The sequence below is a fragment of the Maribacter sp. MS6 genome, assembly GCF_056839185.1.
Genome location: NZ_CM166389.1, coordinates 57,506 through 115,176 on the forward strand (window position 1 = coordinate 57,506; position 57,671 = coordinate 115,176).

A 57,671-nucleotide genomic window follows, 5' to 3' on the forward strand; every position below is an offset into this window, starting at 1 on the left:
CCAAATTTACGGAGCAGAACCAAAAGAATATTACCCAGATTTTGAGCCCCTTACAGGAAAAGATACAACTGTTCGAGAAAAAGGTCGATGCTACCCAAAAAGAGAACATTAGTATACACTCCGCTTTAAAGGAACAACTGTTACACCTCCAAAATCAAAATGTTAGAATTACACAGGAGGCTGAAAACCTAACCAAAGCACTTAAGGGAGATAGCAAAATGCAGGGTAACTGGGGCGAGCTTGTGCTGGAACGTGTCCTTGAAAAATCCGGCTTGGAAAAGGACAGGGAATATACCGTACAAAAAAGCTTTGATCGGGAAGATGGAAGCCGTGTGTTACCCGATGTGGTCATCAACCTACCGGACGGAAAGAAAATGATCATTGATTCCAAAGTTTCCCTTACAGATTATGAACGCTATGTAAATGCCGAGGAAGAATTCAAACCAAAACATCTAAAAGATCATATTAGTTCCTTGCGCCGTCATGTAGCACAGCTTTCCGCCAAAAAATATGAAGATCTTTATGACATGGAGAGTCCGGATTTTGTGTTACTGTTCGTTCCCATAGAACCCGCTTTTGCTGTGGCCATAAACCAAGACAGCTCGCTGTATAACAAAGCATTTGAACAAAATATCGTTATTGTGACCCCTGCTACCCTGCTGGCTACCTTGCGTACCATAGATAGCATGTGGAACAACGAAAAACAACAGCGCAACGCAATTGAAATAGCGCGCCAGGCAGGGGCGCTGTACGATAAATTTGAAGGTTTTGTGAGCAATCTAAGTAAATTGGGAAAGAAAATGGACGATGCAAAATCGGAATATCGAGGTGCCATGAACAAATTAACAGAGGGTAGAGGAAATATTATAACAAGTATAGAAAAGCTAAAAAGCATGGGCGCCAAGGCCAAAAAATCGATTCCTGAAAAATTATTGAAAAAGGCCGAAGAAGAATCCCTATAACATTTTGAGATAACCATAAAATATGAAGAAAATACTATTTTTATTTATAGCTGGTGTGTTGGCCCTAATGGCATTGTATTATGCATTTATATACTATGTGCCATATAGCGAAGGCGTACGATCAGGTGAGCTTATAAAGGTAAGTCACAAAGGTGTGGCCGTGAAAACATGGGAAGGAGAGATAAGCCAGGGCATCTCAGGAGCGCAAATCTTTTCATTTTCTGTGCTGGACAAGGATGAAAAGGTGATTGAAAAATTAAAGGAATACCAAGGGCAGTATGTAAAAGTGAACTATACGGAACGGTATGCCACGTTCTTTTGGCTTGGCGACACCAAATACTTTGTAACCGATGTAAAACGGGAACAATCCCCTCATATTAGAAACTAATGGGAAACTATAAAAGCGCTACCGAATCTAAAGTGTCCATAACAGAACTCATGCAGCCCTCCCACTCCAACTTTGGCGGTAAGGTGCATGGCGGCTATATTTTAAATTTAATGGACCAAATTGCCTTTGCGTGTTCTAGCAAACACTCCCAAAGCTATTGTGTAACGGCATCGGTAAATAGGGTAGATTTCCTTAATGCCGTGGAAGTGGGCGATTTACTAACCCTAAAAGCGTCTATTAACTATACCGGTAGAACCTCTATGGTCGTAGGTGTTCGGGTAGAGGCCGAAAACATAATCAGCGGAAAAAAAAGACACTGCAACTCGTCCTATTTTACTATGGTGGCCAAAGATGAAAAGGGAAAAAATCTAAAAGTACCCGGACTTATTATTGAAGATAAGGAAGGTATGCGACGCTTTGCACGTAGCAAAGAGCGAAAGCAATCCGCTTTTAAGCGAGATTCTAAATACGAAGCCAAAAATTTTAAGATAAAGGATTATTCTGCATTCTTAAAAGATGAAAACATGAAGCTTAATCTAAAGTAAGGCCGCTGCAGCGTCGTCCATAAACCAAGTAAGCTTTTCGGATTCTGGTTGTACCAAGGCTGCAGGATACTTTTTATAGTTGCCCTGTTGTTGGTGAATTTCCTTCACTTTTTGCGCCTTGCCCTCACCGGTTACCAGAAAGATAACCTCTTTTGCTTTGTTGATCACCTTGCCATTGATAGAAATCCGTTTTTGACCGGAATCTGGATGGGTAGCTACCGTACAATGGTCGTTTGCATTCCACAATGCTATTTCGTGCGGGAAAATAGAAGCCGTATGTCCGTCATCTCCCATTCCTAGCAGCACTAAATCAAATTGTGGTATACCTGCTACACGGTCTAAATTAATTTCCAATAGGTTGGCATAACGCATGGCTTCCCCTTGCGGTTGGTTTTCGCCCAAAATACGGTGGATGTTTTCTTTGGGAACATCAATCTTAGAAAATAAATGCTCGGTTGTCATTTTAAAATTACTCTGTTCGTCCGTTGGTGAAACACAGCGCTCATCTCCCCAATAAAAATGAATCTGAGACCAATCTATAGCTGTTCCATACTCCGCCGCCAACACGTCAAAAATAAGTTTTGGCGTACTACCACCGGAAAGTGCTACGTGAAAGGTGCCATAATCCTTCACTAAATTGGCGAAATAATCAGCGAACTGCCTAGCGACTTGGTTTTTATCCCTTAATATTTTTTTTTCCATCTTCAGTTTACAAGTTATACTGTTCAAAATCAAATACAAGCTCAACATCAAGGTCACCAAGAACACATTTTGGATAAAATTTGTTCTCGATACATTTTTCTTCCGAAAAAGAAAGAAAAACACTCGAACTAACATTCAATATGTTAAAGAAACTCCGATAATACACAAGGGATTAATTACTCACTAAAACTTCCCTCTATCAACTCATCAACACAGCACACAGAATCCTTGATCGTCGGTCAAATTTGGTCCAGGATTCCTCCATATCCCTATACCATCAATCAACTCATCCGAATTCTCCGGGCCCCAAACTCCGGAAGGATATCCGTACATACGCACATCCTTTCCATTTTTCCAGTAGTCCAAAATAGGATTTACGAACTCCCAAGCGGCCTCTACTTCATCGGCGCGTGCATATAGGGTGGCATCTCCCTGCATCGCATCCAACAATAAACGTTCATAAGCCTGCATCACGTGCGTTTCTGCCAAACTAGAATAGTAAAAATCCAGATTTGCCCGTTCTACCTTAAAGCCTTGCCCAGGGACTTTAACCCCAAATTTAATTAAAACGCCTTCGTCCGGTTGAATCCGAATAATCAATTTGTTATCCTTTTCCTGCATTCCCGTTTCTTTAAATATTTGGTGATGGGGCGATTTAAAGTGAATCACCACCTCGGTTACTTTGGTAGGCATCCTTTTTGCAGTTCGTACATAAAAAGGCACATCTTTCCAGCGCCAATTATCTACAAAAAATTTAATGGCAGCATAGGTTTCCGTTAGCGAATCTTCGGCTACCCCTGGTTCTTCCCTATATCCTTTTACCGTGTCCCCGTCAATTTTAGACCCCATATATTGGGCGCGTATGGTATGGTCATGCAAGGTTTTATCATCCTTCATAATCCGTAGGGACTTTAAGGCCTTCACTTTTTCGTTGCGTATTTCCTCTGGTTGGTCTCCTATTGGCGGTTCCATAACGATGAGCGACACGATCTGTAACAAATGGTTCTGGAACATATCGCGCAAGGCACCGGAGCTGTCATAGTAGCCACCTCTTTTTTCAACACCCACACTTTCGGCATTCGTAATTTCCACGTGGTGAATGTAATTTCTGTTCCATAAGGGTTCAAAAATACTATTGGCAAAACGCGTTACCAGTAAGTTCTGTACCGTCTCCTTCCCAAGATAATGATCTATACGATAAATCTGATGCTCCTTAAAATAGCGTTGGAGACCCGTATTCAATTCTTTTGCAGTTTCCAGGTCGTAACCAAAGGGTTTTTCAACGATCATACGCTTCCACCCATTATTTTGGGTACTTAGACCAGAGGCATCCAAGTTTTTTGCAATGGTTTCGTACAAGGTAGGCGGTGTTGAAAGATAGTACATGATGTTACCTTCCGTAGCCTCGGCATCGTTAAGTGCTCCCACCCGTTTTCGTAAGGGCGCATAATCGGTGTCATAACTACCCCCTAGATCTTCATAAAAAAATAGATTGGCAAAAGCTTCTATGTATTCCGACTCCAAATCCTTAAATCTCTCTTTTAAGTAAGTACTTTCCAAGACTACTCTATTTCTAAATTCTGTATCCGTCATAGTACTTCTGCTGGCACCCAATACGGTAAAATGCTCCGGCAACTGTTCGGCTTCGTATAGATTAAAAAGAGCAGGGACCAATTTTCTCGCCGTTAAATCTCCAGATGCCCCAAAAATTACAAGCATCTGATTTTCTGTTTTGTTCATACCCTACTTTCTGGATTAGGCGTAAAAGTATTGAAAAGTAAAGGCTTTCACAACGAGTTTAGTAGATGTTGCCTATGCAAATGAATATTTTCGGTTATTTTTGACCCGTAAGAAAACCAAACGGAAATTCACTACAGGTATTAAGGGTTTCCACTTTATCAAAATAACGGAACATGGAAGCCATATATGACTTTGGATTAGTAGGATTAGGGGTAATGGGGCGCAATTTTATATTAAACGTTGCCGATAACGGTTTTACCGCTTTTGGTAACGATATAGATACCGAAAAAGTAAGCGCACTGATTACCGAAGGCGGCGATACGGCCAAGGTTAACGCATCAACGGAGATAAAAACCTTTACGGCGGCTTTGAAAACGCCCCGCAAAATAATGCTCTTGGTTCCTGCAGGCAAGGTGGTAGATATCGTTATAGAAAACCTATTGCCCCATTTGGAGGAAGGCGATATTATCATCGATGGCGGAAACTCCTTTTATACCGATACGGACCGTAGAGACACCTATTTGAAGAAGAAAGGCATCAATTTTTTTGGGGCCGGAGTTTCCGGTGGGGCCAAGGGTGCCAGAAGAGGGCCAAGTATTATGCCCGGTGGTAACCGGGAGGCGTACCAGCATGTAAAACCCATTTTTGAAGCCGTTTCGGCAAAATATAAGGGAGAGCCTTGTGTGGCGTACTTAGGACCAAAATCTGCCGGAAATTATGTAAAAATGGTGCATAATGGAATAGAATACGGGTTGATGCAGCTCACTTCCGAAATCTACGACCTATTAAAAAAAGGAGGTGATTACTCCAATGATGAGTTACACAAAACGTACGCAAAATGGAACAGCGGACGTTTGCAATCCTTTTTGGTAGAAATAACTTCTGAAATTTTTAGTCAGGAAGACGAACTTACCGATGGTCGATTGGTAGATATGATATTGGATAAGGCCAAACAAAAAGGAACCGGTAAGTGGACCAGCCAAAATGCTATGGACCTGGGTATTCCGATACCCTCTATAGATATAGCCGTAAGCATACGCGAAATCTCTGCCCTAAAAGAAGAACGCATACAAGCAGATGCGCTGTACGACAGACCTACCGTAGCGACGATGGATAAAAAGCGCTTGGAAACACTTACAGAAGAAGCCCTTTACTTTTCATTTATTGTTACCTACGCACAAGGATTGCACCAATTGGCCGATGCTTCAAAGGAATACGGTTACGAGCTGGATATTACGGTAGTTGCAAAAATATGGCGCGCAGGATGCATTATCCGAGCAGGACTATTGGCAGATATTACAGAAGCCTTTAAAGCAAATAAGGACCTGCCCAATCTTCTACTATCCCCTACTTTTGTAGCTAAAGTACAAGGTACGGTCCAAGCCGCAAGAGAATTGGTGGCCTATGGTGCAACCAACGGAATTCCCTTGCCCGGACTTTCCAATTCGTTAACCTATTTTGATGCCTACACGTCTTCCAGATTGCCGTTGAACGTGATACAGGCACAACGCGATTATTTTGGTTCGCACACCTATGAACGGTTGGACAGGGAAGGTACTTTCCATACCGAGTGGGAATAGGGTTCTATAGCATTAATTGGGATGGGTTGTTAAATAGTATCCAAAAATTCTAAGGGACTCGTAACGTTCAAAAGATTTTTATTGGATACATGGGTATAAAGCATGGTAGTCTTGATGGTATTATGACCCAAAAGTTCCTGAATAATGCGCAGATCTGTACCAGCTTCCAGAAGGTGTGTTGCATAAGCATGCCTTAGGCTATGGAGTGTTACTTTTTTACGTATTGCGGCTCGTTTAACGGCCGCTTTAAAGACTGCTCTAAGACTTTCGGGGGCGTATTGGCCCTCTCTGCCCTCAAACAGATATACTTTAGGCTTGTACTCTTTATAATAGGTACGTAACAGGGTCTTTAAAGATGCTGGAAAAGGTAATAGCCGATCCCTTTTTCCTTTGGCATTTTGTACAAATATCCTGTTTCGGTCCCCGTCTAGATGTACAATTTTTAAAGTGATTAACTCACCACTTCTTAACCCCAAGGCATATATCGTGGTTAGCATTGCCCTATGCTTTATGTTCCGGGTAGCGGCGAGCATACGTTTTATTTCTTGGAGCGAAAGTATTTCAGGTAGCACACGCTGGGGTTTTCTAGGTCTAAGCGTGTTTAGGTCTAACTGGGAATTGTGCATTTCTTTCATGTAGAGCGAAAGTGCACTTAACAATTGCTTTTGTGTTGTATATGCGTACTTTTTAGCAATTATAAATTCTCTTATTTTCTGCAATAGGAATTTGTTGTCCAAACGATGTATTTCTTGCTCACACCCAATGAATTTTGAAAAAGAGAGGAGTAAACCAATATAGGCAGCACTCGTATTTTCGCTATATCTTTTTATATTTAACAGGGTTCTAAAATTTCTAAAATCTGTCATATACAACTTGGCTTATGGATATTACCAAATTATAAAATAATTGCTTATGTACCGCTAAAATGTGAAGGTTATGCCATGTTTTTTAGTACATTGCCTATATCAACTAGTTGTGCTTCATTACCACAAACCGCTAACCAATGATAAAATTCTTTCGAAAAATTAGACAAAATTTACTCACTGAAAACAAATTAGGTAAATATCTGATTTATGCAATTGGAGAAATTGTGCTTGTAGTGATTGGAATATTGATTGCATTAAGTGTAAATAATTCGAATCAAAAAAGAATTGAGCAAAAAACCACAAATAACTATCTAGAAAAAATCAATTCAAACATAGAACAGAATATAAATTTCTCTAAAACAATGCTTGAATTTAGAAATGAACATTCCGCCAATTGTAACAAAGTCGCTGAACTTATAATAGATAAAGATTTTAGCAATCAATCTATTTTCCAATCTGCAATATTCTCATCACTTATTGAAAGGCCGATTAACTATGATAGAGATGCTTTTGAATCTTTGAAAAATTCAGGAAACCTAGCAAATATTGAGAACTCAATTATAGAAACTGCTCTTTTAGAATATTATGAATTGGTCGATAGAATTACTAAACAAGAAAAAAACCTTGAAGAATTCAATAATCAGATGGAGTTAGAACTAGTTAATAATGGATTTTTAACAAAGTGGATGAAACTTGATAAAGAAGTACATAAGGATTTAACAAAACAAATTACAAACTATAACGAAGACCTCACAAAACATCCTGGACACGATAATTTATTAATGCTTTTATTTCGAGGAGGAACAAATACGACCTTTCTTACTGGCTTATATGAAGAACAGATTAAAAGTGGAATGGAATTATCTCAAACGATAAAAGACTATATTAAATTAAATAAATAACGAAAGCACAACAATGGCTATAAGTAATTGCTTTTTCTCGCCTACTTCTGAAAATCCTCGGGGATTTTCAGCTTGGTGTGTACTTGCAAAGTTAAGTGCTAACCCACGCAACTACTCATAGCCTAGACCGTTGCCAGCAATTAAAAAAAAACGAATAACATTAAAATATGGGACTACCAACAAGCTACAGCCAATCATATGGAGTTCTTGGAGAATTCTTTGAAAAAATTAGAGATGCACAGGCACCTGATAAATTTGGACACCAAAATTTAAAAGATTTAGGTTATAAATCAAACAATCATAGACCTTTCATTCCTCTAATGAAATCTTTGGGATTTTTATCATCTGACGGTAGTCCAACACAACGATATCACGAATATAGAAATCACTCTAAATCGAGAGAAATAATGGGACAAGCTATAAAAGAGGCTTATAGCGATATATTCTTAATAAAATCCAATCCAACTGACAAGGATAAAGATTTAGTTCAAGGTAAATTTAAAAGTTATCATAATGCAAGTGACAATGTTGCTAAATTACATACTAACACATTTTATGCACTTTTAGATATTGCAGATTTAAACCATAATGTAAAACCAAAAGTAGTAGTCGAACAAAAAGAAAAGCAATCACCACAAACTGAAAATAAACCACAAGACACGCCTTTACCAAAAACAATTTCAGCATCTAAAGTTGGTCTTCATTACAATATACAGATACATTTACCAGCTACTAAAGACGTTGAAGTTTACAACGCTATATTTAAATCACTTAAAGACCATTTAATTGACTGACAAGAAAGACATCCGAGATTTTTTCTTCAGAGGATTAATGTTTGAGTCTGAAGCCGAGGAATTCCAAAAGGCAGGTATTCAAATTGGAGCTGACAACCAATTTACCGAAAAACAACTTTTAGCGGAATCACTTGCACCTTTTGGTGTGAACAGGAGAAATAATGGATTAGAAATGGCAAGACTTTATGCTGTTGTAAATTGCTTTGAAAATGAAATTAGAGCTTTTATTCGTGAAACTCTTGAAGAAAATGTTGGTTTAGATTGGTGGGACAAACTTCCAAATAAAATTAAAAATCACGCAGAAAGTAGACAACAATCCGCTATGAAAGATTCGTGGTTGGAAGGCGAAAAAAGTGACCTTCTTGGTTTTATTGATTTCGGTATGTTAGCTAAAATAATGATTGAAAAGTGGGAATTTTTTAGCAATCTAATTCCTTCACAACATTGGTTAAATCAAAGAATGGACGAATTGGAAAAATCTCGACATTTTATTGCACATAACAGAATGCTTTTACCCTCGGAATTTCAAAGGATTTATATGTATGTTGCAGATTGGAATAGAGTAATTGGATTGTAAAATAACTGCTGGCAACAACGTATATATCTCATAGCTAGTCAGTTGCTTAATCGAAGTTAAGGCATATTTGGAAAGTCGCCAAATTTTTAAATTTGACGATTTCCGATTAAAAAGATAAATAGTAAAATTTAAAAATCTGGCTTGTGCTCAACCGAAAAATAATTGCTAATTTTCACGCTACGAGCCATATACAAAACCGTTGTGCTTCATTATCAGAAACCGCTAACCAATGATTAAATTCTTTAGAAAAATTAGACAAAACTTACTTTCAGAGGGGAAAACTGGAAAGTATATGAAATATGCTGTTGGAGAAATTATTTTGGTAGTTATTGGAATTTTAATTGCATTAGGAATTAATAACTGGAATGAAAACAGAAAATCATCCGAGCTGGAAGAATCGTATTATTGCCTTTTACTAAATGATATAGAAGAGGACAAAGAACAAATTAAGACATTAATAGCAGTTAACAAGAAGCGTATTGAAAACTCAAATATTGCAATTACAACAATTCAAAGTGAAAATATAGACCTAACAGAATTAGGAAGTAAAATCAACCTTTCTAGAAGGGATATGACTCAATCATTCATTCCAAATTCATCTACTTATGAAGATATAAAGTCTAGTGGGAATATAAATACGCTGAAAGATAGTCAAATCCGAAAATCACTAAATCAATATATCAAAAAAACAGAAGATTTGAATAGTGTAATTTTAGGAAATATGAACCTTGTATTTAATCGGTTAGCACAAACAGCAGATTGGTTTAATTCAGGAGTATTGCACGCGGAATATAAGAAATTGTTTCCAAGAGAAATACAAAAAAATTTAAGTGTTGATTTTCCTAACAAAATACCAAAAGAAACAAAAGCTAGGTTATATGAAGACTTGGTGATGGAAGGTATTCTATTAAGAAGACGTTCAGAATTATTGAATCTTATTGATAATCAAATAAATATAATGAACTCGAAATTAGCCGATAAATGTAAAGTTAAAAGTGATTACATTAAATAACGAAAGCACAACAATGGCTATAATTAATTGCTTGATATCGCCTACTTTGGAAATTCCTGCGGAATTTCCAACTTGGTGTGTACTTGCAAAGTTAATCGCTAAACCACGCAACTACTCATAGCCGAGACCGTTGAATGCCATTTGAAAAACGAAAATGACAGATAAAAAAAACATAATCGAAAAATTTCTGACATGGTACAAAAAATTCCAAGTGAGCAAAACCCCACAAATGAATTTAGTTTGGGGGTTTTTCCTATACACATTAGTAGGTTTTGGACTATTGTGTATCCCGTTGTTCCATAAAACGAGTGTTGGTATTCTTGACAATCTTTTCATTTCAACTTCCGCCATTTCTACCACAGGACTTGTAACAGTAAGTGTTTATGACTCATATAATTTTTTCGGGCAATTAATTGTGATGGGACTATTCCAAATTGGTGGTATTGGATATATGACTCTGACAACTTATTATCTGCTGTTTACAACTCAAAGAATTACACATTGGCATAACAAAATAATTGGTGCAGAATTTACGCTTCCAAAGACCATTAAAATTAAAGACTTTATTAAAAGCGTAATAATTTTCACTATAGTAATGGAAACCTTAGGTGCAATTTGCTTTTTCGTTGCTTTTCAACAAGAAGGAATGGACACAATGAAATCGATTTGGTTTTCAATATTTCATAGTGTATCAGCTTTTTGTACGGCAGGCTTTGGGTTATTCAATAACAGTTTTGAAAGCTATAGTGACAGTGGCTTCATTAATACTATAATATCTGTACTTGCAATTGCAGGCTCACTAGGCTTTATTGTAATCACCGATTTATGGTATAGGGTAAGTGGTAAATCAAAGAGTATTTCATTTACTACCAAAATTGTTAGTTACGGCTTTGTGTCGTTATTATTGATAGGTACTATTCTTGTTTACTTAGCTGAACCCAGCGTACAAAACTCTCACTCACAACTCTCAGAATCCTTTTTTCAAGCTATGACAGCTATGACTACTGTTGGCTTCAATACAATTTCAACAGGTGGTTTAAGTTTGCCCATTTTGCTATTTGTAACATTTTTAATGTATATAGGTGCTTCGCCTTCAGGAACAGCGGGTGGTATGAAAATAACTACACTTACCGCTATGATTTCGGTCTTGAAAAGTAGATTATTTGGTCAAAAGAAGATTTCTTTTATGGAACGAGTTATTCCATTTGAACGCCTTTATGTTGCAACTTCTACTTTCATTCTTTACACGAGTGTCATTTTCTTATTCACATTTCTCTTGACATTTACTGAGCAATTTGAATTTCAGCAAATTCTATTTGAAGTTGCCTCTGCTCTTGGTACTGTTGGACTAAGTACAGGGATCACAGGCGACCTAACTGACATAGGTAAAGTCTTAGTCATTGTTTTAATGTTTATAGGTCGAGTAGGAGTGTTGACCTTTGGGTTTGCATTAATCAACAAAAAACAAAAGGAGAATGAAAAATATATGGAAGATGATTTGGCAGTATAGAGTAAAAATGCTCGTAATGAGCTTATTGGGTATCATATCTTTACAATCCTGTGTCGAAAGAAGCCAGAACTTAAATAAAGTAGGTGACGACAAGTTTGAAGCGTTAGAGATTGACAGAGTTCCTCAAAACCTAGCTTTCAACGACACAACTTACGTTCCTATTTACTCAGACATTTATAGTGAATCGAAGGATACTAGGTTTAATCTAACTGCTACATTGAGCCTACGAAACACAAGTTTCAAACACAGCATTTATGTTTCAAGTGTTGATTACTACAACTCAGCAGGAGAAAAAACTAAGAGTTTTCTAGAAAAATCAATCCTTCTTAAGCCGATGCAATCAGTTGAATATGTGATAGAAGAAGATGACACGAGTGGCGGAACAGGTGCGAATTTCATAATTATTTGGGGTTCTGAAAGTGATAAAGTTGAGCCACTTTTTGAAGGAATTATGATTTCAACACACGGTCAGCAAGGAATATCCTTTTCGACTAAAGGAACTTCAATAAGTAATAAATAAAAACGGCATACAACAAAGAACTGAGGTAAAAAACAAACAAATTCTTCCTTGATCTGAGACAATACTATTCTAGGCCCATAGATTCTAAAATCGGATTCTTCGGGCTTTTTTTATTCAATTTATCTTCCATTTATTTTACCCGCAGTACCGAAACGTAAGTTTCATCATAAGGCCTTCCGGACTTTGCAATGGCAAAGGACTGTTTGAGCAACTTGTTAGCCACGGCTATCAATGCCAGCTTCTTACTCTTTCCCTTGTTCACGATTCGCTCATATACCTCCTTACACGCCTTGTTGTGCTTGCAGGCGGTAAAGGAACATAGGAACAAAAGATTACGTAGCTTTCTATTGCCCACTTTGCTTATCCGTGCACGACCTCTAACGCTGCTCCCCGATTCTCTTATCGTTGGGGTAATACCGACATAACTACAGAGCTGTGATGCATTCTCGAACTTGGAAAAACCATCCGTCACAACTATCAAGAACAATGCGGTCTTTTGACCTATTCCCGGTATACTGGTGATTAAGGTCAATTGCTCTTGTTGGTCCTCTTTTACCAAGGAAAGGATTTTTGATTCGATGGCTATCACCTCCTTATTTAGCTGCTTCTTGTTACGCACCAAGGAACGATGGACAAACTTTGAGGGAATGCCCAGAACAGCTTCTCCATGTATCTTGTTCTTAGTTGCGGTACGTTGTTTTAAATAGGTGTCCAATAACCGGAACAACTGTAAACATTCACTCTGTGTATCCGTCAAGGAATTGTAGAGTGGAACATCATTGGACAAAGCATATTCACAAATAGCCTTTGCATCGCTTTTGTCCGTCTTTACCTTGGCCAGTTTCATTTGTATAAAACGCTTTATGGACAATGGGTTTACAACAGAAACGATTACTCCGTTTTTGTAAAGAAACTGTGCAAGTCTATAATGATAATAACCGGTAGCTTCCATAACCACCAATGAACCTTGGGGCAATTCTTTAAGATATTTCCTGAATCCCGTTTCATCGTTCTTATACTGGCTGTGACCAATGTTACTACCATGTACATCAAAGACATCCTTACTGATGTCAACTCCAAAAGTTTCTTTATATTTATTCATAACGAATGTTTTATGAAAGAACCGGCTACTTCTGCTCACAACAACTTGAAAACGAGATCTAGGTCTCACAGAACTGAACGTGGTTTAAGTAGTAAAAGAGAGAGGATTATCAATGTTGTCGAAGTATAAAGCTTCACCGTGTATAGTAACCTTAATTCTCTCTTTTGTTCTTTCTAGTTATATCAACAATTTACTGAGAATCAAACTTAAGCCGGGTATAGCTCATGGCTCATGGCTTATCGCTTGGTCGCTTTTTGCTAACTTGAAAATATATTAAAGGGCTCGTGGCGTTTTGCCACGAGCCATACCCAAATCGTTAGGCTGAATAAAAAACAATAGCATATGTCATCAAACAACAAACTGTCACTAAAGGTACTTATCACTCTCAGTTTGCTTCTATTCGTTGGATGCAAAGAACAGGTCAAAGAGCGTACATTAGAAGAAAAAATTGTATTGGCTGTAGAATCAAGAAAAATTCCCACATCAAAAGACCAAAAAGTAAGCTTTACGGTTCCTGAATCGATCATTGGAAGAGGACCTCAGATAACAGAGGTATTTAGCCATATGGAAAACTATATTCCTACTGTTCTTATAGAAAAAGGAAATACAAAAACAACGAAGCTTCCAGAAAATATCAGTCATACCCTCGGACAAGAGATTCTCACTAGTGCCTTCTTTGAAAAGGAAACGTCACTTGACCAAATTTGCGATCAAAAACAAGTGAATGGAGTGATTGTTCTTCATAAAGGCCAAGTGATTTATGAAAGATATCCTGAAATGGAACCTTCTGACAAGCATTTTCTAGGTTCTGTGAGTAAAACATTTTTAGGAACCATAATCGCAAACTTGGCAGATGAAGGAAAACTTAATGAACAGGATTCGATCGGGCAGTATCTTGCAGAGTTTAATGATAAGCCTTTAGCAAATGTAACTATTGAAAATTTGTTAAGGATGACCTCCGGAATCGACTGCCGAGAGATGGATAAGGGGTCATTTACGGACCCAAACCATTGTTTTTATAAATTGCTTCAACATTCTGCAGTTTATACAGAGCCAAATCCAGCATTTGAAGAAAGTTTAATGGAATTATTGGCTAATTCAGGACAAATTGAACCCGCTGAGCAAACCTACGATTACACTTCCGCCAATTCTGTGATTCTGACTACCATCGCTGAAAGAGTTTCTTCCAAACCTTTTCATGAGATGGTTCAGGAATATATATGGACAAAAATCGGAGCTGAAGATGATGCAAGGGTAACGCTATCGAGTACCGGTGTTGCTGGAAGTTACGGTTTAATGCTAATGCGCTTGAGAGATCTGGCCAGATATGGACTGGCCTTTACAGATGATGCTACTACGAAAATAGCATCTGCACGATATATAAATCAAATTCATACGGGAGATAGTGCATTATTTAGATCTGAAGGAGGCACAGATCAGCATTTGAGGAAACAATTTTATGAAGGACAAGGTGCAGATTTTCAAAGCTATCATTGGGATGTGATTTTTGAAGATGGTGACTTCTTCAAAGAAGGCTTTGGAGGTCAAGGTCTTTACATATCCCCTTCAAAAAGATTAATTATTGGATTTTTTAGTGCAGGCAAGGATGAGACGAATACTAACAATAATATGATATCCCTTGTTCGTAGTTTGGCCTTACTTGAAAATTTTAAAGAATAAATTACTGAGCCTAACAACAGCTTTAGTTCATTACTGCTGAAATTCCTAAATGGAATTTTAAGCCTTTTTGCTAAATTTATGGTTACGGCGGAATGATACTCACGTACCATTCCGTACAGAAACCATTGCCAACACCGTTGTGAAACATAATACCAAGAATGAGAATAATCATCACATTAATAGCAATAATCTTCTTGGTTTCCTGTAAAAAAAAGGAAGCAGATACAAGAATAGAATCACACAACTTCTATCAATTCGGAAAAAATCGAGTTTTAGCTGAATGGGAACCTGCCAAAGGGGTAATGTTTTCCTGTCCTCCTATCATTCCAAAGGAACTTATAGTCGAATTTGCCAAAGACACACACATATACCCAATTGTAGATGGAGAAGAAGCTTTAGCAGAGGCTAAGGAATGGTTCTTAAAGTGGGAAATAGACCTTAATCGAGTATCATTCATAAATCTTAAAGGAGATTTTGATATCCCGTATGTACGTGATTGGGGTCCCGCAGGAGTATTCGTAAAAGATGACGGATTCAAACTGATAGACCCTGTATTCATAAATTCGGATCCATTTTCAGGTAGAGCTTGTGGTGATTCATTGGTACTGCATAAATCAAAAGAAACTGGGCTAGATTATCACAGTGTGATCGCAGATAGCTCTATAACCCCATTGGCGAATCAGCTTGATATAGAGTCCTTTAAAGTACCTTTTACTAGTACAGGAGGCAATGTCTTAACAGATGGTATTGGCACTGCATTTTCTACTTGCATCTTGCTCACTGAGAATAGATTCAATGGGGTGTCAGATGAACAATTTTATTCACTGAATGATTCACTTTTAGGTTATCAAAACTACCATGTGATATCCAATTTTGAAAGTTATGGAATACAACATATAGATTGTTTCTTAAAGATCATAGATGAAGAGACGCTTCTTGTGGCTCAACCACCGTCAGATCATGAACTCTATGATGTCTATCAGAACATAGTAGACAATGAATTATCAAAGTTGAAGAATTCCTATGGTCATTCATACAAAATTGAAAGAGTCAAACTAGGCAGGGTCATTGACGAATATCTAGCGGCTTATACTAATTCTCTAATCTTAAATAACGTTGTATACGTGCCCCTATATGGTATCAGCTCCGACTCATTAGCGATTGAAACATGGAAATCCGTTATGCCTGGTTATACCATAAAGGGGATTCTTTTTCCGATTGATGATCAACCTTATTTGAAAAAAAGCATTTTCGAAGGGTATAAAGAAGATGGCGTCAACACAGGTTGGGGGCCTGATGATGCACTGCATTGCCGTACACGAGCACTATGGGACGAGAATATGGTTTTCATTTCTGTCAATCAAGTTGCTGCAAAACATCCTATTTCTGAAGATGCAATAGTATATGCAAGTGTAAAAGATTATGGTGGTGCAGGCTTGGAAGAGCAAGGAGTGAAAATTTATTGGAGAATTAAAGGTGCGGATTCCTGGAATTCGGAAGTTATGATAAACAATAACTCAAAAAATCATTGGTATTATACTATCCCAACTCAAGCTGATGGCACTGTCTTAGAGTATTATGTGGAAATAGCTTCTTTAAATGGTTCTCTGAACACGAGGCCAATGACAGCCCCAAAAGGACTTTATAAATTCAAATATGTTTCACAACAATAGCTAAAACGTCAATAGTTTCGTTTCCTCACCCACTGCGTTTAGCCAAATCGTTAGACAAACACAGAAATTAAAACCACTACACAATGAAAACATTAATTTTTACAATCTCTCTGATATTTTTGACACAAATTGAAGTGAAAGCTCAAACAGAATTTGTTTTAGAACCTTCTCAGAGTATGATAATGACAGGTAAAGGACCTGGTCAAGATGGAACAATTAATCCCTACATCGGACAAGACTGTTACGCAATAATTAGAAATATTGGAAAAAGAGAGTTTACTATCAGAGTGCAACAACAAGGGAAGATTATCGAAGAAATTTCTATACTAGAAGGTGAATTGAAAAAAGTAAAACTCTTAAAGGGTTATGAACTTTACTTAGATCCAAACCCAGAAGGAATAGCAAAAGCCAGCGTAGATTATGAAAAAATGGATGAATAAAAAAAATATGCTAACACAGCATATATCTGATGGCGGGTGAACCGATACCAGCAAGGTCTTTGCTCCATTTCCAACTTCGGTTTCGGTGGACAGGAAAGTGCTTCAAAAACCGCCACAAGCCATGTGGAAACCGTTATGTGCAATTCCCAATAATAGGTGTATCCCCAAAGAAATCCATACAAAAAATCATTTTCTTGAGTGATTAACATCATTTTAAGCGCCAATTATTCATAATACTTTTGTCTAATGAAAAGTGGCTTAAAGTATAATCTCGTCACTGCTTTGCTGAAAAGCGATAATAAAGAGATTGAAATATTTCTTTTACGATATATTCTTGGAAAAAAAGTTTCAGTCAAAGAATTATGGCAACTGCCCGAACCTCAAAAAATGATAAAAACAAAAATCAAATGGATTTTGGGAATATCCCGCAAAAGAGGTGTATGGAACGAAAGAAAACTAGAATCAGTATGAAGCATTTAATAAACTGGGTGTTCTGGTTGAAGAGTATGGTTTCAATAAGACTCATCCTGCCATCAAAAAAAACTACAGATTATTGTGTGCAATTTGGTCAGACGCGAAAATGTAACTAAGATAAGAACAATTTAAAATGTATTTAAAATGAATATAATACAGAAGTATAAGCCTTCGTATAAAGAAATGTTTGCGTTAGATATCATTGATCCGTTGTATTATGTTCCATTGGTACTTTGTGTTACGACTGGACTATCATTGTCGAGTTGGTGTCTTGACAGCTATATCCCTTCAGGGCATCTGGCAATCGTAATAGCTCCGATGCTTCTAGCATTGCTACACCATTATTGGACAGAAAGATTGACGGTAAAATTCACCGTAGTCGTTGGCTCTAATGATGACTGTATTTACTATACAAAAACAACAAAATCTAAAGTTATTATGCATTGGGTCTATAATTTATTAGGACACAGCTCTCTTCTTTTTCTGATTTTATACTTCCTTGAACCTTACCACCCATTACTTAATGCATTGTTATTCTTAGTTTGGCTAACAACCCCCTGCCTAATAAGAACTTATCTAAAGGGCATCAGCCTAGACATCGTTAAAGTTACTTTTGATGAAAAGGAACCTATTTGGGGCAAGGTTCAACAAAAAGAATTTATTGGAAAGTATAATTTTGAAGCAAATAATTTTGAATAATGCCATAGTAATTGGAATTGATAAAACTCATGGGTCAATTTCAATTGGTAAGCAAGCAGATTTAGTTATTCTAAGCAAAAACCCATTAGAAAATATTGAAAACATAAGAAGTGTAAAAATGGTTTATAAAGACGGGAAAAAATATTCCATCAGTGAATAAATTTAAACGTACACCTACAAAACCTAAAATTCAATGCTTGGTAGGGGTCTACTCGGAATTTCCATAGACAATTCCTCTGGTTCGTCCATCTTTGCTAAATTAGTTTCACAAACACGCAACTCACCATACACGAAACGTTCTGGGTCATTTAAAAAACATTAATCTTGAAAATAAAAAATCGTTTTAATTTAAAAAATTGGAGGAAATATTTGTTCGAATTTCTTTCGATTTTTCTTGCCGTTACTTTTGCTTTTATATTGGACAGATGGAACGATGACAGGAAAGATAGTATCGCTGAAAATAAAATTTTAGAAGAGATTTACAAAGGATTAGAACGTGATAGTTTAGATATTGCCAATGATGAGCAATATTTTAAAATTGCTTTTAGAGGGCTTAAATATTTCAATCAAATAATTGATGGAGAAACTATCGAGAATGATTCTCTAGTTACTTTTTATTATCTATTTTCTAGAGAAAGTATAGTTGTTCAAAATAAATCAGGCTACGAATCTTTAAAATCAAGAGGTTTAGAAACTATTCAAAATGATTCTTTGAGAAATAAGATTATAAACTTGTACGAGGTTGATTATGAGTTAGCCAGAAAATTTAATGAGGAGTATAGTGAGTATAAGTTCATGCAAAATTATTTTCATAAAATCAATGATGCCCTTGCCCCAAATTTTGAATATGATTCCACAAACAATATTGAAGGAATTAAGCTTCCTTTGGACTTAAACGAAAAAGAAAGAAGCTTGTTAAAAAGTTACCTATGGAAAATAGCAGTTGGAAAACAAGATAGATACCAAGCCTCTCAATATGGAAAAGAAAAAATTGGAAAACTAAGAGTAGCGATAAAGAAGTATCTTGAGCATAAATAGAAAAAGAACTACCGAAAACAGCACCTAAACGCAATGCGGACTTAAGGTCTTAACCGAAAGGTCTGTATATATTTATAAAATCGCTAAATCTTTAGCGATTTTTCTTTTTAGCGGGCTAAAGAAAAAAAGAAAACCAAACGATTTCGCTAAGTGCATGGCGGAAAGCAAACGCTAATTTGCTCCCTTACTGCTTATAGCTAAACCGTTAGCCATAATTATAAGAAATATTCAGGCAACCATTTCAAAACTTTTGACGTCTATATAAATAAAGGTCTGAAGAATTAAACCTAAACGATTACTAAAATATCCTACTATGAAAAACTATGTAATATTTTCGATTGCGTTCTTAATTTTAAACTGTGTTAAAGCTCAAGAAAAGTCAAATATTAAAGAAGTATTACTTGTTGGAACATTTCATTATAATAATCCAGGAGCAGATGTTGCCAAAACCAAATCTTTTGATATTCTAAATGAAAAATCTCAAAGTGAATTAAAAAAAATATCAAAAAGAATTAAAGTATATAATCCCACTAAAATATTTGTAGAATGGCCTTATGATGAACAAAAGGAATTAGATTCTCTTTACCAACTCTATAAAAAAGGTAATTATTTCAAAAACGACAGTCTTTCAAACTTTTATTTAAAAAATGAAATTTTCCAATTAGCATTTAGAATAGCAAAAGAAAATGACTTAAAAAAATTATATGCAATAGACTATTCCACATCATTCCCATTTGAAGATGTTATGAAAGAAATTGAAAATAACAACCAAACTGAATTAAAGACAAGGATTGAAAAGGGAATTTCTAAATTTACCGCTGATTTTGACAATAAAATTGAATCAGGAATTTCTCTTACTGAACTTACGTATTTTGTCAATAGCAAAGAAATGCGAAAATCTTCAAATGATTTTCATAATAATTTAATGCTTTTAGCAGGTGGCACAAAAGATTTTTCTGGACCCTTATTAACATCGGAATGGTTTAAAAGAAATCTATATATGTGGTCATTAATTCAAAAAAACACAGAAGAATCCGACAAAAGAATTATGGTTTTGGCTGGTTCAAGTCACGTCGCAATGTTTGATTTATTTATAAGAGAAAATGACAAGTGGAAAATCAAAGAATTAAAACAAGTTATGGAAAAATAACAATGGATAACACCGTATATGTCTCATAGCTAGTCAGTTGCTCAAAAAAAGTTTAGGTATATTTGCAAGTCCGCCAAATTTTTTAATATGGCTTACTGAGAAAAAAGGTAATAAGAAAATAAAAAAATTGGCTCGTGCTTAACCGAAAGTTAACGGCTAATTTGCACGCTACGAGCCATGTGCAAGACCGTTGCGCTTACTATTGAAAAAGTTCAGGCAACCATTTGACTAGCATATACGTCTATTAAATAAAGGAATCTAACATCAACTTTAAAATGGGCAAAACTCAGTATTTCATTTCATTATTATTTATAATTATAAGTCTTAAAACATATTCTCAATCCATTGAAAGAATAGATAATTCAATCATATCTACAGTAGTTTTGGATAAGGAGGTTCAGCGTTTAAAAAATGCAGGAAATGTTCACGGACTTACAATAGCTATAGTTACTAAGGATAGTGTTTTATTCCAAAAGGCATATGAATCTAGGAATCTGAAAGAGAAACAACCCCTTAAAACCTCAAATAACTTTTATGCAGCTTCACTAAGCAAACCGCTATTTGCCTTTATTGTAATGAAATTAGTTGAACAAACAAAGATTGAATTAGACAAACCCTTGGTGGAATATCTTGATAACCCTTTATATTCTTATGACTTTCCACACGGTTATGAAGGATACAAAGATTTAAAAAATGATAATCGGTATGAGAAAATAACTGCGAGAATGTGTTTATCGGATACCACGGGATTTCCAAATTGGAGATATCTCGGAATATCTGGTATTGATATGGAAAAACCCCTGGAGATAGAATTTGAGCCAGGAACTTTTTATAGCTATTCAGGCGAAGGTATTCAATTACTTCAGTTTTTTGTAGAACAAAAAAAAAAAGCTTGGAGGAGCTTGCTCAGAAATATGTGTTCAAGCCTTTTGACATGGATATGACTAGTTTTGTCTGGCAAGATAAATTTGACACAAACTATGCTGTTGGGCACTATAAAAAAAGAAAAACCTTAAAGAGAATAAAAAGAAATCAAGAATATGCTGCGGGCAGTATGGACACAACGCCTGAAGATTATGCGAAGTTTATCCAAGCAATGTTAGCTCAAAAAGGCTTAAGTAAAACTGGGTATAATGAGTTTTTTGAACCGCAAATCCGTATTGAATCGAAGCAACAATTTGGTAAAAACAGATTGATAAAAACGACGGAAAATGATGATATTGAACTAAGCTACGCCTTAGGTTTTGGAACCTACAAAATACCTTTCGGAAATGCGATTTTTAAAGAAGGCCATATTCAAGGTTGGGAACATTACACAATATTTTATCCATCTCATAACCTTGGAATTGTGATAATGTCCAACAGTTCAAATGGAGAAAGCATTTTTAAAGAGTTACTTGAGATTTCTACTGGAGATAAATGGATGCCTTGGTATTGGGAGAATTTCATACCTTATAACGGAAAAAAATACTAAGCACAACTTGGCTATAAGTAATTGCAAGTGCACATAGCCGAGACCGTTACCTGCAAGCTGAAAACAGACCTTTATGAAACATTAAAATAGGGCATCTTTCTTATGGACACTAATTCAGAAACAATGCGCTTCATAATAGTCATTACAGGTTTATTGCTAACAACAATATCTTATGGACAGACTTCTTTAAAAGAAATCGGACTTAAAGGCGGAAAATATCAAGTAGGCTTTAAACACTATACCGTTAATGATAGCACCAGAACCTATCGAATTCATAATGAGTTTAACAACCAACTCATTAAGAGACCAATTCCAATAAGTATTTGGTACCCTGCGAAAATAGAGAATAGTAATTCCGAACAATTAACAGTCTTGGACTATGTAGAGATTTTTAAGGAAGAGGAAGAGTGGAAAGACTTACCAGACTACTTTCTGATGGATTGGTTTCAGCATTTACCTAATACACCACAAAACAGGGCTCATCTGTCTGAAAAAGTAACTGCTTTTCCCAATTCAATTCCTTTTAATGGAAAATTTCCTGTCATCGTATATGCACCCAGTTACCAAGCATCTTCAATTGAAAATTTTGCATTATTCGAGTTTTTAGTCAGCAATGGTTTTGTAGTCATATCAAGTCCATCTAGAGGTACAGAAACAAGATGGTTAGAAGGCGGAACTACAAAAGATATGGAAACACAATCTAGAGATGTAGAATTTCTTTTGAAAGAAATTAATAAATACGAAAATGCAGACCTTAATAATATAGCACTTATGGGATTTAGCTTTGGTGGACTTTCCAATGCTATAACTGTTATGAAACATAAGAACGTAAACGCAATTGTAAGTTTAGATGGAACTGAAAGATATAATTATGCTGTATTGGAAAAATCACCCTATTTTAATTTAGACAAATTTGCTATTCCATATATTCATTTTGCTCAAAAAGAAATTCCAGAAGAAGTCTTAAAAAGCGATCAAATTCCTGCCGAATTAAATTACAGATTCCAATTAAAAGACTCTTTGAAATACAGTAAAGCTTTCAGTTATAGATTTCACGACCTCACTCATTCCTACTTTAGTTCTTTTGGTGTTTTATTTGCCAACAGAGATAAAAGACAAGATAAAAGTGATGATAAAATTATGGCTTCCTATAAATTACTTTCTGAATACACGTTACAGTTTTTATATGCGACCTTGAAAAATGACAAGTATGGCAAGGAATTTATTGAAAATAGCCCAAATAAAAATGGTTTTTCAGAAACTTTGATCTCAAAAGAGTTGAAACAAGCAAAAACGAGAGAATTTAATTATAAAGACTTCAACGATTTGGCATTCAAACAAGGCTATCAAGATTTAATTCCGTTATATAATGAAACAATTGCCAAACATCCAAAGCTTGAGCTTCAAGAAGGTATGCTAAATACCTTAGGCTTGCGCTTGGTATTTAACTCTAAAAAAATTAAACAAGGAGTTAATGTCTTTTTGTTAGCATTACATATATATCCAAAATCAGCGAATCTATACGATAGTTTAGCTGAAGGTTATTTTTATAATAAAGATTTTAAGAATGCTATTTCGAATTACGAAAAGTCGCTGAAATTGAATCCCGAGAATCAAAATGCAATCGATAGATTAAAACAACTAAAGGAATAGAGCTAGCAGGTAGCTCAGCGTATAATTCGTGGGCTGCATGAAGTTCAATTAAAAATTTTAATTTTAAAACAACATCTGATTTGCAGCTAAATCTGACTAACGTCTGATTCCGCACAAATCATACACGAACAAGTTGGAGGTGACATGTGAAAAATGGATATAGAAGGTGAATGAAACAAATGAAATAGCATTTTTTGAACGGGTAGTTGACCTGTACAACGCATTAAATATTCCAATCGAACAGGACAGTCAATTCTCGATGAATAACTTATTGGAAATTCACAAAACCATTCCTTACAAATCGCCTGTTTTTAGAACTAACTACTACTCTTTCATTTTTGTTAAGAACGGAAAAGGAACTTATACGACTGATGAGCAAACTTTTCAATACGATTCGGGAACTATTTACTTTACAAATCCGGGACATATCAAATCATTTGAATTCTTTGAATTAAAAGAGGCTTTCCTAATAACATTTAGCGAAGAATTCTTAGAGACAAATATTCATCAAAATGTTTTTAAAGACTTTCCATTTTTACTATCAGAAACAGTTCCACCACAAAGCCCTAGCGAACAACAGTATAAGGAAATAGAATCGTTATATCTTCAAATATTAAATGAATACCGAAGTAATTCTTTATACAAACACAAAATCATTGGCAGTTTATTGGTTGCGTTATTGCTAAAGATAAAGGCACTGTTTTGGCAAAATTACTTGCCGTTAGAAGAAGGAAATAACCAATCGCGAATTGTAAAAACATTTAAAGAGAATTTAGAAATGCACTACAGGAATTTGGCTAAAAATAATGTAGATAGGGTTTATCAACCACAAGATTATGCCAAACTACAGCAACTGAATTCGAGTTATTTTAGTCAAGTTATCAAAAGTAAAACAGGGAAATCACCAAGTAATTGGATAAATGAGCGAACGACCTCGTACGCCAAAGCTCTTTTAAAGAATTCTTCAAAGTCTATCAAGGAAATTACATATAAGTTGGCTTTTGCCGAAACTGCACACTTCAGCAATTTCTTCAAAAAACAAACGGGATTTTCACCTTCCGCCTACCGAAAAAAGCAAGTCTAAAATTTTTGCAACACAAGCTAAAATTTTTGCAACAATTCTGATTGACCTCAATCATACCTTTGTTTCATCATTAATTTAAAAACAAAAACAATGGCAAAGATTGATTTAAAAAACAAAGTAGTTTTAATCGCAGGTGGTGCAAAAAACCTTGGTGGATTGATAAGCAGAGAAGTTGCAAAACAAGGTTCGGATGTGGTAGTGCATTTTAACAGCGATAGTACTAAACGAGCTGCCGAAGAAACCATAAAAGCTGTAAAAAGTTTAGGAAGAAGGGCAATAATGGTCCAAAGTGACTTGACCAAAGCAGAAAATATGAACGCACTTTTCCAAGAAGCAAAAGATACGTTGGGAAGGGTTGATGTGGCTATAAATACTGTAGGAATGGTATTGAAAAAACCGTTTTCAGAAACAACAGAAGAAGAATTTGATACAATGTCGGCAGTTAACAGTAAATCAGCTTATTTCTTTATTCAAGAAGCTGGAAAAGCATTAGAGAACGATGGCAAAATTATTACCATAGCAACATCACTTTTAGGAGCTTATACGGGGTTCTATTCTACTTATGCAGGAGGAAAAGCACCTGTTGAACATTACACGAGAGCTGCATCAAAAGAGTTTGGTGAGCGAGGTATTTCCGTTAACTCTGTAGCACCTGGACCAATGGATACACCGTTTTTCTACGGACAAGAATCACCAGAGGCAGTAGCCTATCACAAATCAGCATCTGCTTTAGGAGGATTAACCAAAATTGAGGATATTGTGCCAATAATCAACTTCTTAGCAACTGATGGCTGGTGGATTACGGGACAAACCATATTAGCTAATGGAGGATATGCTACCAAATAAGGAGCATACTTTAATCCTTCTAATATTAGCAGCTTCGAATTTGGTTGCCTGTGAGCAGCCAAGTTCAAGCAATAAGAAACAAAACACAAGTCAAGAAATTATGACAAAAGAGAATAATCAAAATATCGAGCCAGAGCAAGTTGTGATTCAATTAATAGAAGCAATGTCAGTTAACGATGCTAAGAAAATTCGCTCTTTATTTAATGAAGATGCCAAGCAGGCCTACGGAACTGGCTCATGGAAATCAGGCGATGCATTTTTCAGTTGGCTTGATAGTGATATCATCGCTCGTAAAGGTCATGTGGATAATGCTAACTATTCTACAGATGATAACCAAGTAACTGTCACAGGACAATATAGTAGTGAAGGCTACACGAATAAAGCTAATTTTCTATTCTCTGTGAAGGATGGGAAAATTGCGAGTTGGCAGATGCGATATTGATAAATTGTTTGTATTAGAGTACTAGTATGGGCAAAAAGCACTACGCCCAAAACAGGATACTAGCAATAGCGGTTTGAGTACAAGCTCAAGCCGTTATTCTTTTAAATAAATTATATTGCAATATAAAAAGTAGGTAAAGCAAATCCGCAACTACTCATACACAAAACCGTTGTAGGCAATTTGAAAAAAATTCAGCATTTTAAGCACAAACAAGGCTGAAATAAAAAAAATCACAAGAGCCGAAACCCTTGTGATTTTATAAATAAAACAAAACGTTGAATGCTTATGCTGAAATACCACCAAGTACTTTTTCTAATTGCATTTCTTTAAGAACTCTGTCTTGAATGGGTTGGGTTAATTCGTTAATTTCATCAACGCCCCAAGTTATTCCTACAACAGTTCGTGTTGGACGTTTGCCAAATGGCATTTCTGCTAATTTCAAATAAGTATCTACTACCCATTGAGGGTCTGGTGCATTTTCGCTTTGTAACATTTGAGCAAAATTTTCGCCCATCGCCGCAGGAACGCCTGCCAATTCACCATAAGAATCAAGAACTTCAGAATGTGAAGGAGTTTGTCCAGAAGCCAACAATCCTGTTCCAAAAGGCCCAGGTTCTACCATTACTATATCCACACCAAAAGGTGAAACCTCATAACGTAAGGCTTGGGAATACCCTTCTAAAGCGTGTTTTGTAGCTGTATAAGTTCCGAAAAAAGGTGGCGACATACGGCCAACTAACGAAGATGTGTTTATAATTAAACCTTTGCCAACTTTACGCATACTTGGTAAAACTGCTTGTATGGTTCTGATTGCACCGAAATAATTAGTTTCCATTTGAAATTTTGCTTGCTCAATGCTATAGGCTTCCGTAATGCCGATGTACATAATACCTGCATTATTAATTAGAATATCTATATTTTCTGATTCCGAAAAGATTGTATTCATTGCATTTGTAACAGACATATCATTGGTTACATCCATATCTACCACTTTTATGTTAGATGAATATTCTTCCAATTCTGTTTTAACCTTAAGGTTCTTTCCATTTGGATTTCGCATTGTTGCGAATACTTTATTGCCATTATCGGCAAAATCTTTAGTGGCTTTGAGTCCAAAACCACTACTACTTCCTGTGATGATTATATTTTTCATTTTATATTAGTTTAATTGTTCGTTGATTCCATCTGTTTGCGTTAGGGATTGCAGCGGCATCCTTTTTTTGAGGCACAAAGAAAAAAGATATGGTCGAAAGCCGGACCCTTGTGGTAACGCCCATCTAAAAACCAAACATTCCGTTATTATGAGCCAATCCTTCGGTGGGTATTTCTTGAATCACATCCCAATGTTCTACGATTTTGCCATCTTTCATTCTGAACAAGTCGTAAAATGCTTGTTTTTTACCACCATTCCATTCACCTTCGCTTACCGTCAGAACAAAATTACCTTCACCCAAAACTTTGTGGATTTTGGTATATTTAAACATATTGTTTTGAGCCGTTAGATATTCAACAGCTTCCACAATGCCGTTTAATCCATCCTTTATTTGTGGGTTGTGTTGGTCGTATTGTGCTCCACTTATGTATTCAGCTATCTTACTTGGGTTTTTACCCATCAATACATCTTCAATAAGGGAAACTGCCAAGGCCTTATTTGTCTCGGTTTTATCTAAATCTTCAACGCTTGTTGGACCATCAGTTTGGGTTCTTCCACTCGCCGTTTCTTTAACAAAAACCGTCATTGCATCCCAATGCTCAGCTACTTTACCGTTTTCATCAACACGTATAATATCAAATGCTACCATTTCATCTGCACCAAATGGTTTTGCATTATGCCAAATGTTATGCATAAATACATAGTTACCATCTTGAAATAGTCGAACGTTTTCAGCGTATGTTCCGTTTTCTTTTAAAACTGGCAATAGTCCTATAAATGGTTCAAGTCCAGAAGGGACGAAAGGATTGTGCTGAATATAATCTGCATTGGCAAATTTTCGCATTGTTTCTTCGTCTTGTTTGGCTACAGCACCCAAGAAAGTGCCTACAATTTCTTTGTTGTTCATTGTTTTTTCTTTTGACTGATTAGTCTCGCTTGTTGCATTTGTTTTAGATGTGTTGCAGGAAGCAAGAATGCCCGCTAACACAACTACTTTGATTACTTTTTTCATTGATTTCATTTTTTATTAATATTTATTACTTGTATTTCGCAAGCAAAAATATTATATTACTTTTAAAAAGCAAGTAATTATTAATATTAATTTCATTTTGCAAGTAAAAATTATAAATTGTTACCTTTGTAGCCTATAGAATGAACACAAGAGAATGGAAACAAAATTTAGATGCAATTGCCCTTTTACGTCGGCTTTAGATATTTTGGGTGATAAATGGATGTTGGTTATCGTTAAACAGATGCTTATAGAAAACAAGCAAACTTTTAAAGACTTTACAGAAAGTGATGAAGGAATTGCTACCAATATATTGACTGCAAAATTGAAACAACTTGAGGAGTTTGGAATTATTATCAAAACTAGACTTCCGAACAATAAAAAATCTAATATCTATCTTTTAACCGAGAAAGGATTGGCAATGACACCAATAATCATTGAACTAGGAATCTGGAGCGACAATCATTTAAGGGATTTGAATCCGACTATCGTAAATGGAAAAGGGATGGAATTATTAAGAACCGATAAAGCAGAATTTCGAAGAGCAATTGAGGAAAAATACAGAGAAAAACTAGCTACAACAATGGCCATAAGCAATTTGGGCGATAATGATAAACCTAAAAGTTAAACTATAAAAACACGAACTGCGCTTAGCAGAGAACGTTTGCCACAATATAACCTCTAAGATGAAATATTTACTAATAAGTTTTTTATTGATTCTAACTGGCTTTAATTCTAATGCACAGTCTAGTAGATCAGAAAATAAAGTTGCAGATGATAGTTTAGATACTGATCTGGTAATGTTAATTGAGAAGATTATAGATTTAGATAAAAAGTATAGAGTTAATGATATCATAGATTGGTCAAAACAAAAATCTATTGATAAAGAAAACCAACGCTTAATTGATTCTCTTTATCACAAACATAAGAGATATATAGGCACATCCTTAGTAGGTGAAAAATACAATTATGGAATGTGGACAGTGATTCAACACTCGAATATAGAAATGATGGAAAACTATTTACCAGTTGTTCATAAAGCTGTCATAAACAAAGAATTTGACGTTATTCCCTTTAAAATGCTTATTGATAGATTTTATGGTTTAAAATACGGTTATCAATTTTTTGGAACTCAACGTGGATTTGGATTTAAATTAGCTGATGATAAAAGTAAAAAGGAGATTGAATTGAAATACGGAATATAATAATTACAGTGCCTACCTTAAGACGTGAATAATTCATTGCATTGGTCATTCATTTTAAATTTGATTCGATACAATAGAGATTGGATTAATAGTATGCATAGCACTATGCACAAAAAAGTGAACTATGAACAGATTTGCTCTTTGACATTGTGATGTTACCAAAATACACCAAGCATAACAAAAAAGACTATTTTAATATCGAAACATGGGCACCACGATACACGATTCTTTATGTTTCTATTGCTCATGCCTCGCTTTACAGAAGAAAACTGAAACCCCAATACTTTTGGGGTATAGGATATTGAGTATTTTGTGTATTAAGAATTTACACATCAATACCAAAAATCAATACAGCATGAAAGCGACTAAAATTATCCCTGTTGCGGCAACGGGTACGATAACGAGCATGTAGAGAAACGAAATAATAGTTGATTTAAAAAATGCCCCTTTCCAAGAACTTTTATAAAAATTTCGTAACGCCAGCATTAGGTAGATAACAAAAGAGAAGCAAATAAGCACCTCTATCCCTGTGGGAATCGTCCATACTTTATTAACCAAAATTATCGCACAAAAGGAAGCAAATATAAAAGAGAAAAAATAAAAACTAAAAACTAAGTGATGTGCAAATGTTGCAGGTTTCCAGTAAAAAAATTTTAGGAATAAGGCGAAAAATGGTAAAAGAAGAAACATGGCAATAGGAATGGTATCATATAAAACCTGAAGTATCCCGCCGCCTTTTTTTTCGTAAAACTTCAGCATTTGTTGGTAAAATCTTTTGGTAAATGCATCTGCATCTTCCTTCATTCCCATAGCCTTAACTTTTTCGCTTACCGGTGCGCCTGCACTAATAAGGGAATCTAACAACACGCGCTTGAATCCAAAATTCATATTGACCATTTCTGGATCCGAGGTGATAACGGAATCTAATTCCGCCAGCTCTTCATCAGATAACCCAATCAACTTTTGATTTTTTCTAAGCGCAGTTTTTGCTTCATTGATATCAAGTGAATCTGCGTTATCAAGAACAGTGTCCAGATTATTCTCCTGCTCAAAACCGGTTTTAATTGCCTTGGAAATTTCAGTATCCGCTTTGCGAACACTAAAAGAAAATATAAAGAAGAAGACTACCGATATAAAAAGGTAAAACTGGGCCGGATGTAAGTATTTTAGGCGTTTGCCATCTACAAACCGACGGGCCAGAATGCCTGGTTTTAACATAAGGGTTGCAAAACTGCGAAAAAACCTAGCATCTATAGAAAAATAATTTTCTATGGTATTACTAAACAACACCCCCACAGTTAGATTATCTACTGCCTCTTGCCCACAATACGGACAATACTCATATGTGGAATCAAATGTTTTTTCGCAGTTCCTGCATTTCTCGGTCGTTGGCATTTTAAATACTTTTTTTAAAAATACAATAAACTAAATATGAAACAAGAGATAGGTATTATTACTTTGGGCTGTATTGGCCATTCTGTAAACCTTAGCCCAAACGAAGAAGCATGTCTGCACATTGGGTTATTTGTGAAACCTATTACGGTTTTGTACTTTCACGGGTATGATTTAGAAATATAAGCTATACACCAACTACAATCAAAAAAAACCTAAAGACTAACCCTATTCATCCATAACGACCATATGTCTTACGATACATTAATGAACTTACACTTAATTACCGTTGTTCCTTGCTTTTTTATTGGCACGCTATTACTGCTTATAAAAAAGGGAACAACGATTCACAAAGGCTTTGGAAGGGTCTATATGGTACTTATGCTCTTTACGGCTTGTGTTACCTTGTTTATGCCTGCAGATGTAGGTCCGCAAATACTAAACCACTTTGGTTGGATTCACAGTTTTAGCTTTTTAACCATTTATACAGTACCCACGGCGTATTTGGCAATTAAAAAAGGAAACGTTAAAGTCCATAAACGAAAAATGATTTTACTTTATTTTGGAGCTATTGTTATCGCAGGAGGCTTCACCTTTGTACCCGGCCGCTATCTGCATGAGGTGTTTTTTGGAGGTTAATAAATGGTTTTTAACAGGCACGTATAAGTACTAAATGTTAGCTATATTGTTAGGTTTTTTAGCCTTCTAACCATTTGTGCCAAAAGTAAAACAAGGTACCAAATGATCAATCTAAACCATTCGTAGGCAAGTTTGACCTTATAGATGAAGTTGTTGTTTTTACCTATAAATGAGTTGACGAAACAAAAAAACTAAAAATGTACGAATATAAATAGTTGAAAATTGGCTTAGGAAGGGTATTTACCAGTAAACCAAATCAAGATTATAAAAAGGTGATAACGTTACATGCAAAAGATGGATGGCGCTTTGTTCAAATATTTGCTCCAGCAACAAGTGGCTATGGTTCGGCTTCCTACTTTGAGCTCATTTTTGAAAAAGAAAAAATATAAGGATTTTAAAGCCGGTGCTATCGTATGTATCGTTTTTTACAACTACAGACGCAAAAAAAGTGAACCCTGAATTTAAATAATTCTTGGCCTCAAACGTAAAAGAACGGGAAACCACCAACGATCCCTTACATACTACTTCCTTCGTTGCATTAACTCCGACTCAATGTCCTTTAGAGTAAAACCTTTGGCCTGAAGTAATATAAGATAATGAAATAGTAAATCCGCGCTTTCGTATAAGAACAACTCATCATTATCATCCATAGCCTCTATAACCGTTTCTACAGCCTCCTCCCCTACTTTTTGGGCTATTTTGTTAATCCCTTTGTTGAACAAAGAAGCTACATATGATTTTTCGCCATCGGCCGCATTACGGCGTTCGGTAATCGTAGTTTCCAATTCCGAGAAGAACCCAAATTTGGATTCATTCTTCTCGTTCCAACAGGTATCACTTCCAGTATGACATGTAGGACCAACCGGCCGTACAGATATAAGCAGGCTATCTTGATCACAATCGTTTTTAATATCCACAACTTTTAAAAAGTTACCGCTTTCCTCCCCTTTCGTCCATAAACGTTGCTTGGACCTGCTGTAAAAAGTAACTTTACCCAAGGCTAGGGTTTTCTCTAAACTATCTTGGTTCATGTACCCAAGCATTAGCACGTTTTTGGTAAAAACGTCTTGGATAATTGCTGGAACCAAGGCCCCGTCAAGTGCAGTCCAATCTGGTGGCGTAAATGTATGTATCTCTTTTTTTTTATTCATAACTATAGTTCTTTAGCGAGGTACGATGACCTTCATATGAGTTCATGCGCATCAGGTAAATAGGAAAACCCAGCTCTACCTCTTTCTTATATGTTTTTAACCCAAACTTTTGATACAGCTTTACGTGGTCCTTTGACGCCGTATCTACGATAACCGGCAATTGACTATTTTTAAAATCCCTAAATACCTCAAGAATTAATTTAGCCGCTGTAGTTGTACCTCTATACTCGTTTTTAACTGCAAAAATCATGGGCCGTATATAATTTCCTTTGGGATAGTTTCTTTCTACGATTCTTTGCCGCTTTAGTACTTTTTGCACACGCTTTACACCAATACAATTAAATACTAAATCTAACGTAGAAAACAATTTTTTTAAACTAAACCTATTCTTTTCTGCATAGGTTATCAGTAAACAACTGGCACGATTGTTTGATAAAAAAACAGCGCCTGTGCGCATTGCTTTATCAAATAGATATCCCATTAAAACACGCATACGTTGTTTACGCTTTTTGTCCTGTTTTACAACAAAATTAATCGAATTGTCTTCTTTCAACGGTTCAAAGGCTTCCAATAAGATGTTCACAACTAATGGTTTATCCTCTTTCACTGCTCGTATCACTTTTTTCTGATTTTTATGGACGTACAGGGATTCCGTTTGCCCCCAACGCAATTTTTAATTTTTTAATTTTTATTTCCTTAAAATGAAACACGCTTGCCGCAAGAGCTGCATCTGCTTTTCCCTTTACAAAGGTATCGGTAAAGTGTTGTATATTACCGGCACCTCCAGAGGCAATGATGGGAATATTCAGCTCCGTTGATAATTTTGCAAGGGCATCATTGGCAAATCCGTCTTTAGTACCGTCATGATCCATAGACGTAAACAATATTTCTCCTGCTCCTCTTTCCGCTACTTCCTTGGCCCAGTCGAACAAATCCAATTGTGTAGGTACCTTGCCGCCAACCAGATGAACCCTCCATTTTCCATCAATATTTTTTGCATCAATAGCCACCACAATACATTGAGAACCAAATTTGGCTACCAAATCGTTGATTAGCTGCGGATTCTTTACTGCAGATGAGTTAATTGATACCTTATCAGCTCCGTTCTGCAACAGCACATCTACGTCTTCCACAGAAGAAATTCCACCGCCAACAGTAAACGGAATATTTATTTTTTCACCAATGCGATATACCAAGTCCGCCAAGGTCTTTCGTTTTTGCTCTGTTGCCGAAATATCCAGAAAAACAAGCTCGTCTGCCCCTTCTCTACTATAAATTTCAGCTAGCTCAACAGGATCACCGGCATCCCTTAGATTCACAAAATTAACACCTTTAACGGTGCGCCCATCTTTAATATCCAAACAAGGTATAATTCTTTTTGCTAACATGACGTCCCCTCTAGCTCCCATAAAAGGAGAGAATTCTTACTCGAAATTATTACTTTACTCATAATTATTTCCATTTAATATCCGCATTAAATGCCCCCTTTGGGGGTTAAGGGGCCTTTATTTAAATCGATTCCCTCATAAAAACCCAAATCTATATTTTTTAACTGCTTTACCCAGAATGCAATTTGTCCTGTGTGATAAGAATAGTGCTCTACGGCATGCAAAACAACCCCTACACCAGAAAGGGAAAATCCCTGAACAGACCTAGTTTGTAAAAATTGTTCTATTGAAGTATCAAATATGACGCGTTTGGCGGTATTTACCGTATCATCTAGTTTTTTAAGCAACATCGTTACAGTATGAACGTCGGTTACATTAAATTCTGCATCACGATTTCTTTTGTCCTCCGTTTCCCCTAATGATGAAATAATATATTGGGTCATATTCCCGCAAATATGCAGCACCAGATTTCCAATGCTGTTTAGCGATGCATTCGGTTTTTGCCAAAGTTGTTCTTCCGTAATATGACTTAGGCTCTTTTTAATCATACGTGTACTTTCATCCATACGGTAAAGTGCATTATTGACTATTTCTTCAACCAATTGTGCTTCCTTATCCATGGTGTAAAATATAGGTTTCTAGTTGTTTTAGGCTTATTCTATTCTCATATATGGCCTTACCAATGATAGTACCCTCACACCCTATTTGAGCTAGTTTTGGTAATTCACCAAAGGTGGATATACCACCGGATGCGATCAGTTTAATATCACTGGTAGCTTTTAATATCTTTTGGTACAAATCAAACGATGGCCCTTCTAACATGCCGTCTTTACTAATATCGGTACATATGACATACTGAATCCCCTTTTCTTGATAGGCCTGAATGAAAGGTAGCAATTCTTCTTTTGATTCCTCTTGCCAGCCGGACACCGCTACTTTTTCGTCCAATGCATCTGCACCAAGAATGATTTTATTGGAACCATAGGTATCAATCCATCGTGTAAACGTTTCGGAGTCCTTAACGGCAATACTCCCTCCTGTTATTTGTGTTGCACCACTTTCAAAAGCGATTCGCAAATCATCATCGGTCTTTAACCCGCCTCCAAAATCGATTTGCAAACTAGTCTGTGATGCTATCTGTTCCAAAATGGTATGATTTACAATATGTTTGGACTTCGCTCCATCCAAATCTACCAAATGCAAATATTTAATTCCATGTGCCTCAAAGTTTTTTGCAACTTCTATGGGATTTTCATTGTATATTTTTTTTGTATCGTAATCTCCCTTGGAAAGTCGAACACATTTACCATCGATGATATCTATTGCTGGTATTATTCTCATGTTTTACAAGTAATGCGTATTAAGTAATTAGTGCTGATCAGACAGAAAATTTAAAAGAATTTGCTCTCCAATATCGCCACTTTTTTCTGGGTGAAACTGGGTGCCATAAAAATTATCATTTTGTAATGCTGCGCTATAGGTTAACCCGTAGTACGTTTCTGCTATTGTTTGGGAACATAACGGAGCAAAAAAACTATGCACCAGATAAATATGTTCGTCTACGGATATACCTGTAAACAAGTGAGATTTTAATTTGTTAATTTGATTCCATCCTATCTGGGGTACTTTCACCGTCTTGGTATCAAATTTCAATACAGGTACGTCAAATATTCCCAATCCTTTTGTGTCACCTTCCTCAGAGGAAGTACACATTAACTGCATACCCAAACAAATACCTAAAACAGGCTGTTGTAGCCTAGGAATAATTTTATCCAAACCACTATCTTTAAGCTTTTTCATGGCACTACTTGCTTCTCCTACGCCAGGAAATATGACTTTATCTGCATGCTGTATTTCACTAATATCATTGCTCAACACTGCCTCAAAGCCCAATCGTTGAATTGCAAACTTGATACTTTGGATATTCCCTGCACCGTAATTAATAATAACAATCTTCATTTTAAAATATTAAGTATCAGCTGCTAATTATAGTACCCCTTTTGTGCTAGGTAATACCATTTTTTCAACATCTCGTTTAACGGACATTTTTATAGCCTTGGCAAAGGCTTTAAAAATAGCTTCGATTTTATGGTGTTCATTGGTGCCTTCTGCCTTAACATTTAAATTAGCTTTAGCACCATCGGTAAACGATTTGAAAAAATGATGAAACATTTCGGTTGGCATATCCCCTACCTTTTCTCTTTTGAATTCAGCCTCCCAGACCAACCAATTCCGACCTCCAAAATCTATAGCTACTTGGGCCAAGCAATCATCCATAGGCAAACAAAAACCGTAGCGTTCTATCCCCAATTTATTACCTAGCGCATTATGAAACACTTCTCCTAATGCAATTCCGGTATCTTCTATCGTATGGTGCTCATCTACTTCCAAATCGCCTTTTACCTCGATTGTAAGATCCATTTGCCCGTGTCGTGCTAATTGATCCAGCATATGGTCAAAAAAAGCAAGTCCGGTCTTAATATCGCTCTTTCCAGTACCATCCAAATTTAATTTGATATAAATATCGGTTTCGTTTGTTTTCCTTTTAGTTTCCGCTGTTCTATCCTTTAGTTTTAGAAACTCGTATATTTTTTCCCAATCATTTGTTTCTAAGGCAATAGTTGCATCCAATTCACTTTTTTTTATGGTAATCTCCCCAGTGCCCAAATTTGTTTCATCATTAATAAATATTCCCTTTGCCCCAAGGTTTTTTGCCAGTTCTATATCTGTTAATCGGTCACCGATGACAAAGGAATTTTCTAGATCGTACTTATCGGAAAAATATTCGGACAGTAAGCCTGTTCCAGGTTTTCTGGTGTTTGCATTTTCATGAGGAAATGTTCTGTCCAAAAATACTTTGTCGAAAACTACACCTTCATGCTCAAATGATTTGAGGATAAAATTATGTACCGGCCAAAAAGTATCTTCAGGGAATACGTCGGTTCCCAAGCCATCTTGGTTAGTAATCATCACCAACTCATAATCTAGCTCTTTCGCAATTTTTCCAAGAAATGTAAATGCTTTAGGGTAAAACTCCATTTTGTCAAAAGCATCTATCTGTTCGTCCACGGTTTCCTTAATGATCGTACCATCTCGGTCTATAAAAAGGACACGGCGGCCTATATTCTGAGAAGTTTTATCTTGGCTCATACTAATGATTTTAAAGCGATAATTAATTTTTTATTTTCCTCAGGTGTGCCCACGGTAAAGCGTAAGGTATTCTCACAAAGTGGCTGTGTGGTGCGATTACGGACTACAATTCCCTTTTTCAATAATTGGTTGTAGCGCAAGGTTGCGTCATCCACTTTCGCTAAAATGAAGTTGGCATCGCTAGGGTATATTTTTATAACAAACGGAATCGTTTTTAAGGTCTCGTTCAATGCGCCCCGCTCTTCTAAAACCTGAAGTACTTGCCTTTGAACCGATTTTTGGTCGACTACCCTTTCCATAGCCCGTTGCTGGGTCAGTTCGTTGACATTGTAAGGTGGTTTTATCTTGTTCAATACCGCAATAATTTCTGCAGATGCGATACAGAGACCTAACCGAATGCCCGCCATTCCGTATGCTTTGGATAAGGTTTGGGTTATGACGAGGTTTGGATACTTAGACAACTTAGAAACCCAGCTTTCTTCCATTGAAAAATCGATATAGGCTTCATCGATAACCACTAAGCCCTTAAATTGTTTTAAAAGCGTACTTATTATTTGTGTCGATATACTATTTCCCGTTGGATTGTTGGGCGAACAGAGAAACAAGATTTTGGAATTGCTATCTATAGTATCCAAGATTACATCAACATTAGGCTGAAAATCCTGATCTAATAAAACCGTTCGGTTCTCAATGGTGTTTATTCCCGATAATACTTGATACATTCCGTACGTAGGCGGCAAGGTAATTATATTATCGTGTTTGGGTTCACAAAAGGCTCTGAACAACAAATCAAGCACTTCATCGCTACCATTACCTAGCAATATATTAGCTTGTTGAATACCCTTGTTAGCTGCCAGAATTGCCTTTAAACTTCTTTGTTGTGGGTCTGGATAGCGATTTACGCCATTTTCGAACGGATTCTCATTCGCATCTAAAAATACCATTTTACTGCCATCGGAAACGTATTCGTCACGTGCCGAGGAATAAGGCTTTAAACCTTTTACATTTTCTCGGGTTATGTTATCTAAATCAAAACTCATTTTAAACTATTCAAACGAAGTGTAACTGCATTTTTGTGCGCCTGTAGACCTTCCGCTTCTGCCATGACCTCAATAGCACTTCCTATACTTTGGATTCCTTCCGCGGTAATCTTCTGAAAGGTCATATTCTTCAAAAAACTATCCAAATTTACACCGCTATACTGCTTCGCGTAGCCATTGGTAGGTAAGGTGTGGTTGGTACCTGAGGCATAGTCCCCAGCACTTTCTGGGGTGTAATTTCCAATAAATACCGACCCTGCATTTATGGTATTGTCTATATAAAAATCCTCGTTGGATACACAAACGATATAATGCTCCGGTCCGTATTCATTTATTAAGTCTATTGCGGTTTGGTCGTCTTCTACATAAATCAATTTACTATTCGCTATCGCTTGTTTTGCAATTTCCATCCGTGGTAAGGCTACCAATTGTGCCGCTACTTCCTTTTCTACATCCTCGATCAGTTGTTTTGATGTGGAAACCAGAATCACCTGACTGTCTGCACCATGCTCAGCCTGACTCAACAAATCGGAAGCTACGAAAGCGGCATTGGCCGTATCATCTGCCACCACCAATAATTCACTTGGACCGGCCGGCATATCAATGGCAACACCATATTTGGTTGCAATCTGCTTTGCTACCGTTACATATTGGTTTCCCGGACCAAATATTTTATATACCTGTGGCACAGATTCCGTACCAAAAGTCATTCCTGCAATCGCCTGTATACCCCCAATTTTTATAATTTTGGTGACGCCACAAAGTGCTGCCGTATACAAGATTGCGGGATTTAATTTTCCGGCCTTATTAGGTGGTGAACAAAGTACAATTTCTGTACAACCAGCGATACTGGCAGGAACGGCCAACATTAATATAGTTGAAAACAACGGAGCTGTTCCACCTGGAATATAGAGACCCACTTTTTGAATTGGCCGCTTTTCTTGCCAGCATCTTACTCCGTTTGTAGTCTCTACTTCAATCCTTTCGGTAATCTGGGCATTATGAAAAATCTCAATATTACTTTTAGCCAAGGCAATCGCTTCTTTTAGCTCCTCGGGGACCAATGCTTCCGCTTCTAGTATCTCTGCTTGGGAGACTAACAACAAATCCAACCGTATTTTATCAAACTGTTCGGTATATCTAATAACGGCACCGTCTCCCTCTTTTATTACTTCTGTAAATATTTGGTTAACCGTAGCTTCTATGTCGGCAACAGTTTGGGTGGGCCTTTTAAGCACGTCCGCCCAATCAGATTTATCTGGATTAAATACTTTTTTCATTTTCTTATATAAAACTTCGTACTTCTAATTTCACAATACCATTTTCTCAATAGGACAAACCAAAATACCTTCCGCACCTGCCTGTTTTAGTTCATCTATCACCTCCCAAAAGGTATCCTTATTGATCACGGTATGCACCGAGCTCCATCCTTCATCTGCCAAAGGAAGTACTGTTGGACTACGCATCCCTGGTAAAAGTGTTAAGATTTTATTAAGTTTATCGTTAGGCGCGTTTAACAACACATATTTTGATTGTCTCGCCCTGAGCACGGATTGAATCCTAAACTGTAGCTTGCTTAGTATGGCTTTACGCTCTTCTGATATGGTTGGAGAAACAGCCAAAACAGCTTCACTTTTAAGTATTACCTCCACTTCCTTCAAATTATTCTTAAACAGGGTGCTTCCGCTAGAAACAATATCACAAATACCGTCGGCCAAACCAATATTTGGGGCAATTTCAACAGAACCGCTAATAATGTGCAACTCTGCCTTTACCCCTTTTTCGGTTAAATAATTGTTTACGGTATTGGGATAAGAAGTTGCGATGCGCTTTCCTTCCAAATCGGTTACAGAAGTATATTTAAAGGATTTTGGAACGGCTAAAGATACCTTGCACTTGGAAAAACCAAGTCTTTCCGCAATAATAATATCCGCACCTTTTTCAATCAATACATTTTCTCCAATTATAGCAATATCTACCACACCATCTCTAAGGTATTGTGGTATATCACCGTTACGGAGGTAAAATACTTCCATGGGAAAGTTTCTGCTCGATGCTTTTAATTGGTCTTTTCCATTATCAATAGAAATTCCACAGTCTTTAAGAATTTGAAGTGAATCTTCATTCAACCTTCCTGATTTTTGAATAGCAATTCTAATTTTTGTCATGTGTTTTTAATTATTTCAGAACAACCAAACAGGCTGAAAAACAAAACCCGCTTGATTGCTCAAACGGGTTTATAAATATGTTGTAACTACGACAATACATTCCTACCTCGCTTGCGCGTGCGTGTGGAAATGATGATGTGTAGCTTTATTTTTCATTCAAATGTAAAAGTAAACCGTATTTCTGATTTCACAAAAAAAAAGTTCAAAAATGAAATAAAAAAATTTATCCTCGTATTAGTTATTTCCTAAAATTAGAGGTAAACCAGATTCTCCACCTCCTACTACTATGACTTTAGAATTTGGAGATTCAGAGAGCTTCAAGGTAGCATCGATACCCTTATCCTGAAGAATTTTATCTGTAAGCGATGCACTCAATATACGGTTGGCATCTGCCTTACCTTGCGCTTCGATCGTTACCTTTTCTGCTTCTTTCTTGGCCGTTACCAAACGGAACTCATATTCCAAAGACTCTTGCTCTTGCTTTAACTTACGTTCTATCGCATCTTTGATTGTAGGCGGTAAGGTTACGTCCCTAACAAGAATTTCGTTCAATTGAATATACTGTCCTTCTACTATTTTCTGTGTTTCGTCAAAAATCTCTTGCTGAATTGCATCCCTTTTACTGGAATACAATTGCTCTGGGGTATAACGTCCTACTACAGAACGCGCTGCAGATCGTATTGTTGGCAATAACACTCGTTGTACATAGGCTTCACCCTTTTCTTGATGTAGTTTTCCAAGATCATTTCGCATGGGCTCAAACCACGCCGAGGCCTCTAGTTTAATATCTAGACCGTTGCTTGAAAGTACGTTCATTTTTTCCAAAACCTCTTGTTGGCGAACCTCATATAAGTACACTTTGTTCCATGGTGCTACAATATGAAAACCTTCACCCATCGGAGGCTCGTCCGTTACTACACCACCTCCAAAGGTTTTGTACAACACTCCGGCCTCACCAGAGTTAATAGTTATTGCAGATTTTGAAATTAATATCACTACTAAAATAAATATGAATATTGCTGGTAGCGCAATCTTAGGTAATTTGTCCATTTGTTTTTAAGTTTTAAATTAATCCATTATACTTTCTAATAAACCACTCCATTGAAAACGCCAATGCTATTAGGCCTAAAAGAACTTTAAAATCAATCAAAGATACACTATTTTCCGTGCTTTTCTGGGTAGGAACAAAGGCTTGGGAAGAAATTAACGCTGTAATTATTTCCTCATAATCAGAAGAAAAAGCATGGCTTCCACCTGTGTTTTGAGCAAGCGCTTGCATCTTTTTATAATTACTGGAAACAAATTGTTTTTCCAGATCAAAATTGGAGATTGTAAATACGCCCGTTTGCTTATAATTTACTCCAATAACCTTCACTGTAAATTCGTATTCCCCGGCGCCTAAATTAGTTAAATCTGCTTCAAAAAAATCGTTTTTCAACACCATCGGAATCGTTTGAACATCTTTGGTTTCCTTATTCATTACAGAAATATCTATTCGTGCATTAGGATCAAAGACATAGGTTTCGTCAAAATAAGTAGCAGAAATATATGCCGTATTGCTTCCTTCGTAATTGTAACTGTAGGTTACGTTCAAGCGGTCTTTTCTGCTATTGTCAGATAGGTAACGAATCAATTTACCCATGAAGTCATTTATATTTGAAAAGTCACCAGTATTTCTAAATGACTGTACGCGCCATTTCCATACACCTTCTCCAGTTAACAGTGCTTTTTTCCTCGTGCGTTCACCAAATACGGTCAATAAAGGTGACTTCATATCCAAGCCTTTTATCGTACTTCCCAATAGAGTTTCATTGGCACTATTGAAAACTAAAGGACCTGCATCACTGTTCAACGGCGGGAAATCATTTACATCGAATTCCATAATGTCAAATTTGGAAAAACTAGTATTCAAGCTACCGAAAACCTCTTGCTGAGGATAACCACTTTCTATTTTGAAATCTTGTTGAATACGATTCAAAAAACCAAAATCGGTATGTAAACCTGTCACGATAAATACATTGGATTGTTTTTGTTCAATGAACTCAAATACCTTTTTAAATGCAGCGTTTGGCTGATATAGAACAAAGACATCTGCTTCCTCAAAAATCTGTGGGTTTGCCAACGGCTTTAATAAAACTACCTGCCGTTGTTCATTACTTTCAATACTTTTTTTAATGGCTCCTAAATCTGGATGCAAGATATCCGAAACTAGAGCCACGGTTGTTTTTTCATTAATAACTTCGACTGCCGTTTCACGTGTATTATTTGTAATGTTACGCTCCGTAGCTAAAGGTTTGACAGTTACGCTTATTGTTTTTACCCCGATCGAATTTGCTGTGATGAGGGTATTGATGGTTTGAAAATTGTTATTCTTGGATAGCTCTATGTTTTCATTATAAACAGATACGCCATTTACCTTAATTTGTAGGTTTGCATCAACCGTATTACCTCCCTGGTAAGACACGTAGGTCTCCAAAGGGTATTTATTATTCAAAAAGGCATATTTATTGGTATTGATAGGTCCAACGCTTAGGTCTTCGTATTTTGTTGTATCACCAACAGTTATCGTAAAAATAGGAGGTGATTTTAATTCCTTGGTATAGGCATAGTCTCTTCCTAAATTTTGATTGCCATCAGAAATAAGAACCAGCGCCGTATTTCTTCTTGCATAAACGTCCTTTAAGGCTGCTATTGGTTTTTGAATATTGGTTTGCGCATCAGAAAAAGTAAGACTGTCCAAGGGACGTAAACGTTGTCCAAATAGATAGAATGCCATATCAAAACGCTCCGCTAATTCTTTCTTCTGGTCAAAAACCGCCCTTATTTCTTTTACTTTTTCCGCGACCATGCTTATAGAGGTAGAATTATCTATGAGAACGGCCAAGTTTGGTTTTTCCAAGGTGTAGTTCATCTTGGAAAACTTTGGATTTATAAGTAAAAGCAATACACCAAAAATACCAACAAACCGAAGTAGAGAAAGCGCAAAAAGCACTGTTCCCTTTTGCTTTCCACGAAAATAGTATTGAAAATATACTACGGTTACGGAAAACAGTGCAGCTAAAATTATAAGTAGTACCGTACTTGTTTGCATAGGCTAGTTCTCTCGCTTCTCAAAATCTTCCTTTGTCCTGTCCTCTAGCCGCTTAAAAACAAGGTAGATTAGCACACAAAATACTCCTCCATAGATCAATAACAGCACCATAGCGGAGAAATATGCCATCACATGCTTATTTTAATTTAACCGCTGTGCCATAAGCTAACATTTCAGCAGCTCCTTGCATCACTTGGGAGGTAGTAAATCGTACATTTACAACTGCATGAGCATCTAAATTCTGGGCGTCGTCCAACATACGCTTGATTGCTTGCTCCCTGGATTGCGCTAATAGTTTGGTATATTCAGAAATCTCACCTCCAACAATATTCTTTAACCCGGCAAACAGGTCACGACCAATGTTTCTTGCCCTAACGGTGCTACCGCGTACGGTTCCTAAGGACTCCATTATTTCCCTACCGGCAATGGTTGACGTGGTAACGTATATCATAATCTGGTTTTTAATCAATTATAGCTATTAGGTGAGCATGCCACCGTCTACATTTAGCACTTGACCTGTAACGTAGGCCGAAAGGTCTGAAGCAAAAAATAAACAGGCATTCGCAATATCCTCTGTAGATCCACCGCGCTTTAGAGGTATGCCATCTCTCCAACCTTGAACGGTCTTTTCATCGAGCTTATCCGTCATTTCAGTTTCAATAAAACCAGGAGCGATAGCATTGCAACGAATATTTCTAGACCCTAGTTCCAAGGCTACCGATTTGGTAAACCCAATCATTCCGGCTTTTGATGCAGCGTAGTTTGTCTGCCCTGCATTTCCTTTAACACCAACAACACTGCTCATGTTTATGATAGAACCCTTTCTTTGCTTTAATAGCGTCCTTTGCACAGCTTTGGTCATATTAAACACCGATTTAAGGTTGATATCTATTACGGCATCAAAATCCGCCTCGGACATGCGCATCAAAAGATTATCTTTCGTAATCCCAGCATTATTGATCAAAACATCTATTACACCGTCAAAATCTTTCAATACTTGGTTAACCAATACATCAGCTTCCTCAAAATTTGCGGCATTACTCTTATATGCTTTTGCTTTGACCCCTTTAGCGGAAAGTTCCTTTTCTAGGGCCAATGCAGGCGCCTCACTAGAACTATATGTAAAAGCAATATTAGCTCCGTGGTCCGCGAATACTTTAGCGATTCCCATTCCAATGCCTCGGCTTGCACCGGTAATAATTACATTCTTTCCTTCAAGTAGTTTCATTTATTTGATTTTTGACACTTAAATATATTGATTAGCGAGGTTATTATAGCGTTTCTTACCAGATTTATTACTTACGACTTTTCCCAGAAGCCCCTATTGGCAAACAAAAATCCATCGACTTAAATATAAGACCGATGGATTCATTATTCTCATTTATTGTAAACACGTTCACACAAAACGAGTATTAAGCCATTACTTCTTTTACTTTAAGTCCAATTTCGGCGGGAGAATCAACGACATGAATACCACATTCACGCATAATTCTCTTTTTTGCCTGTGCGGTATCATCACTGCCTCCAACGATGGCACCTGCGTGCCCCATAGTTCTTCCTGCTGGTGCAGTCTCGCCAGCTATGAATCCAACGATAGGCTTTTTACTCCCACTTGCTTTGTACCACTGTGCAGCATCGGCTTCTAGCTGTCCACCAATTTCTCCGATCATTACAACACATTCGGTCTCTGGGTCGTTAATCAATAATTCAACAGCTTCTTTGGTAGTAGTCCCTATAATTGGATCACCACCAATACCTATGGCGGTGGTGATTCCCAATCCTTGACGAACAACTTGATCAGCTGCTTCGTATGTTAACGTTCCTGATTTGGATACAATTCCGATATTCCCTTTTTTGAAAACAAAGCCTGGCATAATACCAACTTTCGCTTCTCCTGGAGTAATTACCCCTGGGCAATTAGGACCAACGAGCCTACAGTCCATATTCTTTATGTAATCGGCAGCCTTTACCATATCTGCAATAGGAATACCCTCTGTAATAGTTATTATTACCTTGATTCCTGCATTCGCCGCCTCCATAATCGCATCTGCAGCGAACGCTGGTGGTACAAAAATGATAGTGGTATCTGCCCCTACTTTATCAACTGCCTCGGATACCGTATTAAAAACAGGTTTCCCCAAATGTTCTTGACCACCTTTGCCGGGTGTTACGCCACCAACAATGTTGGTTCCGTATTCAATCATTTGCTCTGCATGGAAAGTACCTTCACTTCCGGTAAATCCTTGTACAATTATTTTGGAATCTTTATTAACTAAAACACTCATACTGCTGTTGATTTTTATTTTTAATAGACAAAAATATAGGTTTGGCAATGAATACTAAAGTATTCTGCTTCTTATTTACTCGATAATCGAGAATTAAATACTCCAACATCTAACTCTAGGTATGAGGTTCGTTCTTTTTTATTAGTTTGTGGACTCATAGCTAAGTTAGTTTAGTATCAATCTTTTTAATTAGTTCGGGAATCTTCTTTATGTAGGCCAATTGTTTTAATTTTTCTCTTGATTCCTCTATCGGTGTACCAAAATAACTCTTCCCTCCCGCTACAGATTTGGTAACCCCTGTTTGCCCCATTATTACAGCATTTTTTCCGATGGTAATTCCGCTATTGGTTCCAACTTGTCCCCAAAGGGTAACCTCATCCTCTATAATAACGCATCCTGCAATCCCAGTTTGCGAGGCTATCAAACATTTTTTTCCAATAATTGTATCGTGCCCCACATGGACTTGATTATCCAACTTTGTTCCTTCCCCTATTGTCGTATCTCCAGTTACTCCCTTATCCACGGTACACAAGGCGCCAATGTCTACAGAGTCCTCAACAACCACACGACCACCAGAACGCAATTTATCATACCCTTCTGGCCGCTTCTTGTAGTAAAAGGCATCCCCGCCCAGCACTGTACCCGCATGTATAGTAACGTTGTTACCAATAACGGAATTATCATAAATACTTACGTTGGAGTGGATAACGCAATTAGCACCTATAACCACATGGTTCCCAATAAAAACATTAGGTTGGATTACAGTGTTCTGTCCAATTTTAGCGGTACTTGCAATAGCCTGGTTTGCTGCTTTAAAAGGTCTAAAATAATTAGTAAGGGTATTAAAATCCCTAAAGGGGTCTTCAGAAATCAATAACGCTTTGCCTTTAGGGCAATCTACCTTCTTATTAATTAAGATAACGGTAGCCTTAGACTGCAATGCTTTATCGTAATACTTAGGGTGATCCACAAAGACAATATCCCCTTCCGTTACCACATGAATTTCATTCATACCCAAAACCAGAAAATCGTCAGGCCCCTCGAAAGAACATCCAATGATTTCTGCTATTTGTTTTAACGAAAAGGTGGTAGGAAATTTCAAACTTACTCTTTTACACGCTCCATATAGGAACCATTTGAAGTATCTATCTTTATTTTGTCTCCTTCATTTATGAATAAAGGTACGTTTACTTCAGCCCCGGTTTCCACCTTCGCCGGTTTCGTTGCATTTGTAGCTGTATTTCCTTTTACACCAGGTTCTGTATACGTTATCTCCAAAACTACGCTAGCTGGCATATCAACCGATAGCGGTAAACTATCCTCTGTGTTAAACATAATTTTAACTATCTCCCCTTCTTTTAAAAGTCCCGGAGCATCTAAAGCACTTTCTTGAAGGGTAATTTGATTGTAATCATCCGTATTCATGAAATGATAGGTCTCTCCCTCTGCATATAAAAACTGGTATGAGCGGGTCTCTACCCTCACATCTTCTATTTTATGGCCTGCAGAAAAAGTATTGTCCAGTACCTTTCCAGTAGCTACGCTTTTCAATTTTGTTCGCACAAATGCCGGACCTTTACCAGGTTTAACATGTTGAAAGTCAATAATTTTATAGATATCGTTGTTATATCTTATACAAAGTCCTTTTCTGATATCGGATGTAGATGCCATTTCTATTTTAATTAATGAATTTATAAGTTGATGATTATTGTAATGTAATACTTAGTTGTTGCTAAAATAGCCTTTCATAATACCCCGCTGCGAATCCCTAATAAATTGAAGGATTTCATCTCGCTCCGGTGTCGCTTCCATTTCAGCCTCAATAATTTGTACGGCCTGGGTATTATTGTAATTTTTCTGATACAGTATTCTGTAAATATTTTGGACTTCTCTAATCTTTTCAGAGGTAAAACCCCTTCTTCTTAACCCAACGGAATTGATACCCACATAAGATAAAGGTTCCCGGGCCGCTTTTACATAGGGCGGAACGTCTTTACGAACCAAAGAACCCCCAGTAACAAACGCATGCTGACCGATAGATACAAATTGATGTACGGCCACCAACCCAGCAAGGATAACATTATCACCGATTGTAACATGACCTGCCAAAGTAGAATTATTGGAGAAAATACAGTTATCACCTACAAAACAATCGTGAGCAACATGGCAATAGGCCATAATTAGACAGTTCTTGCCAATGACGGTCTTCATCCTATCCGATGTTCCTTTATGAATAGTTGCACATTCGCGAATGGTTGTGTTATTTCCTATAACGACAGTCGTATCCTCACCGTCGTATTTAAGGTCTTGCGGTGGTGCTGAAATTACGGCACCCGGAAAAATATTGCAATTCTTTCCAATTCGCGCACCTTCCATGATGGTCACATTGGAACCGATCCAAGTTCCGTCACCGATTATTACATTATTATGAATGGTAGTAAAGGGTTCTACTACTACGTTCTTAGAAATTTTTGCTCCAGGATGGATGTAAGCCAATGGCTGATTCATGCTATGTTCTTTTAACTATTTGCGCCATCATTTCTGCTTCACTTACCAATTTATCGTTGGCATACGCATAGGCTTGCATATGGCATATTCCACGCCTAATTGGGGTGATTAAGCTACAATGGAAAATTAAAGTATCACCAGGCAAGACAGGTCTTTTAAATTTAACCTTATCTATTTTCATAAACAAGGTTAGATAATTTTCGGGATCTGGTACTGTACTAAGTACCAATATACCACCTGTTTGCGCCATCGCCTCTACCTGCAAAACACCTGGCATTACCGGAGCGCCTGGAAAATGCCCCACAAAAAAGGGTTCGTTCATGGTAACATTTTTCATTCCAACAACATGCTGCTCCGAAAGTTCCAGAATACGGTCTATTAAAAGAAACGGAGGTCTGTGCGGTAGCATGGCCATGATTTGATGGATATCCATAAAAGGCGGCAAGCTTAGATCGTACTTAGGAACATTGTTCCTTTTTTCCAACTTAATAATATTAGAAAGCTTTTTTGCAAACTGGGTATTTACAAAATGTCCCGGTTTGTTTGCAATCACTTTTCCTTGTATCCGCGTTCCCGCTAAAGCCAGGTCTCCAATCACATCTAAAAGTTTATGACGGGCGGCCTCATTGGGTTGGTGCAAGGTAAGATTATCTAGAATTCCGTTTGGTTTTACAGAGAGCTTCTTTTTATTGAAAGCTTTCTCTAATTTTTTCATGGTTTCTTCCGAAATCTCCTTATCCACATATACAATAGCGTTGTTTAGATCACCGCCCTTAATAAGTCCGTTTTCCAGCAACATTTCTAACTCATGAAGAAAACTAAAGGTACGGGCATCTGCAATTTCTGTCTTAAAATCGGAAATGTGTTCCAAAGTGGCATTTTGAGTACCTAGAACTTTAGTTCCAAAATCGACCATAGTGGTTACTTGGTACTCATCTGAAGGTATTACGGTTATTTCACTACCTGTGGCTTCATCTTTATAAGAAAGCACTTCTTTTACAACATAAACGTCACGCGTTGCTTTTTGCTCTACAATACCCGCTTCTTCCAAGGCGGCTACAAAAAATTTGGAGGAACCGTCCATGATGGGTGGCTCTGGAGCATCTAGTTCTATTAGCACATTATCTATTTCCAGTCCTACCAAAGCTGCTAAAACATGTTCCGAGGTCTGTATTTTCACACCTCTTTTTTCCAGATTGGTACCCCGTTGTGTGTTGATGACGTAGTTCGCATCAGCTTCTATAATGGGTTGGCCTTCCAAATCAATTCTTTTAAAGGCATATCCATGGTTCTCCCCCGCTGGTAAAAATTTAAGCGTAACGTTAGCACCGGTATGTAAGCCTACACCTGTAAGAGAAACTTCTTTCCCTATAGTACGTTGCTTTTCTGTTGTTGTCTTAATCATCCTTCCTTTTTTTCAAGGTTATCTATTCTGTTGATTATTTTCGGTAAGTTTTTAAAATAAACATAGGACTTATTGTAGTCCCCATAGTTTAACGCAGGAGATCCCTGTAAGACTTCATGATCTTTTACATTTCTTCCTATTCCGGATTGGGCCTGGATTTTAACGTAATCACCAATAACAATATGACCAACAATTCCTACTTGACCGCCAATCATACAATGTTTTCCGATTTTTGTAGAACCTGCAATACCAGTCTGAGCTGCAATTACCGTGTGTTCTCCAATTTCTACATTATGGGCAATTTGTATCTGGTTATCCAACTTTACTCCTTTTCTTAAAATAGTAGATCCTAAGGTGGCACGGTCTATAGTAGTACCGGCACCAACATCTACATTATCCTCTATAACAACATTACCCGTTTGTGGAACCTTATTGAATTCTCCTTTACTGTTAGGGGTGAATCCAAAACCATCGGCACCGAGAATGGCACCACTATGTATTACGCAGTTCTTACCAATTGTAGTTTCAGAATATATTTTTGCTCCGGCAAACACAGTTACACCATCACCAATGGTTACGTTCTCCCCAATATAGACATTAGGGTAAATCTTTACATTATTACCAATTTTTACATTGTCACCCAAATAAGAAAATGCTCCTAAATAAAAGTCTTCCCCGTATGAAGCGGTATCCGATTTAAAGACAGGGGCTTCTAGGCCTACTTTGGTATGTTTTGCCTGATTATAATAGTGCAATAATTTCGAAAAGGATTCGTATGCATCGGCTACTTTTATAAGCGTAGTGGTATACGCTTGCTCTGGAACAAAATCCTTATTCACTATAGTAACGGAAGCTTTGGTGTTGTAGATAAACGTAGTGTATTTAGGGTTAGCCAAGAATGTCAAAGACCCTTTTTCCCCCTCTTCTATTTTTGAAAGTTTATGAACGGCTACCTCTGCATTTCCTTGTACTTCGCCCTCTAAAATGTCTGCAATTTGACCAGCTGTAAATACCATGGGAGCAAAAGTAAGAAAAATAGTTAAACGGCATCTTTGGGATAGCAGATATAATACTTGGTTACGGTTTTGGATAATGCATTCAAATTTAAGTGATCTGATAATTTGGCGACATCAACAATTTTTCCGTTTTTTCTCAATATGTTAATATTCTGTTCATAACGGTCATACGCTTTGTTCTCTAATCTACCTTGGAATACAAAGTAGCTTGTTTCCTCGTCACTCAGATGATACTCATTCTTAAGCTCTTGGAATTTTTGTTTAAATCGATTCTCGGATATGGGTTCTTTCTTTATTTTAATGTGTAATAAACGCCTGTTTATAATCATTTTACAAAGTTCGGAAAGCACAAAATCATCCATATGCTGCCAATCCTTAATTGCCGAAAGAATATCTATATCATCCAGTTGTGCAAAAATATCGAGTGTTTTGGCATCAAAATTATTTTTATTGACCGCGGTTGATAAAAAATATACCAATGAACTGCTCGCGCGTAGTTGAAACCCTTCCGAAATGAGATATCGTGCCCGTTTTAAAATACTAATTAGCAATTGTTCGGCCACAACCCCGGTCTTATGCAGGTAGGCCTGCCAGTACATAAAACGCCTCGCCATTAGAAATTTTTCTACAGAATAAATACCCTTTTCTTCTACAACTAACTGGCCATCTACAACATTGAGCATGGTGATAAGCCGATCTGAATTGGTATTGCCCTCTGCTACGCCCGTATAAAAACTATCACGTTTTAGATAATCCAACCTATCTATGTCCAACTGACTACTTACAAGCTGATTTAGAAATTTTCTAGAGTGATTTCCTGAGAAGATAGCGAGAGCAACAGTTAAACTTCCGTTAAATAGCGTGTTGAGTTCCTGCATAAATTTAGTGGAAATATACTCATGGCTTACGCCTTCTACTATACTGTGTTCCATGGCATGCGAGAAAGGACCATGCCCAATATCATGCAACAGTATGGCGCACAGTAAGCCCTGCTCCTCTTCGTTAGAAATAGCAACCCCCTTAAAACGAAGCACTTGAATAGATTTTTGCATCAGATGCACACAACCCAATGCATGGTGAAATCGTGTATGATGCGCTCCAGGATATACGAGATAAGAAAGTCCCATTTGAGAAATTCTACGCAGCCTTTGAAAATAGGGATGCGCAATAAGATCAAATACTAAGGGGTTCGGGATTCTAATAAATCCGTAAATTGGATCATTGAATATTTTAAGTTTATTTGATTTGGACAAAGTCAATTTTATTTGAAATCAACATCAAAGTTATGCAATTGTAACAACAAGTAAGGTTGCAGGCACATAGTTCTAAAAAAATCAACAAGTCCGTAATCAATAGTATAAAAGCACTGACAATAGGATGAACAAAATTAAAATACTTTGGGTAGATGATGAGATCGATTTGCTAAAGCCACATATTTTATTTTTAGAAGGCAAGGGCTACGAGGTAATTACTTCTCAAAGTGGACGAGAAGCCTTAGAAGAATTAGAAGAGACTAGTGTCGACATTGTTTTTTTGGATGAAAACATGCCTGGTATTTCTGGCCTAGAGACTTTGAATGAAATAAAGGTAATGAACGCCTCCATTCCGGTAGTGATGATTACAAAAAGTGAGGAAGAATTTATCATGGAAGAAGCCATTGGCTCTAAAATTGCAGACTACCTCATTAAACCCGTCAACCCAAACCAGATTTTACTGTCGCTAAAAAAGAATTTAGATCATTCCCGTTTGATATCGGAGAAAACCACAAGTAATTACCAGCAAGAATTCCGCAAGATTGCTATAGATCTATCCATGGTAAATTCTTATGAAGAATGGGCAGAACTCTATAAGAAACTAATTTACTGGGAACTACAATTAGAACAAATTGAAGATAGTGGCATGTTCGAGATTTTGGAGTCCCAAAAAGTGGAAGCCAACAACCAATTTGGGAAGTTCGTTGATAAAAATTATGAAGACTGGTTTTCAAATTCCGATGCTCCGATACTATCCCATACCTTGTTTAAAAAATGGATCGCACCAGAATTAAAAGATTCCAAAACACTATTGGTTGTGGTAGACAATCTAAGATATGACCAGTGGTATGCATTTGAGGATACGGTAAACACATTTTACAAAAAACAAAAAGAGAAAAGCTATTTCAGTATATTGCCTACAGCTACCCAATATGCCAGGAACGCCATATTCTCTGGACTAACCCCTTTGGATATGGAAAAAAAGTATCCAAATTGGTGGAAAAACGATACGGACGAAGGTGGCAAAAACCTATTTGAGGCTGAATTTTTAGAAGAACAACTAAAGCGACTTGGCTTGAACCTTAATTGGGATTACCATAAAATAAGCAGTTTAAAACAAGGCAAACACCTATCCCAGAATTTTAACTCCCAAAAGGATAAGGACTTAACGGTAATCGTTTATAATTTTGTGGATATGTTGTCCCATTCCAAAACGGAGATGGAGGTTATAAAAGAATTGGCATCTAATGATAAAGCCTATCGTTCCCTGACACAAAGCTGGTTCAAAAACTCGCCTTTGTTAGAAATTATTCAGCAAGCGCAACGAATGGGCATGAAACTTATTATTACCACAGACCATGGTACCATTAACGTAAAGTCTCCTTCAAAAGTGGTGGGAGACCGGGATACCAGTGCCAACCTGCGCTATAAAACAGGAAGAAGCCTTACTTATGAAGACAATGATGTACTGGCAGCCAAAGACCCCAAAAGTATTTATTTACCTACCATCAACATGAGCAGTTCCTATATTTTTGCCAAAAACGATCTGTTTTTTGCCTATCCTAACAATTACAACCATTATGTAAGTTATTACAGAAATACCTACCAACACGGTGGCGTTTCCCTAGAAGAAATGATTATCCCTTTTGTGGTGTTGGAACCTAAGTAAATCATGAAGTAGAAGAATTAACTTTTTTATGGAACCCCTTATATTTTTCAATTTCAGCTTTTTCGAATGAAATCTATTGTATACCAAGAAAATAATATTAAGGAGATAGCTAATAAAATAATAAAAACAGCTACCTCAAAATGTTTGGCCTTTTACGCCCCTATGGGTGCTGGCAAAACTACACTAATAAAAGCCTTAGTCTCAGAATTAGGCAGCTTGGATACAGTTAGCAGTCCAACATTTGGACTGGTAAATGAATATCATGATCCCAACGGAGCAGTATTGGCCTACCACTTCGATTTTTACCGGTTAGAAGATGAAATGGAGTCTATGGATATGGGATTAGAAGATTATTTACATTCCGGTGTTTGGATTTTTATGGAATGGCCAGAAAAGATTCCAAATTTAATTCCACCAGATACAATGAATATCAACATTGAAATCCTGTCCCCTACGGAGCGAAGAATTTCGTTTTAGGATCCAAACTTTTATAACCGATATAGCAAACAAACTACTAAAGGGTTTACTTACCACCAACTGCACCTCTTTTTTTATTGTATTTTTTCGACGAAATACCTGATTTTCGTTAAAATGTAGGTTTTAAACGTTAAAATACACGTTTTTTACGTTTAAAAGCATGATGAGTGTACTTTATTTCTTACATTTGACGTAGACATTATAAGTTAATACTCAAAAACCCCTAACGAAAATGAAAAACAAAAAGAACATTTTAGCTTCCATCGCCTTGGGAATTTTTCTTTTAGGCACTGTTGCTCCAGCAATCACGATTGATAAGGACACGCTTACTACTGGTGTGGATAAGACAAAGGTTAAAATTCCTAATAGGAAAGACAGATAGAATTAAATATCAAAAAAATATAAAGGGCAATCAATAAATTGCCCTTTTTTTCGTTTCCTTATTATTGTTCCCAAACTAGAATGATAATGAGGAAAGGTCTAACAGTGAAAAGAAAAAAAGCCAAGTATAGAATTATTATAGATTCTGCTATGGTTTTTTTTGTGGTCATGGCCCCTTTTGTTTTTAAAATACATGAGTATCTTCCTAGAAATCCAAACGAGACATTTGAGTTTTTAGGCTTCTCCTTAGGTCAGAATCAATTCGCAGATGTAAGTACCTACGTTTGGTTTTTACTGGGTAAATTCATACCATTGTACCTTCTGGCCATTTGGTTTTTCACTTGTAAACATTGGTGGTATCATGCAATACTCATACCAATAACGATGTACGCTTTCCAAATTTTTGAAGTTGTCTACTCGGAGGATAAGTATGTTGATAGCGAAAACATATTATGGCTTTTGCCCATATGTATGGTAATTATCCCCTTCGTTTACTTTGTGAGGGTAAAGTTATATGATAAATATGTTCACGGCATAGACCTTGAAGCCATCGATGCCGAACTTGAGGCGTTGAAAGCTAAGAATGAAGTTAACACCGTTAGTGACATTCTAGATGAAAATGTAGACAATCCTACCAATGAATCTATTGCAGATGAGCTAGACCGTAAATTATCTACCCGAAATTTGGAACAAGCAGCGAAGCAGTTTCAGCTGCGATTACAAAATCTTTTTGATTTTAATAACAAATAACGGACTTTAGCACACCCTGTACTATACCCAAAGAATTTTAGTTAAAAATTGTACATTTGATGTAAACACCTGTTTTTGGGATTTAGTCAGTTTGTACCTATGAATCAACCTTCATCACCCTTTAGTAAACAGCAATTGCTTCCCCAGGAAGAAACCTTAGAAATCTTAAAACAAAAAGGCGAACTCTTTATTGGATTACCCAAGGAGAATCAATACCAGGAAAAACGAATATGCCTTACCCCAGATGCGGTAAATGCGATTACCTCCAATGGACATCGCGTACTTATCGAGTCGGGTGCGGGAAAAGGCGCCCATTTTTCGGACCTCGATTATACCAATGCCGGTGGTGAAATAACAAAAGATACCGCCAAAGTATTTGGTTGTCCCCTACTATTAAAAGTGGAGCCACCCACCCTTGCAGAAATCGGTATGATCAATCCCCAAACGACCATAATATCTGCTTTACAGATAAAAACACAAAAAAAATCCTATTTTGAGGAATTGGCCCGTAAACGAATTACGGCTATCGCTTTTGAATATATAAGGGACGAAGATGGCAAATTCCCAGCGGTACGTTCCTTGAGCGAAATTGCAGGAATTTCTTCGGTACTTATCGCGTCGGAGTTAATGTCTGCCAGCAATAAAGGCAATGGGCTCATGTTCGGCAACATAAGCGGCGTTCCTCCCGTTGAAGTTGTTATCATTGGTGCAGGTACCGTAGGAGAATTTGCAGCACGATCTGCTATTGGATTGGGTGCCAACATTAAAATATTTGATAATTCCATTACAAAACTTCGCAATATACAGACCCATCTAAAACAAACGGTGTACACCTCTACGTTACAACCTAAGAATTTGCTAAAGGCTTTAAAGCGTTGTGATGTTGCGATTGGGGCTACCCGTGGCAAGGACAGATCACCAGTGGTAGTATCCAGCACCATGGTAGAACACATGAAAAAAGGAGCCGTTATCATTGATGTAAGTATTGATACCGGAGGTTGTTTTGAAACTTCAGAAATTACATCGCACAATAAACCCACCATAGAAAAATATGGCGTTTTACATTATGGAGTTCCCAACATTCCGTCTAGATATCCAAAAACGGCAACGGTTTCCATTAGCAATATTTTCACCCCATATCTGCTTAAAATTGGTGAAGACGGCGGATTGGAAAATTCGCTCCGTTTTGATAAGGGACTGCGAAACGGACTATACATGTACCATGGAATACTTACCAATAAATCGGTTGGAGAATGGTTCGATTTGCAGTATAGCGACATCAACTTCCTCATATTTTAGATTAGCCCTAGTGTTTCTTTCCCTGTCCGCAGGAAAACCATAATTTTACATCGGTTTAACTATAACTGTATACTTATATGCCATTTATTAAACGGTTGGGATTTTATTTGTTAGGAGTTTCTATAGGGGTTATATTTTTAGCCTTCTTCTTTAAGAAAAAAACAGAGGATACCGGGGTGTATTTCTGTTACTTTCCCAATTGCAGGACCTTAAAGGATATACGCTCTAAACCTATGCAATATTCAGATGCGGTTAAAGTACAGTTACAAAACAAAGAACTGGATACGACGGACATCGTTGGACTTCTTACCAACGGAGATGTTGACTTTGGACGTAGTCAAACTAAAACTGCTCCTTGCAAGACCTATATCGTTGAAGGCGAAATTAAGGATAAGGAAATGATTGCAACGGTACGAAATTGCAGTGAAAAAGCTATCCTTGAAAGTATTGTTCCCAATACGGATTAATGTATAGCCATAACAAACACCAGTACTGCTATGGACTGTCAATACGGCAGTTAGGACTTAAAAAGAGCAACCTGACGTAGGGCGTTGTTAACCTGCCTATATCTTTCTCCGCTTCCGTTCTTTTTTAAGCAAAGAAAGCTCTCTAGTGGTCTGCCCTGCAACAGAAGTATTTTCTTCCGCTCGCCTTATCAGGTACGGCATCACGTCTTTTACCGGGCCAAAAGGCAAATATTTGGCCACATTGTAACCCTTGGCCGCAAGATTAAAGGAAATATGATCGCTCATACCATATAGTTGTCCAAACCAAATACCCGCATGGTCTTTGGGTATTTCCTTTTCTTGCATCAAGTCTATTAACTTTAAGCAACTTTGCTCGTTGTGCGTTCCCGAAAAAATGGAAATAGCACCTAAATTAGCTACCATGTACGCTATTGTATCATCAAAATTCTTGTCGGTTGCTAATTTAGAGGGACATATAGGTGTGGGATAGCCCTTTTCTAAAGCTCTTTCGTTCTCCTTTTCCATGTAAGCACCTCGCACGACTTTCATCCCAATTTTGAATCCTTCTTGTTCTGCCTTTTTATGAAGTTCCTTTAGGTAGGGCAATCTATCCCATCTGTAGGTCTGAAGGGTATTAAACACAATAGCTTTTTTCTTGTTGTATTTCTGCATCATTTGGGTTGCCAGGTCGTCTGCGGCATCCTGCATCCAACTTTCCTCCCCATCTATCAATAAGGAAACATCCAAGTCATACGCCTTCTTGCACACTTTGTCAAACCTATTTACGACACGCTGCCATTCTGCAGTTTCGAGCGCTGTAAGTGGTTTCTTTTCTCCTATTTTTTGATACAACGCAAACCGTCCGAAGCCCGTGGGCTTAAAAACAGCAAAAGGAATGGCTTCTTTTTCTTTTACAAAGTCC

Annotated in this window: 63 protein-coding genes and 1 pseudogene (2 of these 64 running past the window's edge); 34 read left to right on the forward strand and 30 right to left on the reverse strand. The window is 37.0% G+C overall.

Features of this window, described 5'->3' with window-relative positions; all coding sequences use genetic code 11:
• The 3 genes in view from MS6x_RS00300 to MS6x_RS00310 are tightly spaced (at most 22 nt apart) and all read left to right on the forward strand, a layout consistent with a single transcriptional unit that may run on beyond the window.
• Window positions 1-962 carry the 3' portion of a DNA recombination protein RmuC gene (locus MS6x_RS00300; protein ID WP_482604631.1) on the forward strand. The gene continues 361 nt to the left of window position 1, outside the view, so the window shows 962 of its 1,323 coding nt (coding positions 362-1,323); the start codon falls outside the window, past its left edge; it ends in the stop codon at window positions 960-962.
• A gap of 22 nt (window positions 963-984) precedes the next feature.
• On the forward strand, window positions 985-1,350 hold the full coding sequence (locus tag MS6x_RS00305) for a 6-phosphogluconate dehydrogenase (protein WP_482604632.1): 366 nt from the start codon (window positions 985-987) through the stop codon (window positions 1,348-1,350).
• Window positions 1,350-1,895: an acyl-CoA thioesterase gene (locus MS6x_RS00310; protein ID WP_482604633.1), complete on the forward strand. Its 546-nt coding sequence runs from the start codon at window positions 1,350-1,352 to the stop codon at window positions 1,893-1,895. Before MS6x_RS00305 ends, MS6x_RS00310 begins: the two co-directional genes overlap by 1 nt.
• Here the strand turns inward: MS6x_RS00310 and pgl are convergent.
• Complete coding sequence (pgl, locus tag MS6x_RS00315) at window positions 1,887-2,597, reverse strand: 6-phosphogluconolactonase (RefSeq protein WP_482604635.1); 711 nt, start codon at window positions 2,595-2,597, stop codon at window positions 1,887-1,889. The genes MS6x_RS00310 and pgl overlap by 9 nt on opposite strands.
• Before the next feature lie 207 nt (window positions 2,598-2,804).
• Window positions 2,805-4,337: a glucose-6-phosphate dehydrogenase gene (gene zwf / locus MS6x_RS00320; RefSeq protein WP_482604637.1), complete on the reverse strand. Its 1,533-nt coding sequence runs from the start codon at window positions 4,335-4,337 to the stop codon at window positions 2,805-2,807.
• A gap of 173 nt (window positions 4,338-4,510) precedes the next feature.
• Between zwf and gndA the strand changes: the two genes are divergently transcribed.
• A complete protein-coding gene (gndA, locus tag MS6x_RS00325) occupies window positions 4,511-5,917 on the forward strand; it encodes an NADP-dependent phosphogluconate dehydrogenase (RefSeq protein ID WP_482604638.1) in 1,407 nt (468 codons plus the stop codon).
• A 29-nt stretch (window positions 5,918-5,946) separates the two neighbouring features.
• On the opposite strand, the gene MS6x_RS00330 is transcribed toward gndA, so the two are convergent.
• Window positions 5,947-6,783 carry a tyrosine-type recombinase/integrase gene (locus tag MS6x_RS00330; protein ID WP_482604640.1) on the reverse strand — a complete coding sequence of 279 codons (837 nt, stop codon included), beginning with the start codon at window positions 6,781-6,783 and terminating at the stop codon, window positions 5,947-5,949.
• 137 nt (window positions 6,784-6,920) lie between these two features.
• Between MS6x_RS00330 and MS6x_RS00335 the strand changes: the two genes are divergently transcribed.
• The 6 genes from MS6x_RS00335 to MS6x_RS00360 all read left to right on the forward strand — a co-directional run bounded on the left by MS6x_RS00335 (window position 6,921) and on the right by MS6x_RS00360 (window position 12,098).
• Complete coding sequence (locus tag MS6x_RS00335) at window positions 6,921-7,685, forward strand: hypothetical protein (protein ID WP_482604642.1); 765 nt, start codon at window positions 6,921-6,923, stop codon at window positions 7,683-7,685.
• Window positions 7,686-7,852: 167 nt separating this feature from the next.
• Window positions 7,853-8,479 carry a DUF5343 domain-containing protein gene (locus MS6x_RS00340; protein ID WP_482604643.1) on the forward strand — a complete coding sequence of 209 codons (627 nt, stop codon included), beginning with the start codon at window positions 7,853-7,855 and terminating at the stop codon, window positions 8,477-8,479.
• Entirely contained in the window at window positions 8,472-9,056 is a 585-nt protein-coding gene (locus tag MS6x_RS00345) for a Swt1 family HEPN domain-containing protein (RefSeq protein WP_371457491.1), read from the forward strand. Before MS6x_RS00340 ends, MS6x_RS00345 begins: the two co-directional genes overlap by 8 nt.
• A 229-nt stretch (window positions 9,057-9,285) precedes the next feature.
• Window positions 9,286-10,068, forward strand: a complete 783-nt coding sequence (locus MS6x_RS00350) for a DUF6090 family protein (protein WP_482604644.1) — start codon at window positions 9,286-9,288, stop codon at window positions 10,066-10,068.
• 154 nt (window positions 10,069-10,222) lie between these two features.
• On the forward strand, window positions 10,223-11,578 hold the full coding sequence (locus tag MS6x_RS00355; RefSeq protein ID WP_482604646.1) for a TrkH family potassium uptake protein: 1,356 nt from the start codon (window positions 10,223-10,225) through the stop codon (window positions 11,576-11,578).
• Entirely contained in the window at window positions 11,544-12,098 is a 555-nt protein-coding gene (locus MS6x_RS00360) for a DUF3124 domain-containing protein (protein WP_482604648.1), read from the forward strand. Before MS6x_RS00355 ends, MS6x_RS00360 begins: the two co-directional genes overlap by 35 nt.
• Before the next feature lie 130 nt (window positions 12,099-12,228).
• Here the strand turns inward: MS6x_RS00360 and MS6x_RS00365 are convergent, their stop codons facing one another.
• A complete protein-coding gene (locus tag MS6x_RS00365) occupies window positions 12,229-13,200 on the reverse strand; it encodes an IS110 family RNA-guided transposase (RefSeq protein ID WP_482604650.1) in 972 nt (323 codons plus the stop codon).
• Between the two features lie 342 nt (window positions 13,201-13,542).
• Here MS6x_RS00365 and MS6x_RS00370 point away from each other — a divergent pair, with 342 nt between their 5' ends.
• The 13 genes and pseudogenes from MS6x_RS00370 to MS6x_RS00430 all read left to right on the forward strand — a co-directional run bounded on the left by MS6x_RS00370 (window position 13,543) and on the right by MS6x_RS00430 (window position 25,853).
• Window positions 13,543-14,880 carry a serine hydrolase domain-containing protein gene (locus MS6x_RS00370; RefSeq protein WP_482604652.1) on the forward strand — a complete coding sequence of 446 codons (1,338 nt, stop codon included), beginning with the start codon at window positions 13,543-13,545 and terminating at the stop codon, window positions 14,878-14,880.
• Window positions 14,881-15,038: 158 nt separating this feature from the next.
• A complete protein-coding gene (locus MS6x_RS00375) occupies window positions 15,039-16,553 on the forward strand; it encodes an agmatine deiminase family protein (RefSeq protein ID WP_482604654.1) in 1,515 nt (504 codons plus the stop codon).
• An 83-nt stretch (window positions 16,554-16,636) separates the two neighbouring features.
• A complete protein-coding gene (locus MS6x_RS00380) occupies window positions 16,637-16,993 on the forward strand; it encodes a hypothetical protein (protein WP_482604656.1) in 357 nt (118 codons plus the stop codon).
• A gap of 246 nt (window positions 16,994-17,239) precedes the next feature.
• On the forward strand, window positions 17,240-17,464 hold the full coding sequence (locus MS6x_RS00385; RefSeq protein WP_482604658.1) for a hypothetical protein: 225 nt from the start codon (window positions 17,240-17,242) through the stop codon (window positions 17,462-17,464).
• 147 nt (window positions 17,465-17,611) lie between these two features.
• Entirely contained in the window at window positions 17,612-18,166 is a 555-nt protein-coding gene (locus tag MS6x_RS00390) for a hypothetical protein (RefSeq protein ID WP_482604659.1), read from the forward strand.
• Complete coding sequence (locus tag MS6x_RS00395) at window positions 18,159-18,326, forward strand: amidohydrolase family protein (protein ID WP_482604661.1); 168 nt, start codon at window positions 18,159-18,161, stop codon at window positions 18,324-18,326. The genes MS6x_RS00390 and MS6x_RS00395 overlap by 8 nt, the downstream gene beginning before the upstream one ends.
• Before the next feature lie 164 nt (window positions 18,327-18,490).
• On the forward strand, window positions 18,491-19,204 hold the full coding sequence (locus MS6x_RS00400; RefSeq protein ID WP_482604663.1) for a hypothetical protein: 714 nt from the start codon (window positions 18,491-18,493) through the stop codon (window positions 19,202-19,204).
• 313 nt (window positions 19,205-19,517) lie between these two features.
• Window positions 19,518-20,354 (forward strand): DUF5694 domain-containing protein, encoded by an 837-nt coding sequence (locus MS6x_RS00405; RefSeq protein ID WP_482604665.1) that lies wholly within the window; start codon window positions 19,518-19,520, stop codon window positions 20,352-20,354.
• Between the two features lie 275 nt (window positions 20,355-20,629).
• Window positions 20,630-21,828 (forward strand): annotated as a pseudogene (locus MS6x_RS00410) (serine hydrolase domain-containing protein).
• 102 nt (window positions 21,829-21,930) lie between these two features.
• Window positions 21,931-23,481, forward strand: a complete 1,551-nt coding sequence (locus tag MS6x_RS00415; protein ID WP_482604667.1) for an alpha/beta hydrolase — start codon at window positions 21,931-21,933, stop codon at window positions 23,479-23,481.
• 166 nt (window positions 23,482-23,647) lie between these two features.
• Window positions 23,648-24,565 (forward strand): helix-turn-helix domain-containing protein, encoded by a 918-nt coding sequence (locus MS6x_RS00420; RefSeq protein ID WP_482604668.1) that lies wholly within the window; start codon window positions 23,648-23,650, stop codon window positions 24,563-24,565.
• Window positions 24,566-24,655: 90 nt separating this feature from the next.
• On the forward strand, window positions 24,656-25,411 hold the full coding sequence (locus MS6x_RS00425; RefSeq protein WP_482604670.1) for an SDR family oxidoreductase: 756 nt from the start codon (window positions 24,656-24,658) through the stop codon (window positions 25,409-25,411).
• Window positions 25,389-25,853 (forward strand): nuclear transport factor 2 family protein, encoded by a 465-nt coding sequence (locus MS6x_RS00430; RefSeq protein ID WP_482604671.1) that lies wholly within the window; start codon window positions 25,389-25,391, stop codon window positions 25,851-25,853. The genes MS6x_RS00425 and MS6x_RS00430 overlap by 23 nt, the downstream gene beginning before the upstream one ends.
• 283 nt (window positions 25,854-26,136) lie before the next feature.
• On the opposite strand, the gene MS6x_RS00435 is transcribed toward MS6x_RS00430, so the two are convergent.
• Together MS6x_RS00435 and MS6x_RS00440 are read right to left on the reverse strand one after the other, a co-directional pair.
• Window positions 26,137-27,006: an SDR family oxidoreductase gene (locus MS6x_RS00435; protein WP_482604673.1), complete on the reverse strand. Its 870-nt coding sequence runs from the start codon at window positions 27,004-27,006 to the stop codon at window positions 26,137-26,139.
• 124 nt (window positions 27,007-27,130) lie between these two features.
• Window positions 27,131-28,018: a nuclear transport factor 2 family protein gene (locus MS6x_RS00440; RefSeq protein ID WP_482604675.1), complete on the reverse strand. Its 888-nt coding sequence runs from the start codon at window positions 28,016-28,018 to the stop codon at window positions 27,131-27,133.
• A 154-nt stretch (window positions 28,019-28,172) separates the two neighbouring features.
• Between MS6x_RS00440 and MS6x_RS00445 the strand changes: the two genes are divergently transcribed.
• Window positions 28,173-28,643, forward strand: a complete 471-nt coding sequence (locus MS6x_RS00445; RefSeq protein WP_482604677.1) for a winged helix-turn-helix transcriptional regulator — start codon at window positions 28,173-28,175, stop codon at window positions 28,641-28,643.
• Between the two features lie 58 nt (window positions 28,644-28,701).
• Window positions 28,702-29,220 carry a hypothetical protein gene (locus MS6x_RS00450; protein WP_482604679.1) on the forward strand — a complete coding sequence of 173 codons (519 nt, stop codon included), beginning with the start codon at window positions 28,702-28,704 and terminating at the stop codon, window positions 29,218-29,220.
• Between the two features lie 345 nt (window positions 29,221-29,565).
• Here MS6x_RS00450 and MS6x_RS00455 read toward each other — a convergent pair whose 3' ends face one another.
• Window positions 29,566-30,615: a DUF3667 domain-containing protein gene (locus tag MS6x_RS00455; protein WP_482604680.1), complete on the reverse strand. Its 1,050-nt coding sequence runs from the start codon at window positions 30,613-30,615 to the stop codon at window positions 29,566-29,568.
• A gap of 36 nt (window positions 30,616-30,651) precedes the next feature.
• Here MS6x_RS00455 and MS6x_RS00460 point away from each other — a divergent pair, with 36 nt between their 5' ends.
• From MS6x_RS00460 to MS6x_RS00470, 3 genes are all read left to right on the forward strand, one after another.
• The gene (locus MS6x_RS00460) at window positions 30,652-30,798 is read left to right on the forward strand and encodes a hypothetical protein (protein WP_482604682.1); all 147 of its coding nucleotides are present in this window, start codon (window positions 30,652-30,654) and stop codon (window positions 30,796-30,798) included.
• An 81-nt stretch (window positions 30,799-30,879) separates the two neighbouring features.
• Entirely contained in the window at window positions 30,880-31,251 is a 372-nt protein-coding gene (locus tag MS6x_RS00465) for a DUF2306 domain-containing protein (protein ID WP_482604684.1), read from the forward strand.
• A 215-nt stretch (window positions 31,252-31,466) separates the two neighbouring features.
• Window positions 31,467-31,640, forward strand: coding sequence for a DUF4177 domain-containing protein (locus MS6x_RS00470; protein ID WP_482604686.1), 174 nt, complete (start codon window positions 31,467-31,469; stop codon window positions 31,638-31,640).
• A 132-nt stretch (window positions 31,641-31,772) separates the two neighbouring features.
• Here MS6x_RS00470 and hisIE read toward each other — a convergent pair whose 3' ends face one another.
• The 22 genes from hisIE to MS6x_RS00580 all read right to left on the reverse strand — a co-directional run bounded on the left by hisIE (window position 31,773) and on the right by MS6x_RS00580 (window position 51,706).
• Window positions 31,773-32,402, reverse strand: coding sequence for a bifunctional phosphoribosyl-AMP cyclohydrolase/phosphoribosyl-ATP diphosphatase HisIE (hisIE, locus tag MS6x_RS00475; protein ID WP_482604688.1), 630 nt, complete (start codon window positions 32,400-32,402; stop codon window positions 31,773-31,775).
• Window positions 32,395-33,021, reverse strand: a complete 627-nt coding sequence (locus tag MS6x_RS00480; RefSeq protein ID WP_482604689.1) for a GNAT family N-acetyltransferase — start codon at window positions 33,019-33,021, stop codon at window positions 32,395-32,397. The genes hisIE and MS6x_RS00480 overlap by 8 nt, the downstream gene beginning before the upstream one ends.
• A 13-nt stretch (window positions 33,022-33,034) precedes the next feature.
• Window positions 33,035-33,790: an imidazole glycerol phosphate synthase subunit HisF gene (hisF, locus tag MS6x_RS00485; RefSeq protein WP_482604691.1), complete on the reverse strand. Its 756-nt coding sequence runs from the start codon at window positions 33,788-33,790 to the stop codon at window positions 33,035-33,037.
• A gap of 86 nt (window positions 33,791-33,876) precedes the next feature.
• Window positions 33,877-34,410 carry a DinB family protein gene (locus tag MS6x_RS00490; protein ID WP_482604693.1) on the reverse strand — a complete coding sequence of 178 codons (534 nt, stop codon included), beginning with the start codon at window positions 34,408-34,410 and terminating at the stop codon, window positions 33,877-33,879.
• Window positions 34,403-35,131 (reverse strand): 1-(5-phosphoribosyl)-5-[(5-phosphoribosylamino)methylideneamino]imidazole-4-carboxamide isomerase, encoded by a 729-nt coding sequence (gene hisA / locus MS6x_RS00495; protein WP_482604694.1) that lies wholly within the window; start codon window positions 35,129-35,131, stop codon window positions 34,403-34,405. The genes MS6x_RS00490 and hisA overlap by 8 nt, the downstream gene beginning before the upstream one ends.
• 27 nt (window positions 35,132-35,158) lie before the next feature.
• Window positions 35,159-35,749, reverse strand: coding sequence for an imidazole glycerol phosphate synthase subunit HisH (gene hisH / locus MS6x_RS00500; protein WP_482604695.1), 591 nt, complete (start codon window positions 35,747-35,749; stop codon window positions 35,159-35,161).
• 27 nt (window positions 35,750-35,776) lie between these two features.
• Window positions 35,777-36,940, reverse strand: coding sequence for a bifunctional histidinol-phosphatase/imidazoleglycerol-phosphate dehydratase HisB (hisB, locus tag MS6x_RS00505; RefSeq protein WP_482604697.1), 1,164 nt, complete (start codon window positions 36,938-36,940; stop codon window positions 35,777-35,779).
• Window positions 36,937-37,980: a histidinol-phosphate transaminase gene (hisC, locus tag MS6x_RS00510; RefSeq protein ID WP_482604699.1), complete on the reverse strand. Its 1,044-nt coding sequence runs from the start codon at window positions 37,978-37,980 to the stop codon at window positions 36,937-36,939. The genes hisB and hisC overlap by 4 nt, the downstream gene beginning before the upstream one ends.
• Window positions 37,977-39,260 carry a histidinol dehydrogenase gene (hisD, locus tag MS6x_RS00515; RefSeq protein WP_482604701.1) on the reverse strand — a complete coding sequence of 428 codons (1,284 nt, stop codon included), beginning with the start codon at window positions 39,258-39,260 and terminating at the stop codon, window positions 37,977-37,979. The genes hisC and hisD overlap by 4 nt, the downstream gene beginning before the upstream one ends.
• A 30-nt stretch (window positions 39,261-39,290) precedes the next feature.
• Complete coding sequence (gene hisG / locus MS6x_RS00520) at window positions 39,291-40,148, reverse strand: ATP phosphoribosyltransferase (protein WP_482604703.1); 858 nt, start codon at window positions 40,146-40,148, stop codon at window positions 39,291-39,293.
• 234 nt (window positions 40,149-40,382) lie between these two features.
• Window positions 40,383-41,198 carry a prohibitin family protein gene (locus MS6x_RS00525; RefSeq protein ID WP_482604705.1) on the reverse strand — a complete coding sequence of 272 codons (816 nt, stop codon included), beginning with the start codon at window positions 41,196-41,198 and terminating at the stop codon, window positions 40,383-40,385.
• 13 nt (window positions 41,199-41,211) lie between these two features.
• Window positions 41,212-43,239 (reverse strand): VWA domain-containing protein, encoded by a 2,028-nt coding sequence (locus MS6x_RS00530; protein WP_482604706.1) that lies wholly within the window; start codon window positions 43,237-43,239, stop codon window positions 41,212-41,214.
• Between the two features lie 3 nt (window positions 43,240-43,242).
• Window positions 43,243-43,368, reverse strand: coding sequence for a hypothetical protein (locus MS6x_RS00535; RefSeq protein WP_482604708.1), 126 nt, complete (start codon window positions 43,366-43,368; stop codon window positions 43,243-43,245).
• 7 nt (window positions 43,369-43,375) lie between these two features.
• Window positions 43,376-43,690 carry a YbjQ family protein gene (locus MS6x_RS00540; RefSeq protein WP_482604710.1) on the reverse strand — a complete coding sequence of 105 codons (315 nt, stop codon included), beginning with the start codon at window positions 43,688-43,690 and terminating at the stop codon, window positions 43,376-43,378.
• 27 nt (window positions 43,691-43,717) lie between these two features.
• On the reverse strand, window positions 43,718-44,467 hold the full coding sequence (gene fabG / locus MS6x_RS00545; RefSeq protein ID WP_482604711.1) for a 3-oxoacyl-[acyl-carrier-protein] reductase: 750 nt from the start codon (window positions 44,465-44,467) through the stop codon (window positions 43,718-43,720).
• Between the two features lie 184 nt (window positions 44,468-44,651).
• Window positions 44,652-45,524: a succinate--CoA ligase subunit alpha gene (gene sucD, locus MS6x_RS00550; RefSeq protein WP_482604713.1), complete on the reverse strand. Its 873-nt coding sequence runs from the start codon at window positions 45,522-45,524 to the stop codon at window positions 44,652-44,654.
• A gap of 160 nt (window positions 45,525-45,684) precedes the next feature.
• Complete coding sequence (locus tag MS6x_RS00555) at window positions 45,685-46,626, reverse strand: UDP-3-O-(3-hydroxymyristoyl)glucosamine N-acyltransferase (RefSeq protein WP_482604715.1); 942 nt, start codon at window positions 46,624-46,626, stop codon at window positions 45,685-45,687.
• A 2-nt stretch (window positions 46,627-46,628) separates the two neighbouring features.
• The gene (efp, locus tag MS6x_RS00560) at window positions 46,629-47,195 is read right to left on the reverse strand and encodes an elongation factor P (protein ID WP_482604716.1); all 567 of its coding nucleotides are present in this window, start codon (window positions 47,193-47,195) and stop codon (window positions 46,629-46,631) included.
• Window positions 47,196-47,246: 51 nt separating this feature from the next.
• Window positions 47,247-48,032 (reverse strand): acyl-ACP--UDP-N-acetylglucosamine O-acyltransferase, encoded by a 786-nt coding sequence (gene lpxA, locus MS6x_RS00565; protein ID WP_482604718.1) that lies wholly within the window; start codon window positions 48,030-48,032, stop codon window positions 47,247-47,249.
• 1 nt (window position 48,033) lies between these two features.
• On the reverse strand, window positions 48,034-49,437 hold the full coding sequence (locus tag MS6x_RS00570; protein WP_482604720.1) for a bifunctional UDP-3-O-[3-hydroxymyristoyl] N-acetylglucosamine deacetylase/3-hydroxyacyl-ACP dehydratase: 1,404 nt from the start codon (window positions 49,435-49,437) through the stop codon (window positions 48,034-48,036).
• A complete protein-coding gene (lpxD, locus tag MS6x_RS00575; protein ID WP_482604721.1) occupies window positions 49,434-50,453 on the reverse strand; it encodes a UDP-3-O-(3-hydroxymyristoyl)glucosamine N-acyltransferase in 1,020 nt (339 codons plus the stop codon). The genes MS6x_RS00570 and lpxD overlap by 4 nt, the downstream gene beginning before the upstream one ends.
• A 23-nt stretch (window positions 50,454-50,476) precedes the next feature.
• Window positions 50,477-51,706, reverse strand: coding sequence for an HD domain-containing protein (locus MS6x_RS00580; protein ID WP_482604723.1), 1,230 nt, complete (start codon window positions 51,704-51,706; stop codon window positions 50,477-50,479).
• 124 nt (window positions 51,707-51,830) lie between these two features.
• Here MS6x_RS00580 and porX point away from each other — a divergent pair, with 124 nt between their 5' ends.
• The 6 genes from porX to MS6x_RS00610 all read left to right on the forward strand — a co-directional run bounded on the left by porX (window position 51,831) and on the right by MS6x_RS00610 (window position 56,749).
• The gene (gene porX, locus MS6x_RS00585; protein WP_482604725.1) at window positions 51,831-53,375 is read left to right on the forward strand and encodes a T9SS response regulator signal transducer PorX; all 1,545 of its coding nucleotides are present in this window, start codon (window positions 51,831-51,833) and stop codon (window positions 53,373-53,375) included.
• Between the two features lie 66 nt (window positions 53,376-53,441).
• Window positions 53,442-53,852 (forward strand): tRNA (adenosine(37)-N6)-threonylcarbamoyltransferase complex ATPase subunit type 1 TsaE, encoded by a 411-nt coding sequence (gene tsaE, locus MS6x_RS00590; protein ID WP_482604727.1) that lies wholly within the window; start codon window positions 53,442-53,444, stop codon window positions 53,850-53,852.
• Between the two features lie 232 nt (window positions 53,853-54,084).
• Window positions 54,085-54,234: a hypothetical protein gene (locus MS6x_RS00595; RefSeq protein ID WP_482604728.1), complete on the forward strand. Its 150-nt coding sequence runs from the start codon at window positions 54,085-54,087 to the stop codon at window positions 54,232-54,234.
• A 104-nt stretch (window positions 54,235-54,338) separates the two neighbouring features.
• Window positions 54,339-54,983, forward strand: a complete 645-nt coding sequence (locus tag MS6x_RS00600; protein ID WP_482604730.1) for a hypothetical protein — start codon at window positions 54,339-54,341, stop codon at window positions 54,981-54,983.
• A gap of 99 nt (window positions 54,984-55,082) precedes the next feature.
• A complete protein-coding gene (locus MS6x_RS00605) occupies window positions 55,083-56,282 on the forward strand; it encodes an alanine dehydrogenase (protein ID WP_482604732.1) in 1,200 nt (399 codons plus the stop codon).
• Window positions 56,283-56,359: 77 nt separating this feature from the next.
• On the forward strand, window positions 56,360-56,749 hold the full coding sequence (locus tag MS6x_RS00610) for a DUF4258 domain-containing protein (RefSeq protein ID WP_482604734.1): 390 nt from the start codon (window positions 56,360-56,362) through the stop codon (window positions 56,747-56,749).
• 96 nt (window positions 56,750-56,845) lie between these two features.
• Here the strand turns inward: MS6x_RS00610 and MS6x_RS00615 are convergent, their stop codons facing one another.
• On the reverse strand, window positions 56,846-57,671 hold the 3' portion of the coding sequence (locus MS6x_RS00615) for a proline dehydrogenase family protein (protein ID WP_482604735.1). 341 nt of this gene lie beyond the right edge of the window; 826 of the gene's 1,167 nt are visible here — the last part of the coding sequence; the start codon falls outside the window, past its right edge; it ends in the stop codon at window positions 56,846-56,848.

Coding starts and splice junctions, on each gene's coding strand:
- fabG (WP_482604711.1), bottom strand. CDS start 44,467: ATGAAACTACTTGAAGGAAAGAATGTAATTATTACCGGTGCAAGCCGA.
- gndA (WP_482604638.1), top strand. CDS start 4,511: ATGGAAGCCATATATGACTTTGGATTAGTAGGATTAGGGGTAATGGGG.
- MS6x_RS00390 (WP_482604659.1), top strand. CDS start 17,612: ATGAATATAATACAGAAGTATAAGCCTTCGTATAAAGAAATGTTTGCG.
- MS6x_RS00595 (WP_482604728.1), top strand. CDS start 54,085: ATGAAAAACAAAAAGAACATTTTAGCTTCCATCGCCTTGGGAATTTTT.
- efp (WP_482604716.1), bottom strand. CDS start 47,195: ATGGCATCTACATCCGATATCAGAAAAGGACTTTGTATAAGATATAAC.
- MS6x_RS00530 (WP_482604706.1), bottom strand. CDS start 43,239: ATGCAAACAAGTACGGTACTACTTATAATTTTAGCTGCACTGTTTTCC.
- tsaE (WP_482604727.1), top strand. CDS start 53,442: ATGAAATCTATTGTATACCAAGAAAATAATATTAAGGAGATAGCTAAT.
- MS6x_RS00335 (WP_482604642.1), top strand. CDS start 6,921: ATGATAAAATTCTTTCGAAAAATTAGACAAAATTTACTCACTGAAAAC.
- MS6x_RS00385 (WP_482604658.1), top strand. CDS start 17,240: ATGAAAAGTGGCTTAAAGTATAATCTCGTCACTGCTTTGCTGAAAAGC.
- MS6x_RS00605 (WP_482604732.1), top strand. CDS start 55,083: ATGAATCAACCTTCATCACCCTTTAGTAAACAGCAATTGCTTCCCCAG.
- MS6x_RS00540 (WP_482604710.1), bottom strand. CDS start 43,690: ATGATATACGTTACCACGTCAACCATTGCCGGTAGGGAAATAATGGAG.
- MS6x_RS00405 (WP_482604665.1), top strand. CDS start 19,518: ATGAAAAACTATGTAATATTTTCGATTGCGTTCTTAATTTTAAACTGT.
- MS6x_RS00455 (WP_482604680.1), bottom strand. CDS start 30,615: ATGCCAACGACCGAGAAATGCAGGAACTGCGAAAAAACATTTGATTCC.
- MS6x_RS00570 (WP_482604720.1), bottom strand. CDS start 49,437: ATGATTAAGACAACAACAGAAAAGCAACGTACTATAGGGAAAGAAGTT.
- MS6x_RS00465 (WP_482604684.1), top strand. CDS start 30,880: ATGAACTTACACTTAATTACCGTTGTTCCTTGCTTTTTTATTGGCACG.
- MS6x_RS00490 (WP_482604693.1), bottom strand. CDS start 34,410: ATGGATAAGGAAGCACAATTGGTTGAAGAAATAGTCAATAATGCACTT.
- lpxA (WP_482604718.1), bottom strand. CDS start 48,032: ATGAATCAGCCATTGGCTTACATCCATCCTGGAGCAAAAATTTCTAAG.
- MS6x_RS00370 (WP_482604652.1), top strand. CDS start 13,543: ATGTCATCAAACAACAAACTGTCACTAAAGGTACTTATCACTCTCAGT.
- hisA (WP_482604694.1), bottom strand. CDS start 35,131: ATGAGAATAATACCAGCAATAGATATCATCGATGGTAAATGTGTTCGA.
- MS6x_RS00430 (WP_482604671.1), top strand. CDS start 25,389: ATGGAGGATATGCTACCAAATAAGGAGCATACTTTAATCCTTCTAATA.
- MS6x_RS00350 (WP_482604644.1), top strand. CDS start 9,286: ATGATTAAATTCTTTAGAAAAATTAGACAAAACTTACTTTCAGAGGGG.
- MS6x_RS00435 (WP_482604673.1), bottom strand. CDS start 27,006: ATGAAAAATATAATCATCACAGGAAGTAGTAGTGGTTTTGGACTCAAA.
- hisG (WP_482604703.1), bottom strand. CDS start 40,148: ATGACAAAAATTAGAATTGCTATTCAAAAATCAGGAAGGTTGAATGAA.
- MS6x_RS00330 (WP_482604640.1), bottom strand. CDS start 6,783: ATGACAGATTTTAGAAATTTTAGAACCCTGTTAAATATAAAAAGATAT.
- hisIE (WP_482604688.1), bottom strand. CDS start 32,402: ATGAATAAAAAAAAAGAGATACATACATTTACGCCACCAGATTGGACT.
- sucD (WP_482604713.1), bottom strand. CDS start 45,524: ATGAGTGTTTTAGTTAATAAAGATTCCAAAATAATTGTACAAGGATTT.
- MS6x_RS00525 (WP_482604705.1), bottom strand. CDS start 41,198: ATGGACAAATTACCTAAGATTGCGCTACCAGCAATATTCATATTTATT.
- MS6x_RS00310 (WP_482604633.1), top strand. CDS start 1,350: ATGGGAAACTATAAAAGCGCTACCGAATCTAAAGTGTCCATAACAGAA.
- zwf (WP_482604637.1), bottom strand. CDS start 4,337: ATGAACAAAACAGAAAATCAGATGCTTGTAATTTTTGGGGCATCTGGA.
- MS6x_RS00365 (WP_482604650.1), bottom strand. CDS start 13,200: ATGAATAAATATAAAGAAACTTTTGGAGTTGACATCAGTAAGGATGTC.
- MS6x_RS00355 (WP_482604646.1), top strand. CDS start 10,223: ATGACAGATAAAAAAAACATAATCGAAAAATTTCTGACATGGTACAAA.
- hisC (WP_482604699.1), bottom strand. CDS start 37,980: ATGAGTTTTGATTTAGATAACATAACCCGAGAAAATGTAAAAGGTTTA.
- MS6x_RS00610 (WP_482604734.1), top strand. CDS start 56,360: ATGCCATTTATTAAACGGTTGGGATTTTATTTGTTAGGAGTTTCTATA.
- MS6x_RS00440 (WP_482604675.1), bottom strand. CDS start 28,018: ATGAAAAAAGTAATCAAAGTAGTTGTGTTAGCGGGCATTCTTGCTTCC.
- MS6x_RS00535 (WP_482604708.1), bottom strand. CDS start 43,368: ATGGCATATTTCTCCGCTATGGTGCTGTTATTGATCTATGGAGGAGTA.
- MS6x_RS00415 (WP_482604667.1), top strand. CDS start 21,931: ATGGACACTAATTCAGAAACAATGCGCTTCATAATAGTCATTACAGGT.
- hisH (WP_482604695.1), bottom strand. CDS start 35,749: ATGAAGATTGTTATTATTAATTACGGTGCAGGGAATATCCAAAGTATC.
- pgl (WP_482604635.1), bottom strand. CDS start 2,597: ATGGAAAAAAAAATATTAAGGGATAAAAACCAAGTCGCTAGGCAGTTC.
- hisB (WP_482604697.1), bottom strand. CDS start 36,940: ATGAGCCAAGATAAAACTTCTCAGAATATAGGCCGCCGTGTCCTTTTT.
- lpxD (WP_482604721.1), bottom strand. CDS start 50,453: ATGGTATTTACAGCTGGTCAAATTGCAGACATTTTAGAGGGCGAAGTA.
- MS6x_RS00340 (WP_482604643.1), top strand. CDS start 7,853: ATGGGACTACCAACAAGCTACAGCCAATCATATGGAGTTCTTGGAGAA.
- MS6x_RS00380 (WP_482604656.1), top strand. CDS start 16,637: ATGAAAACATTAATTTTTACAATCTCTCTGATATTTTTGACACAAATT.
- MS6x_RS00360 (WP_482604648.1), top strand. CDS start 11,544: ATGAAAAATATATGGAAGATGATTTGGCAGTATAGAGTAAAAATGCTC.
- hisF (WP_482604691.1), bottom strand. CDS start 33,790: ATGTTAGCAAAAAGAATTATACCTTGTTTGGATATTAAAGATGGGCGC.
- MS6x_RS00375 (WP_482604654.1), top strand. CDS start 15,039: ATGAGAATAATCATCACATTAATAGCAATAATCTTCTTGGTTTCCTGT.
- MS6x_RS00460 (WP_482604682.1), top strand. CDS start 30,652: ATGAAACAAGAGATAGGTATTATTACTTTGGGCTGTATTGGCCATTCT.
- MS6x_RS00450 (WP_482604679.1), top strand. CDS start 28,702: ATGAAATATTTACTAATAAGTTTTTTATTGATTCTAACTGGCTTTAAT.
- hisD (WP_482604701.1), bottom strand. CDS start 39,260: ATGAAAAAAGTATTTAATCCAGATAAATCTGATTGGGCGGACGTGCTT.
- MS6x_RS00445 (WP_482604677.1), top strand. CDS start 28,173: ATGGAAACAAAATTTAGATGCAATTGCCCTTTTACGTCGGCTTTAGAT.
- MS6x_RS00305 (WP_482604632.1), top strand. CDS start 985: ATGAAGAAAATACTATTTTTATTTATAGCTGGTGTGTTGGCCCTAATG.
- porX (WP_482604725.1), top strand. CDS start 51,831: ATGAACAAAATTAAAATACTTTGGGTAGATGATGAGATCGATTTGCTA.
- MS6x_RS00425 (WP_482604670.1), top strand. CDS start 24,656: ATGGCAAAGATTGATTTAAAAAACAAAGTAGTTTTAATCGCAGGTGGT.